Raw genomic sequence first — 57,671 nt, 5'->3', positions numbered from 1 at the left:
GCGGCCGGTGCCGGGTTGCCCACAGCAGCCGGGCTCCCCACCGCGGTGAGAGGAGCGGCGGCAGCTACCGGAGCGTGCGCCAACTCGCCGGGCGTTGCCGCGGTGACCGGCGCGACGGAGTCAGCGGCACCACGCGAACCGAGGTCTGCGCCCGACAGCCCGTTCTCCCCCAGCGGAACACCGGCCCGCTGCGCACCATTCGGATCCCCGGCCTGACCGACCGACGAATCAGGCTCCGCCCCATTGCGATTCGTCTCCGACGACGCGCCTTCGGCACGATCATCACTCCCCGCCCGATCGCCTTCGGCTCGAGCACCCTCAGCACGAGCACCGTCCGCACGAGCACCGTCCCCTTGAGCACCGTCCGCACGATCGCCCTCAGCCCGGGAATCCTCGCCGCCTCGCTGACTGCCGGCCAAGTCCTCACCCTGACCCGCCCTGGAAACAGCACGATCGTCCCCCGCCGAAGCGGCCGGCTTCGCTGCGCCGCCCTCGGATTCACCGATGGACGCCGCGGCAGCGGGACGCACCGAAGACCCGTCGTTGCTACTCGACCCGAGCCCGGACGGACCACTGGCCCTCGGCCCGTCCTCGCGAGTTCCCGCGGCGGTGTCATCACCATCGCCTTCCGCGAGCCCGGCACGGCTCCCCTCACCCACCCCGGCCTCGTCGTCGGCACGCGTCGGACCACCCTGCGCGGTGTCATCGTCGTCCGCGCGCGAACCCGCACCGAGCGCGCCGTCGTCACCCTCGCCGGCACCTCGCCCCTCGGGCGAGCCGATCCCGGCGATCTCATCGATCTGCGCCCGCAGACTCGGCCCGTCCATCGTGTCGAGGCCGAGCGTGGGGACGCCCTCGCGGGTGCGGTAGGCATGCGCGCCGGTCCCGCTCAGGCTGGACAGCAGCCCGTTGGACACCCCCGCCGTCAACATCAGCGGATCATGATTCTTGGGGTTGGCGGCGTGCGCGGCCCGATCCCAGGCCGCGTCCCATTCTTCCTGGTTCTTCGCGTCGTGCAGGTCGATGGCCAGCTGGGTGCCGATGGCGGCGTAGTTGCCCGCCTCGGCCCCGACGAAGCCTGCCGTCGGCCCCGTGATCGCGGCCTTGAGCCACCGGTTCATCTGCGGGCCGAGGATGCGGTCGCTCATGAGCTCGCCCGCGGGCCCGGCGAAAGCGCCGCCGATCGCCGAGCTCACCATGGTGACCAGCAGCTGGCGGTCGTTGATCTCGTCGCGGTGCCCCTGGCTCACCTGCCAGGCCTGGGTACCGAGTTCCTGCATCGTGCCGAGGGTCAGGTCGATGGCCACATGCTTGGCGAGGAACTTCAGGATGGTCTTGACGAAGGCGTTGCGGCCGAAGCGGATGAGGGCACGCGTGGCCGCCTGCCCGATGATCCGCACCGCCAGCCGCGTCGCCAAGATCGCGGCGGCGTTCAGCGCGGGCGAGGCAGGCGTCGGCGGCACCCAGCACAGGGCGATCTCGAGCGCCAGCAACGCCAGCGACGAGTAGAACATGATCTTCGTGTACTCGACCTCGGTGCCGGTGTTGAACACCGATTCGCCGACCGAGTCGAAGTACTCGGCCAGCTTCTCCAGCGACTGATCCTTTTCGGACCCGTCGCCGCTGCGCATCGAGTTGAAGTCCTTGATCATCTCCTCGACGCCCTTGCCGAACGGATAGGCCGTCAGCGAGGCCGCTTTCGCGTCGTCGATGTCGTCGAGGATCCCGCGCAGTTCCGCCGCGGCCGCCTTCCAGTCCTCGGCGAGACCGAACAGCTCGTCTTCGTTCCCCTCGGGCCACTCCATGCCGGCCGGATACTTGAGCCAGCCCAGCTCATCGGGAAGATAGATCATCCGTGGTTACGCGAGGTCACCAGCTCGAGTCGGTCGCCGAACCCGACCGATCCGGTGCTCCGAGTAGCTGGTCGCCTTCCGAAATCTCCTGCCGCTCAGCGGAATCAGGGGCCGCGAGGGAGGCCTCCACGGCCTCGGGAACGATGAGATCAGGCATGTCGGCGACGAAGTCGGTCAGTTTCGGCAGCCGCGAACGGCTTTCCTGCAGCGGTGCCATCATTTCCTGGGTCAGCCGGGCGACCTCGGCCGCTGCCTGCTGCGCGGCTTCGGTTGTCGCCCTGGCGATCTCGGGGTAGGTGAGATCGTCGATGTTGTCGCTGAACTTGGTCTCGATCACCTTGTAATCAGCGTTCACCGACACCGTCACCCGCTTGCGGACCGTCGCGCTGGCAATGATCTTGGCGCGGTCGCGCTGCACCTGCGCGATCGAGCGCATCTGCTCCTGCACACCTTCGATGATGTCGGCGAGCTGGGCCTTTGCCTGTTCATTCGTCATGATCGATCGACCCCCGGATCAGCGCAAGCCGTCGTAGTTGCCCTTTTCCATCTGCTCGAGCAATCGGGCAGACTCCAGCTGCCCGGCGGACATCGTGCCCATGTTGCCCGCGATGGTCGCGGCGCTGTCGGTGGTGTTCTTCTTCGACGCCTCGTAGCCGTTGTCGGCGTCGCCTTTGAAGAAGTTCTGGCCCAGTGTGTCGTTGCCCCAGCAGGTGCCGCGCCGCTCAGCTGCCGCGTCGAGCCGGCTGATGACGCCGTTGATCTGGTCGCGAACCGAACCGGTCTTGGCGGCCGCCCTGCGGAACAGCAAGGGTTCGTACTCGAACTTCTCCACCATCGCGTTCGTGTCCCTCCAGCGTCAACGCACCGTTCCACAATTCGTTTGCTGCGCAAAAGAATGACAGGGGTGAGCGAATCTTTCGTGACGCCAACGTGAATGGAGGGTTCCCACCGCGTGATCGCTACGCAATGGGCGGTGGCGCGATCAGCCGAAGTAGCGCAGGAGCGCGTCGTAGAACGTCTGGTCGTCCTCGACCGCCGGTGGGGTGTAATCGATGGACCGCACGTAGTCGACGAAGTCGGCCGGGATCTCCAGGGGTTGGGCGGCCAGGTACTCGACGGAGTCCTCGCGCCAGACCCACACACCGTCGGAGTTCAACGACGAACCGCCGGGGATCCACCGGTCCTGCTCGAACAGGTGCGACACCGCCTCCATCACATCGAATCCGGCCGGTGGATTGCGCAGGTAGGCGATGATCTCGGCGCGGTCGGGCAGGACCTGGTCGGTCGTGGACTCGGCGATCGAGGGCAGTTCGTCGTGCTTGCCGCGGAACATCTCCCGGTACATGCCAACGGGTTTGAGGATCACTGGGTCACATCCTGGATCAGGGTGCCCGCAGCGTCCCACTTGCGCCGCGCGCGCAGTCTGCCGGTTTCGTCGTAGACGTCGATCTGTTTGACGGTGCCGTCCGGGTACCACTCGCGCCACTCGCCGATCGCCCGGTTTCGCGAGGCTGTCCCGTCGGATTGGGGTGAACCGTCGGGGTAGAAGCCCTGGGACGGGCCGTCTTCCATGCCGTCGACATAGGTCATCAGGGTGAACAGCGAGCCGTCGTCGTACAGCTCGACCATCTCCCCGGTGAACAATTCGCCGCGGTAGTACATCAGACCGTCGGGGCCGGTCGCGTCGGCCTCCGGGTCATCCGTGTCGATCCGCCGGGTCATCGATACCTGCCTTCCGTTCGCTGCGTTCCTACGGTGTCACAACCGCGGCGACCGTCGCATCCGGCGTGGTGGCGCCGACGACGGTCAGCTGGAACAACGCGCCGTCCACGTCGAAATCGCCGTCGAACACCTCGGCCAACGAGGCGCGGGTGACCACGCCCGCCTCGGCGTCGGCGACCAGTCGCCGCGCGGCCGCGTGCTGGGATTCAGTGGGCTCGTCGGCCAGCAGACCGGCGATGATGCCCGCGACGATGTCGGCCGTCCACATACCGGGCACCGCCTCGGCAAGGTTGCCGGCGCCCGGGGAATCCGCGCGATACCAGTGCCCGTCAGCCCACCAGTAGCAGAACGAGAGCAGGCCGGAACTCGTGCGCGCGTTCAGCACCGGGTCCGCCACCCACGCCGGGGCGCCGCGATACAGATCGGGCGACTCGGCACCGTCTTGATAGACCGCCGCCAAGGCCGGGGCGTTCCACACCCCGCCCGAGAGCACCGCCCGGTCCCCCGGCAACGCCTGCAAGGTGGACCCGCTGCGGCGCGCGCCCTCGAAAACACAGGTCGACGGCGCCACCCGCGGACCCCACATCGACCCGACCGCGACGAACCCCGCCGCGATCACCGCCCATCTCCGGACCAGCACCGGGAAGTCCGGGAATTCGGTGTCGGTGCCGCATCGCAGCGGCACCCGTCCGGTCGCCTCGTCATCTCTGGCCTGCGCCGCCGCCAGTCGCGGCGGACGCGACTGTCTGCCGCCGTGCCCCACATAGGCGGCCAACCACAATGGCACCTGCGAACGCGGATACGCCGTGAGGTCGGCGCGATAGACCTCGGGTGCGAACAGTTGATCGTCGGGGAAGGGTTCGTCGCCGTAGTCGTAGTCGACTTCGAGCTGTCCCTCGTCGGTGAGGGTCATCAGGAAACGCCACCACGGGCCGTCGCCGAGCGAAGCCGACAGATGCCGGTGCTCGCGCACCGACGCCAGGACCGACTCGGTCGGGAAAACCCGCGCCACCCGATCGTTGTCATCGGTGAAGACCAGCGCCGTCGACTCGCCCGCCACGGTCATCGAGAACGTCGCCTGCACCCGGCGCCAGCCCGGTGGCCCGAGTTCGGCTGTCTCGCGGGCGATCCGGCGACTGAGCTCAGCGGCGGTGTCCAGTGGCGACAGGGTGAATCCGACGTCGGGCGCGGCTGTCGCTTCGGGCGCGGGGACCGTTTCGGGTGCTGTGGTCGTCTCGGCGTCAGGTGTCATCGCGTCAGTGCTCGGCGTGGTCATCGGTGCTCCTCCCAGATCGGCATCTCCCGCTCAGCCACCGAAGATCGTGGCCCGGCGAACCGGGTCGGCCATGACATCGCGGACCATCAGTCCCAGATCCATCTCCGGCGGCAACGACCAGTAGATCAATTCGCAGCGCACGACACCGGCGACGACGACCGCGAGCCTGGTCTGTCGTTGCTGCGACTGCGCCCACTCCACACTCACCGGCCCATCCAGCTCGATCCGCTGCCCACCGACCCGCAGACCCAGCCGGCCCGCGTCCCGGTAGAACACCACGAAGACATTACCGAGATCGGCGAAGAAGCCACCGAGCGCGAGCCCGCCACCGGCCGACGCGAACAACGAACCGGTCGTCGGATCGAACTGCGCCGGTCCCCCGTTGCCGAAGTAGGGCTGCACGAAAACTGGTGTATCAGTGGGACTTTCCGGATGGTACGGACGCTCGGGTGTTCGTCCGGCCCGGCGCCCGCCGCCTTGCTGAGGCGACATGGGCATCATGGGCGGCATCATCGGCGGCTGGGCTCCCGGCTGGTACTGACCGCCGGCCGATGCCTGCGGTACCGCGGACCCGGAATTCGCGGGGGTGTGCCACGGCGGATAAGCGGGCAGCGAGGAACCGCCCTGGCACGTCGCGCCATAGCCGTTTCCGGTCGGCGGTTGTGCGTAGCCGGGGCCGCCCCCTTGATAGTGCGGAGGTTGGCCGACCGGTGCCTGATAGCCCGAGCCATTCTGCGGGTAGGACGGAACCTGGCCGGTCGACGGATAACCCGAACCCTGCGGCAGCCCGGTCGATGGATAGCCCGAACCTTGCGGTCCGGTGCCTTGCGGGCCTTGTGGCAGCCCGTTCTGCGCATAGTCGGGCCCCTGCGGATAGCTGGGATTCGCCGACTGCGGCCGGCCGGACGGATACTGCGGGGCAGGTGGCTGCTGTGCGTACCCGGGAACCTGCGGCGAACCGTGCGGGTACTGCTGGCCGGCCGGCTGCGGATAACCGGTTTGCGACGGCTGTCCGCCCCCCTGACCGTATGGCGGTTGTCCGTAACCCGACTGCGCAGACGGGCCGCCGGAGCCGTGCGGCTGACTCGAATCATGCGGCGAACGTTGACTGTTCGGCTGAACTTTACCCGACTCGGCACCGCCCCCATCGTGATTCCGGATCGCCGACTCGGGCACCGGCCAGCGCACCGGGTCGCCGGGCAACGGAACCGACAGTTCGTACTCGTATTCGTGCGGCGGATGCGGAATGTGCGAGCGCATCGCGTGCGGGGGCACGCCACGTCGGTCGGTGGCGGTGCCGTCGTCGCGGATCGACTCGGAGTCCGGTGGCGGGTCGTCGCCGTCGGCCGGGTCGTGATTGTCGGTGCCATCGGGTTCGTCCGGCGTGAACCGCTGGTCGGGCAGGTCTTCGGCACGGGCGGCAGCCTCGGGCGTACCGAGGTGGCGCCCGTCGAGTTCGTCGAAACGCCGGGCGATCTCGCGCTGGGCGGCATCGAGGTCACCGGCGATGCGGGCCCGCTCGGCCATGTCGGTGCTCACCCGATCGAGGTGATCGAGCAGTTCCTGATGCACCGCTTCGGCTTCGGCCGCACGACGGTCGAACTCCGCGTCGATGCGCGCGAGTTCGCGGGCGAGCACGGTGTCGATCCGGCTGCGGACATCGGCTTCGGGCGCGGCACCGGCGATGTCGTTGATCGCGGCGATCGGCGCACTCAGCGCCTGCCGGACCTGCTCCATCCGCTCGATGGTGCGGCGCAGATCCGCGTCGGCCTCAGCGGTGAGCAGCCGGTGGTGCTCGTCGAGTGCGGCCAGCTCTTGATCGACGGCCGCCTGGTAACGCGACGCAGCCACCCGACTGTCGTCCGCGGGCAGGCCGCCGGATTCGGCCTGCGCACTGCCGGAGTCGGCTCGATCGCGGCCGTCGGCATCGGCGCGGCCGTCAGCATCGCCGCGACCATCAGCATCGCCGCGACCATCAGCATCGCCGCGACCATCAGCATCGCCGCGACCATCAGCATCGCCGCGACCATCGGAACCCATCCAGTCGACGCCGTCGCTCTGGTCGCTGGGCGGCAGAGCATCGCGCGGTGCGGTATCGCCGCGCGAGAGATCAGGGCCTGCCTGCTGGTCGGGCTGGTCGCCGGAGTCGCGCAAACGTTCGGTCAATCGGCCGAGCAGCCCACGGCGCTCCAGCGAGTCCAGGCTCGCGTTGCCGTCCTGCAGGATCCGGGTGACGGCGGCCTCGATGGTGTCGGCATCGCTGACCCAGCTGTCCGGCAGCACCCGGCCGATCACATCGGAGGGATGCCCCTGCGCGGTCGGCGGCGCCAAGCGCCAGTTGCCGTCACCGTCGCCGACCAGCCACAGCGTGAACGGGCGCCCGCCGAGTTCGACGGTGCGCGCTTCGTACTGTGGTGTCGGTCGCGGCGGGTGCCCGTCCCGCGGTGGCATCGTGAGCTGGCGGGTGTGCAGTTCGTGCGCGACAGCGGCCGGGTGGGCCGGCCCGTACCGATCGGGTTCGGCGGCGTGCATCTGGTGACCGATCGCCGTGAATTCGTCCGCGAGCATCGAGACCTGCACGCGGCGGCGCCCGTGCAGGAAGCTGTCGGCGAACACACTCTGATCCTGGAAACTGTTGGGGCCCAACTGCTTCAGCCAGTCGTCGAACCCCAGCCGGATCCGCCCCTCCCCGCGCAGGCTCAGGTAGCGCGCCAACGCGTGCGCCACGGCTTCGTTGCGATCGGGAGCACGGAACACCCCCTCGGCCAGCGACGCGGGAATATCGCGCAGCGAGGGCCGCCCACCCGGACCGACCACCGGCAACTCATAGCTTAGCCGATGCGATCGGTCCCAGAGCACATTCGAGTATTCCGGGTGATCGATGGCCAGATCGGTGAGCACCCGCAGATGCTCACCAGCGGGCGCGACGACCACCAGGCGGCGGTCGGAGTCCCCCGCATACGGCGAGGCGACCGCGACATAGTCGGTCAGGCGGTGCACCTCGGGATGCCGTTGCAGGTATCGGTCGAGCGCCTGGACGGCCAGCGCGTCATCCGCCGCGAGGTCGGCCGGCACCGCGTCGGCGAGCGCGACCGGACCGTCGGCGCGCAGCCGGTCGGCACTCGCGTCGACCGGCCGCGGACGACCCCACCGCGGCTCACCGTCGTGCAACCCACCGTGCACCAGATCCATCGCGACCTGCGCGGTATCGATGCCTGCCTTATCGAGGTAGCGACGCACCGCGGCACGACCGGCGTCCGCGGCGACCCGCTCGGGTGCCGGCGCGTCGGGCTTACGCTCCGCGGCCCGCTCGGCTTTACGCAGGGCTTTGTCGTGGGCGGCGGCGTAGGCACGTTCGGCGGGACCGACCGGGATGTACTCCCCTGCCACGCGCAACGCTCGGAAGGTCTCGATCTCGGTCGTGAACTGATCGGCGAGCCGGTCGCGGCGCTGCGGGGTATCGCGGGCGATCGCGGCCGGATCACCCGGCTGGTCACTGACCGGAATCCCGTGTGCCCGATCCCAATTCGCGCCGTGATGATCGGCGAGACCGCGACCGTCGACAGTCGCCGGCTCGGCGATCGACGCACGCACCGCACGCACACCCGCTCGATGGGCCGCGCCGTGCACAGCGGACGGCGTCGCGGTCATGTCCTTGCCGATCCGCGCGGCCAGCTCGGACGCGCGCTGATACTCCGCGGCGTAGGTGCGTGCGATGGCGTCGCCCTGTGGCACAACGGGATTGCCCTCGTCGCCGCGGGTGAACGCCCACGCCAGCCCGTGCGCTTCGGCCGCGCGATCGAGCATCGTCGCGACGTATTCGTCGCGCGACATCCGCAACCGTTCGACGCCGTTGTCGCCGAAAGTCCTTGTCAGGTCGACGATCATCGCCGCCATGACCAGTTCCCTCGCCTGGTCGCCCCGTTCACCGTTGCGATCGAGAACGGTCTCGTTGGTGACCGGGTCGTACCCGATCCTGGCGTCGGGCTCAACGCTGTAGCGGATCGCCACGGCATTGTCGGCGAGCACCTGCGCCGCCCAGCGTCCGACCGGGTCGCCGCCCAGTTCCTCGAAGGCGCCGCGCAGCTTGCGCTCGCCGATACCGTCGAGCTGCGGCGGCATCCGGTGCTCGACGAAGCCCGAGCGTGGTGCCGGTTCGGCGGGAGTGTGGGTGGCCGATGCGTCACCGACGTAGAGCACACCCGTCGCGTCACCGTGCACGGTCACCGGCACACCGAGATCAGCGCGAACCGCCGCGGTGACATCGCCGACCAGCTGTGCGCGCGCCGCGACGACTTCCGCGTGCCGGTGCGTGAGCGCGTCCAGGACGTGCACTTCTTCGGTGAGGTGCGGCATGAACACGTGGCGAATACGTTCCAGCAGGAGATCCGCGGTTTCGCGTCGACCGGGTCCGAGCTCGTCGTCGCGGATGTTCATCCGCTCCTGCAGCCTGGAAGCCACTCGCTGCCAATCGGTTTCGATCCGATGCAGTTCGCGGACCGTCGCCGCCTGCGCGCGCACCAAGCCGTCGACGGCGCGGGCGTGCGCCGGCGTCGACGGTACGTACTCGCGCAGTCCGGGCGGCGGGGTGTGCGCGAGTGCGTTGTCCCATTCCCGGCCTGCGATATCCCGGAAACTCCGACCGCCGTGCGGGAAGTCGGCCGCGTCGAACCGCTCGCCCGCCAGCAGACGGTCGGCGCCCGCGGACCGGGCGAGATCGAGGAGCCGGTCGCCGTCGATAGTCGGCTCGGCGGTGCGGGCCGCGGCGACTGCCTCATCGAACGCCGCGAGATAGGAGGCTTCCAGGTCCTGCCGGTAGTCGCTGTCGATCAGGTCGCGCAGCGGTGCCGCCGACACGTCGTAACCGGCGTTCGACATTTCGCGATGGAACTCCGCCTGCCTACCGAGCGCCATCGCCTCCGCCCGCAACCTGGCGTCGATGTGGGCGTCGCGGTCGAGGCCGGCGATCCGGGCCGGGGCCACCTCGAGGTCGCCGGCGAGCACCGCGTCGGCCAGCACGCCCGCCCGGATCACGCCTGCTCCCTGCGCGATCTGGCTGCGTCCCTCGGCGCCGATCACCACCGCCATCGTGCGGCCGTCGAAGTGGTCGGCACCGCCGGCTTCGAGGGTTTCGGGCGTGAAGCGGATCGCGGCGTCGGCGGCGGCCAGCGATCGCACCGCCCGCGTGCCTAGATCGCTGTGCGCGAGGACATCCCGGACTTCCGCGGCCGCGATGTCGGTGGGGCTCGTCCGCCACCTCGCCGGTTGACCCGCGTTGTCCTCGCCGTAGCGGGGTCGCGGTTCGGGGTCGCCGCCCATCCAGTCGATGTCGTCGCCGGGTGTGCGGCTGTGGTCGGCGGGCGGGGTCTTCGGCGGCTCGTCCGGGTTCGCGGGGGTTCCCGCGTCCGGCTCCGGGTCGTCGCCGTCGTCCTCGCGTGCCCGGTCGGGTGACTCCGCGCTCGGATGCTGCTGCGCGGCGTCGAATTCCCGCATCATCCGCAGATGTTCCGCCTGTGCGGTGAGCTCGTCGGCGACCTGTTGCAGGTGATCCAGCGCCGCCCGATGCGCGGCCTCGGCCCGCGCCTGAAGTTCCTCGAATCCGGCTGTCATCCGGTCGATTTCGCGAGCGCGCGCGGCATCGATGAGCGCCGTCGCGTCGGGCCGCCCATCGAGCCCGACCACCGGATCACGCAGCCCATCGAGCACTTCGGCCAGCCGGTCGAGCCGGCGCGCCGAATCCGCATCGGCATGCTCGGCGATCTGACGCTGCGACTCGGTGAACAACTCGAGCTGCCGGGTGGCCGCGTCGCCGAACCGAGCAGGCACGGGCCTGTTGTCGGCCGCTGGGTCAGCGCTGTTGTCCGGCGGCGTCGGACCGGGTTCGGCTCGACGCGGCGGCGTCGAATCAGGATCGACCGAACTGCTCGGCGTCCCAGCGACCGGGTCAGGCGTTGCCGCCGGACCACTCGGGAGCGCCGGTCCGGACGGAGTTGCCGGTCCGGACGGGAGCGCCGGTCCAGGCGGAGTTGCAGGTCCAGGCGGAGTTGCAGGTCCAGGCGGAGTTGCAGGTCCAGGCGGCGGCGCAGGTTCCGGCGTTGGCGCCGGTCCGGACGGCAGCGCAGGTCCCGACGTAGGCGCCGGTCCGGACGGCAGCGCAGGTCCCGACGTAGGCGCCTGCCCAGACGGCAGCGCAGGTCCAGGTGTCAGCGCCTGCCCGGGCGGAAGCGCAGGGTCGCGCGGCGGCGTGGGGTTGGACGGCGACGTCGGGTCGGGCTGGTTCGGGTCGGGCGGGCTCGGGTCGAGCACACGCGGACCGTCGGATTCGGGTGCGTTGCTGGGCGTCGGCGCCGCGGTGGGCCGGTAGAACTCGTCGCTGAGCTGGACGAGTCGGTCGATGAGCGCGATGCGGCGGCGGACCTCGCCACGCAGCTTGTTCAGCTCCGCTTCCAGCCCCTCGCGATCCAGTCCCGCATGCTGATCGGGATCGCCCGCGCGGAACTTCTCGTACGCGTCGTAGTAGCCCTTCTCGTCGAGCGTGGTGAGGTCGAGCCCGACCAGCAGCATCCAATCCGGATTCGGCTGCGGCCGTGGATCTCTCGAACCCTGCGTCGTATCGGCGCCGAAGGCGCGGTGGGCGTTGTCCGCCAGCAACCGGGCGAAGTCGAGTGGATCGCCGTCGGGCAGCGCGGCCGCGATCACCTCGCGCAGGGCATGGATCGCCATCGGGTCGAAGATCGCCAGCGGGCCGAGGCGACGCGGGTCGGCGCTGCGGTCGCCGCGCGCTACGTCGGAGTACGGGTCGAGCTCGTTCAGCTTTGCCACGTACTCTGCCAGCGCCGCCGCGACAGCCGGCTCACGGCGCTCGCGATCCCTGACCTCCGAGAGCAGCTTCTCCCAGTCCAAGGCCTCGGGATCGGGCTCGTAGTCGAACTTGTTGGTTTCCTCGTTCGCGGTGAACTTCTTCGGTTGCAGCGCATCCGCTTCCAGCCCGAGCGCAGTCGTGAGCTGCGCACGCGCGGCGTCGACGCCGTCGGGATCGATCCCGCGCAGCTTTTCGGCGTACGCCGCGAGAGCCTCGTATTGCTGCCTGCGCCGGGAACGGGGCTGACCGCGATCGGCCAGGAGTTCGCCCAACCGATCCGCGGTCAGTTCGGCGGCGGTGAGTTCGAATGTGTCGGCCAGTTTGCTGTACTTGTCACTGATCGATGTGTACTCGTCGATCGCCCGCGCGTAGCGCGCGAAATCGGCCATTCCCTCCAGCAGCGCGGCCCGCACCGCGTTGTCGACGCGCAGGTCGGCGACCGCGTCATCGATGCGGCGAACATCCAGTTGCCGATGTCCTAGCCCGAGTTCCTGTGCCACATCGACCAACTCGGTCAGCAACTCGGCGCGCGTGCGCGGCAGCGGCGGCGGCCCGCCGACGGTCGCACCGGGCTCGGGTGCCTGCACGGCCCGCCATTCGCCGTCACCGTCGCGCAGCATCGTGACCACCAGCTCGCGACCATCGCTGATCTGCCTGATCTGCCGGACATCCGGCGTCGGCGCGGGATCGAGGTGGATCGTGCCGAAGGCGTCCACCCGCGCGGTCCGGAATTCCAGCTGCAGTGTGCCCGTGGCGAGATCGTCGCCGAGCTGGGGATGGTCGGCGAGCACCTGTGCCAGCGCGCTGTCGCGGTCCAGCGTCCCTTCGATGACCAGCAGCCGGTCCGGCTGTCCTTCGCCCAGCGGTATCCGGGCGACCTGATCACCGAAGTTCGCGCCGACCACGTCGCGGGTGATCCGCAATACCGGTTCGGCCGCGGCGATGAATTCGCCGAGCTGCTCGGCCCGCAGCTGCGCCGCCGCACGCAGCTCCGCGATGATCGAATCCCGCTCCGGTCCGCGCATCGCGACCGGATCGACCTCGAAATGTCGTGCCCATGTGGCTACTTCGTCGAGCAGCTGCATGCGCCGGAACGCCTGCTCGAAGTACATGCGCTGGACCGAGTCGCCGCCTGGCTCGGTGCCGAGCTCGCGGAAAATCGGCAGCGCGTCCGCGCCGTTGCCCACCGCGCCCACGTCGATCATGGCCGTGCCGCTGCCGAAAGCGGTCATCAATTCGCGCAGGAACGTGTCTAGGTGGCTTTCGTTGTAGGCGATGGGCAACCCGGCGAGCGGAACAGGGCGGCCGGGTCCGCCGAGGTCGTCGAGCTGAGCGGGCACCGCACCCTCGGCAGGCGGCGCGGATCCTGCGATCTCCGGGTGTGGGGTACCGCCGTCGAGTGCGGCTCGCGGGTCCGGGTCGGACGTACGGACATAATGAACAGTGCTCTCGAGCTCGGCGCGGCGGCCGGCAGCCGCCAGCCCTTCGACCGCCGCCGCGTCCCGCCAGGCCAGGTAGGTCTGCTCGTCGACCACTCGGCGCACGGTCAGCGGCGACTCGTCGGGCAGGTTGAAACCGAAGCGCGCCGCCAGACCGGTCAACGAGTTGTCGGCCACGGGTAGTTGCGACGACTCGGGGGCGGGCAGCGGTTCGTCCCACCACGGGGTCTCACCGCGTCGCAGCGTCTCGGCGTCGTCGAGCGCGATCAGGCCACGAATGTCGAGGTCGTCGATGATCTGGCGTCGCAGTTCGCCCTCGGCACGGTCGAGCGCGTGCAGGAGCATATTTCGTGCCTCGCCCCGGGAAATACGCTGGACGTCGAGCTGGTCGAGCGCCATCGCGCGCAGCTCTGCCGGATCGCTTTCGGTGAGCTCCGGCTCATGGACAGTGCCGTCGTCGTCGTGGACCGGCACGTGCTCGCCCGCGACTTCGGGCCGCAACGACGAGAAGCGACCCAGGATCGGTGCGTGGGCACGGCCGCGATAGAAGGTGATCGCCGTGGTGATGAAGCCGGGGCCCATGACCGCGTGACCGGCGTCCGGCGCCTCCCGGATTTCATGTTGACCTGGGTGCGCCGGCGGACTGTGCGGGGTGGGGAGCTGGTGCCCCGGCTGCAGCGCCTGCGCGCCGTCGCGCAACGGCGTGAACCCGTCGATTCCGCTCCCGGCCACGTGGTCCGGGTTCCGCCGGCCGACGAGGCCGCGCAGCCGATTCACCACCCCGCGCAACCCGGTCGCCGGCACGGGTGCGGGTGGTTCCTCGGGTGTCGCCGGTGTGTTGTCCGGCCGCGTGGCGAGTCGCCAGTTGTCGGTGCCCGCGGGCTCCACCCGCACCGGAACCGACTCACCGTCGACCGTGACATGGACGATGCCCGGCTCGTCCGCGCGCACCGGCGTCGCACCGGGTTCGCCTGGGGGAAGCGCGTTTCCGGCACCCTCGCCCGGATCGGGGGCACTCGCGGGGGCGAGTGGACGCGTCGGCGGCTTGTTCGCGCCGCCGGACTCGTCGGCCGCGGGCGGGACGTGCTCACCGTCGTCGTCATCGCGACGGCTGCCGAGCCAGTCGATGTCGTCGTCGGAGCCACGGTCGCGTGCGTCGTCGGCGCGGTCGCGTGCGTCGTCGGCCCGATCGCGCGAGTCCTCGGCCCGGTCACGTGTGTCGTCGGACCGGTCACGAGTGGTCGTCTCGTCGGACCGGGCGCGTGGTTGTTCTTGCACCGCATCGGGATCACGCGTCGCTCTGATCTGCTCGGCCTGTGCGGCCAGTTCACGACCGAGGTGGCTGATCTGGTCGAGCGCGGCCTGATGCCGCGCCTCGGCCTGTTCGGCGCGCCGCACGGCGAACTCCGTATCACGCGCGAGCTGCTCTGCCCGGGCCGCATGACTACGCTGCGACGGCGACCCGTCCGGGTCTTGATCGAGACTGTCGCGCGCGGCCAATTCTTGTTCCACCCTGATGAGCTGATCCAGGGTTCGCGCCAACTCCGCATCGGCCTGCCCTGCGAGTTCGTCGAGCCTGGCGTTCGCCTCAGCCAGCAACGAATCAGCCTGCCGAACAAGCGAATCGGAGTTCGCATCGACATCGGGCGTGGTGCCGGCCAGGCGAGCGAGACGATCGGCGAATTCGGCTCGGATGCGCTCCGCTTCGTCGGTGAGCCTGCGATGTTCGGCCGTCGAGGCGTCCATCTCCTGACGTGGCGTAGCGCCGGCGTCGGGTGGCCCGGTAATCGCCGGGTCCGGCTGTGGGGTGAGGATATCCAGGCCGACCAGCGATTCGATCACCCCGTCGGCATTGCGCCGCACATGATCGAAGGGGGTGAAATCGCCTGGCGGGTAACCATTCTGATATCCGGTCGCGCTCTCCGTACCGCTCAGCAGGTTGGTGCAGTTGGCGCAGCACGGCGCGAAGATCCGCACACCCTTGACGAACATCGGCGAGTTGATGATGTCGGGCAGCGCGTCGGCGTCATCGCGCAGATGACCCCACTCCGGCGTCTCCCTCAACCGAGCCCGATCGTGCAGGATCTGGTTGGTGGTCTTCACTTCGGCGTGCGCCAGCGGTTCGTCGGGGTGCGGCTGGTTGAAGGTCTCCGGATCGTCGCCGCGAGTGTAAGTGCCCGCCCGCATCTCGTTCAGCCGCTGTCGCAGCGTCGGATGCACGTCGGCATCGAGGATCACATCACCGACCCGACCGTTGGCCGCCTCGTACACCCGCCCGGTGGCCCGGTCGATCCCGACCGACACCACCGCGCCCTGCGCCTTCTTGCTGAGCACCTTGTCCTTGGCGGCCTGCACGAAATCCGCCTGCCGTTCCAGCCCGAGCCTGCGCACGAAATCGGCGATCGGCTCCCCGCCGACATGGGTGATCAGCCCGTTCTCCCTGGTCGTGCTCGCTGGATCGAGCACGCCGAGCAGGTGGGAATCGGTACTCGGTGGTGGCGGCACGACCATCGCAGGCAGCTCGGGATCGGGCTGCAGGAACGAACTCGGCTCGAGCCGTGGCCCGTCCTCGCCCATCACATCGAGGCCGTACCGCCAGTCGGCGTCATTGTGTAGGTCATCCGGATCACGCGCAGGTGGTGCCGCGGAGTCGCCCTCGACCTGCGGCGCTGGGTTGGCGGGCAAGGGGAACGTACGCCATTCGCCGTCCGGCGCGACCTGCACGGGCGAGTCCGGAGTACGGGGCGCGCCAACGGGTTTCGTCGGTGCCAGCACCGGCGCGTCGATCCGGTCGGCGACGTACTGAGCCCACCCGTTGTCGTTGCCACTGTGGCACGACAGCAACCGCACCGGCGTACCACGCACATAGTGCGGGTTGAGCAGGATCGCGTCGACGATCTGCTGCGGATGCACCTCGGACCGGTCGCCGGGAATGGGCGCGCCGTCCTCGGAGCCGTGCACGATCACGTCGTGCATACCCTCGTTGCGCGCGTTCTCGCGTACCCGATGGGTGCGTGGATCGTCACCGATGGAGGTGCTGTGCGGGGTGTACACAACGCCTTCACCATTGGGCAGGTAGCTGTCGAAGATATCGCGCACCTGGGGTTCGTCGATGGTCTCCGGGTCCGGTTTGCGGCCGCTGCGCATTTCGTCGCCCGCGCCGGGGGTGGGATCGGTGCCGTCGGATCGAGTGCCTGTCCGCGTCGTCCGCGCGGCCGCCTGCCCGCCCGGTGCCACTACCGGCAGGATCGGCGCGACGGTATCGCCGCGGCCCGCACGCGTGCCCGCCCGGCTTTCCGGGTCCGGCCTTGCCATCGAGCCGTCGCCGATGCGCGGCCGTTCGGTGGAGGACTGCGGCAACCCACCGCGGGTCTCCGGCGCACCCGCCCTGGCCTCGGCGACGCTCGACCGGTCGGCACCGGGAGCATCACCGGGTGCGTGCATCTCGGGTGCGAGACCCGATCGCGCGGGTGTCGTCTGAGCACCACCGGGCTTCACGTCTCCGGCGCCCTGTACTGCGGCAGGTCCGGGGGTAGCGGGTTGGCCCGCGTTCGCCGGAGCGGCGGGTGCTTGCCCCGCACTCGCCGGAGCGGCGGCCTGACCCGCCGTCACCGGGGTCGCGGGTGCCTGACCGGCACTCGCCGGGGTCGCGGGTGCCTGACCCACACTCGCCGGGGCGCCGTGCGCGGCCCCGGTTGCCGCGGCTGTGCTCACCGGCCCGGCGGCGATCTCGGGGCCGTTCGCACGAGCGGGGTGCAACCCATTCCCCTGCTGCGCAACCCCATCGTCGCTGCCACGAGTCGCCCCGCCCTGCTCGGCCGATCCTGCCCGATGATCATCGCCACGTTGGACGGCCGAATCCGATTGTCCGCCAGACTGATCCGATTCATCGCTCTCGGCGCTCCGTTGCGGACCACCTTCATCGCGTACCGGTGCACCACCCTCACCGCGAGCGGAATCACCCTCGGCGCGCGGCGCGTCGACACCCGTCTTCTGCGAGGTCTCGCCAGAGCCCGCCCGCTGGTCACCGCCGGGACCGGCCGCGCCCGGGTCGGTGGCACCCGCGGGCCGCATCGCCGAGCCGTCGCCGGGCCCGCGGCTGCTCTGTCCCGCGGTGTCGTCGCGCCGCTCGCCCCTCGTCTCCGGGTCGTCGCCCCCGCGCGCCTCGCCATCCGGGCCTACGCCGAGCTCGTCCTCACCTGCTCCGCGCGCACGTGGACCGTCCCCACCCTCACCCTCGGCCCGGCCACCAGGGCCGTTCTCACCACCCTGCCGACCACCGGAACCCTCACCCGCGCCGATGTTCCCGAATTCCCCGAGCAGTGGATTTAGCCGATCCGCCAGACCGGACCGGCCGGTCATCCCCGGTGCCATGTGCTGCCACGCCGTGTTCGCACCGACCTTGTTCACGCCCGACATGAAGCCGTTGCTGGCGCCCGCGGTGAACATCAGTGGGTCGATCGTGGTCAACGACTTCTTGGCGTTGTCCCACGCCGTGTCCAGATCGAATCGGTAGGCATCGATGCCGAACTGGGTCGCGGTCGCGGCGGCCAGCCCGGCGCCCGCGCCGACCAGCCCGGCAGCGGGGCCGGTGATCGCCGATTGCAACCACTTATCGGTGACGCCATTGTTCTTGAGCCAATTGCCCATCGCGTCGCCCGCGGGCCCAGCCGCCGCACCGCCGGCGGCCGAACTGATCGCGGTCACGATGATCTGGTCGACATTGAGCTTGTCGCGGCTGCCCTTGTCGACCTGCCACTGCTGAACCAGGTACTCCTGCATGGTGCCGAGCGTCGCGTCGATCGCGACGTGCCTGGCCAGGAACTTGACGACGGCGTTGGCCGCGGCCCGCCCGATCCACCGGATGATCGCGGCCGTCGCGCGCTCGCCGAGAATGCGCACCGCGATCCTGGTCGCGGCGATCGCGAGGCCCTCCACCAGCAGCGCCGTCGGCGGGAACAACCACGCCGCCGCCAGCTCCGCGGCCAGCAGGAGCAGCGAGGTCCAGAACATCATCTTGGTGTATTCGATTTCCATGGCGACGCCGTCGACCGATTCGGCGACGAGGTCGAAATACCCGGCGAGCTTGCCCAGCGACTGATCACCGGTGCGCATGCTGTCGAGCGCCTTGGTCATCTCCACGACGCCCTCACCGGACGGATACGCCTTCAGCGAGGCGGCCTTCGCGTCATCGATGTCGGGCAGGATCGCGCGCAGACCGTCGGCGGCGGTTCGCCAGTCCTGCGCCAGCTTCCACATCGCGGTTTCGTCGCCCTCGGGCCACTCCATCCCCGCGACGATCTTGAGCCAGCTCAGCTCATCAGGCAGCTCGATCATGCGGCGCTAGGTCACCAGCTCGAATCCGTCGCGGTGCCGGATCCGCCACGATTGCCCTGATCGTCGTTCTCGGCTGGTCGATCTCGCGCCTTCGGCGGGGCGAGCGACGCCTCGACCGGCGCCGGGATCCGCAGCTCCGGCATGCCGTCGATCAGGTCGCTCAGCTTGGGCATCCGCGCACGCTGCTGCTGAAACGGCGCGGTGAGCTCCGCGGTCTTACGAGCGACCTCGGCGGCGGCCTGCTGCGCGGCTTCGGTGACCGCCTTGGCGATCTCGGCGTAGTCGAGGTCATCGATGTCGGCGGCGAACTTCGTCTCGATCACTCGATTGTCGGCGTTCACCGTCACCGTCACCCGCTTGCGCACGGTAGCGGTGCCGATGATCTCCGCACGCTCCTGCTGAATTCGCGCGATCGTGTGGAACTGCTCCTGCACCCCGTCGATCACGGTGTGCAGATCGGACCTGGCCTGCTCGTTGGTCATGCGCTCGCTCAGCCGCGCAGGCCGTCGCGGTTGCCCTGCTCCATGTCCCTGAGCAGCACCGCGCTCTCGTACTGACCGGTGGAGAGGTTGTTCATGCCGGTGGCCATGCTGTCCGCGTTGTCCACGGTGTTCTCGCGCGAGGAGTCGTAGCCGTTGTCACCGTCGGGGCCGTAGAAGAAGTTGGCGCCGAGTGTGTCGGTGCCCCAGCATCCTTCGCGGCTCGCCGTCGAGGCCGCCAGGGTGTCGAGCACACCCTGGATCCGGTCACGGACACGGCCGGTCGCGTCGGCGGCCTTGAAGAACAGGCCGGAATCGAACTCGACTTTCTTGTCCGTCATCGGTTGCCCTCTTCCAGCGCCTACGCGGCGCACCGCACCAGTTCAGATCGTTGAAGACGTCACTGTGACTGTAAGACGAATCCGAGGTGACGGCAACGTGAACGGCACTATGCCGCGCGGATCGTGTTGCTGGAGAGCAGCTTCGACTCCCGAGTTAAGCGCTGGCCTCCCAGTGCGCCTCGACCCGGCCCATCATGCGGTCGATGCCCGCGTTGACCGCCTCGATCAACGCAGGTCGCGACATCGGCGTCGCGACGGGCGCGTCCGAGGGCACCTCGATGGTGTAGCGGCCGTCGTCGGGCAGATCACGCCAGATCAGGATCTCGCGATGCATACCGCGGGAGCCGAACATGGATTTGTTCTGGAGGATATCGATGGTTCCGGTGCGATCGGCGGGAATGTCGAAGAACTCCGCACTGCGCCGGGCCACCGAGGTGTCGGCCTCCTCGAAGAACATCGAGGCGCGCGGCTGATGCTCCTCGGGTTCGGCGTCGGTCGTCAGCGGAATGAGGCCACCGCTGCCCGCGCCGACCACGGGCATCAGGTCGACGAGCGCCTCCGCGATCCCGTACGGGCCACAGTCGATTACCACGTAACCGCCACTGTGCGTATAGGTTTCGCCCGGCCGCTGGTAGACGAGGTACCCGTTGGCGCCCACCCGCGCCGCGCGAGCCTTCACCCAGTACTGCGGGTCGCTCTCCTGCGAATCTCGCCAGCCACGCAGTCGCACCCACACATCCGGGCGTTCGAGCACCTCGAAGACAGTTCGAATCACCGGGTCGAGGGTGTGCTGCAACCGTTCCCAGGTCTCGTAGCTCTCACGCTCGAAATCGGCGAGCAACCGCGTGTTCGTCTTGAAGGTGAGCGGGTTCGGCAGCCGGTTTCCGGTCAATCGCCGCCACAGGACGTAGAACTCGAGATCGGTGAATTCCCATGTCCGGCTCACTCGCCGACCACCAATCGGGCAGCCGAAGCGGCGGAACCGTCGCCTTCGCCGACGGCTTGGGGCAGGGGCACGACCTCGGCCTGCGGGGCCGCTTCCACCAGACCGGGCAACGGTGCGCCGACCTCCGCCAGGCTCGGGAGCAGGTTGGAGAAGTCGGGCAGCGCGGCGCGGGGGAAGGCGCCTGCGGCCGACGCGGTCACCGGAAGTTCCGCGGTCTCGGCCGGTTCGGTGACCGCTGGTGCGTCCGCCACCTCGATCCCCAGCATGGCGGCGATCGGCTCCAACGCGGGGTTGGCCGAGATCAGACTGTTGACCTCCGGCGAGTCCGACAGCATCGACGCCAGATCGGGGAACTGGTCGAAAACCGCGCCGAGCTGACTCAGGTCCGGCATACCCGCGGTCACATCCGTGGAGATCTGTTGCAGCGCGGTCAGCAGATTGGGCAGCGCCTCGGACAGGGAGGAGACCGTCGACGTCACCGCCGACATCAGCGAGGACAACATCTCGGTGCCGGAACTCGACCCGGAGCCGGACTGCGTGCTGCCCGTCTGCTGGCCCACGATGCCCGCTCGCGAGGCGCCGGAGGCGGGGTTCGTCGCACTCGACGAACCCGTGCCCGTCGAACCCGAACCGGTCGAACCCTTTCCCGCAGACCCGGTTCCGGTAGGCGTGGACGGGATGACGCCGGCCTGGATCTGCTCGGCGGTCTTCTGCGCAGCCTGCCCCTCGGGCGTGATCTGCGGCTGAGCCTGAGCTTGCGGAGAGCCGCCACCCCCGGACCCGCTCTTCTGGGACCCGCCACCACCCTGTTGCGACCCGCCACCACCCTGGGACCCGCCACCACCTTGCTGGGATCCGCCGTTCTGTCCACCCGACTGCTGATCCGAGGGCTTTTTCTGGCCACCCGATTCGTCTTTCGGCTTCTCGACAGGTCCGGCCGGCGCGGCAGCTTCGGTAAAGACAGGGAAGAGCTTCGTCGTCTGATCCAGACCGTCGACATAGTGGACGCGATACGCCTCCTGCTTGTCGCCGACATCGTCGCCACAGCCACGTGGCTCGTTCTCGCCGAGCGGCATCGCCACCTTCGTGGAGTACAACCAGTCCGCCGTGTACCGCATGTTGGCCTCGGTCATCCGGAAGTCACCGGACAGGTCGTATACCGACTTGGCGTAGGTCGTGATCGCCTTCAACGCGGCGTCACCACCCTGGCTTTCCCAGCTCTCGGTGGTGATCTTCTGCAGCTTCGCCTCCAGCTGCGATGCGGCCTTGTAGACCTCGGTCGCCATATTCGCCCAGAGGGTCGCCGCGTCACCGACGCCGGCCCATTGGATCCGGACACCGAGGCGATGCAGCTCCCCCCAGTCCATGCTTTCCGGCGAGGCCACCGGAATGGGCTCGATCTCCTTGGGCTTACCCTTCGGCTTGATCTTGGGCACCGACGCGACGTCGACGTCGGCTTCGTGCTTCTTCACGTCGTCCGCGTCGTAGTAGCCGGGGCGATACGAGTCGCCCGTCTTGCCCATCGACGTGCCCAGCTTGTCCTGCTGGGCCTTCGAGGGCGCCACGTCGCCGAGTTTGGTCTTGTCGGCCTTCAACGCGGCGATCTCTGTGCTCGACATGTGGTCCGCGCCGGTATAGGTGTTACCAGCGGATTTGAACAGGTCCATCATGTCGGTCAACGAGGCGACGTGCCGATCGAGACATTCCTTGGCGTCCCACGCCTCGATCTCGAACCGGGTGGCCAGCAGCGGGCCTGCGATAACTTCCGACCCGCCGAGTTCGTCACCGGTGAAGTGCCCGAATTTCGACGCACCGACGATCGCCAGGCAAGCGTTGAACACATCGATCGCGTCGCTACACGCCTTGGCGGCATCGAGCGCGGCACCCGTCTCGACCCGAACCTTAGCCCTACCGGCCAACCCCGACCAGGGAGTCTCGTTACCCACGCACTCGCTCCTCGACGCACACCACCGGCGACCCTCGCCGACGGGCTCGATCGTGTCGGAGTCTAACGACCACGGCGAAACATGCACAGCCCCAGGACTTCACGATTCGGCGAACGATCGGCGCTGCGGCCCGCCGTGTGCCGACCCGCCGAGAGCCCGCACCGGAAGTAATCCAGCAATCCGATCACGATCCGACGGCCGAGACCGATCTGTGACAGACTCGATCGAAGCGCAAGCGGCCGTCCACCGGCCGATGACCGAACGAACGATAGGGCTCTCAGGTTGACGTCCCGACGGAACTGCTCATGACCGACCTGAGCGACCTGAGCGACCTCGAACGGCGCGTCGCGGCCAATCGCGCCAACACCCGCAGCCAGCACTCCGACGACTACCTGCGCCTGGCCGGTTCACTCACCGAACTCGCCCAGGGCCTGCTCGCCACCCGCGACGATCCGTCAGGTCGCGATCGCACCGCCGAGGCGCTGGAGCCCGCCCAGGAAGCGGTGGCCATCCGGCTGCACTGGCTGGTCGAGGGGTTCGTCTCCTACGAGTACGCGGGTGCGCTGCAGGACGCGTTGCGGTTGTTCGAGCAGGCGACCCGGTTGGTCGGGCACCGGCAGCTCGCCACCAACACCATTCGCAGCGCGTGTTCGGCGTATCGGCAGGTCGCGCAGGACTACCCGGATGTCTCGGCCATGTGCGCCGACGGGCTGTCCAAGTGTGGCGTGTGGCTGATGCGGCTCGATCACGACGCGGCGGTGGCGGCGAGCGAGTCGGCGGTGCGGATTCGCGCGGCCATGTACGCGCGCGCGTCCGAGCAGCCCGGCAAGTATCTGGCGAGCCTGAGCAGCTTGCTGCGCACCTTGATGGTTGGCCGCTCGCGCAAGCAGGCCATCGCGACCTATCGCGCGTTGTACTCCGAGGTGACCACCACCGCGAGTACCGCGAAACTGCGCGAAACCCGGGTCGAGGAACTCGATCTCACGGTCAAGACCACGCAGGCGCTGGTGAAGCTGGGCGCGCAGACCCTGGAACGCGCGGGGCGGCTGACCCAGCAGCAGATCCTGTACCAGTCGGGCGGCGACCTGGCCACGATCGACGAGATCAACTGGCGGCTGGCGCTCGTTGGCCTCAAACCCCTTGCGGCCGGGGCGATGCCGGAGCCGCCGTCGCGGCCGGTGGAGATCTCGGCGACCTACGGCGCGATCGCCGTGCGCTGCTCGGCACCGGACGGGCTCGATCAGGTGCGAGCCGCGATCGTCGCCGCGTTCGCCCAGGACGGGGCCGAACCGGTGGACGCGGGCAGGTTCGCGGGTGTGCACGAGAAGCATTGGGGCGTCAAAGAACCCAAGACCAACCTCGAGACCCAGCTCGGCGCCGATGTCGTACTGGTCGAAAAGTCCTCCGGTAGCTGGATTTCGGTGAAGAGCCTCAACTGGGAGATCGGCGCATTGGGCAAACACCCGCTCGCCGTTGCCCTTTCGGCGAAGTGGCCGGTGCTGACCGTCGCCACGATCGAGAAGATCTCCTACGAACTGTGCCTCTACGACGACGGCGTCGCCACTCAGTACGCCGCCCTCGGCAGACCGGCCGGACAGGCGCCGCTGGATTCCCCGCTTGCCCCCCTGGATTTCGCGACGCTGGCCGATTACGGCGCCGACTACGCCTCCGAAACTCAGGTCAGAGCCGCCTTCGGCAACGCCGAAATGTTCGCGAAGGTCACCGAACTCCCCGGCGCGGGTATCCGCCAGGCCGCGGAGAAGTCCCCGCTCACCGACTACGGCCCGAATATTCTCTTCTTCGGCAAGAACTGACCGACCAGCCGCCCCGGAATATCCCGGCGCGCAGACGCCCGGCATGATCGGTGACTGTGCGAGTACTGCTGCAGCGTGTGACCAGCGCCAAGGTGAGCGTCGACGGTCAGGTCGTCGGCGACATCGACCCGGCGTCGAACGGTGTCCCCCACGGACTGCTCGCGCTGGTCGGCGCCACCCACACCGATACCGAAACCATCGCGAAAGCCCTGGCCGACAAGACATACCGCCTGCGCATCCTCGACGGCGAACGCTCCGCCGCCGACCTGGACGCCCCCATCCTGGTAGTCAGCCAGTTCACCCTCTACGCCAACACCGCCAAGGGCCGCCGCCCCTCCTGGAACGCCGCCGCCCCCGGCCCCCTCGCCGAACCCCTGGTCGACACCTTCGCCGAAACCCTGCGCGAACTGGGCGCCACCGTCGCCACCGGCAAGTTCGGCGCCCACATGCAAATCGAACTCACCAACGACGGCCCGGTCACCGTCCTCCTCGAAGGCTGAGCTCAGGCAAGACCAAACTACTTGTCGCCAGGCCGGTAGGGAATGCCGTCGGCAGCAGGTGCGACCGCCTTTCCGATGAACCCAGCTACCACAACAAGGGTCACCACATACGGCAGCATGCCGAGGAACTCGGTGGGGATCGGGTTGCCCGGCATGGTGTTGAGGAAGCGTTCCAGGGCGCTGGAGAAGCCGAACAGCAGGGCTGCCAGCAGGGCGCCGACCGGCTTCCAGCGGCCGACGATCATCACCGCCAGTGCGACGAAGCCGAGCGCGGCGGTCATGTTCTTGCTGAACGCCACATTGTTGGCGATGGTGAAGAAGGCGCCGCCGAAACCCGACAGGGCACCGGCGCAGGTGACGTTCCAGAAGCGCAGGCGGTTCACGTCGATGCCCGCGGCGTCAGCCGCGGCGGGATGCTCGCCGACGGCCCGCGTGCGCAGGCCCCAGCGAGTGTGGAACAGCAGGTACGACAGCCCGAACACGCAGGCCAGCGCGACATAGACGAACAGGTTCTGGTCGAACAGCACCGGGCCGAGCACCGGGATGTCGGTCAGGAAACCGAGGCCGATGTCGCGGAGGAACCCGCCGATGCGCGGCACCGTGCTCGGCTCGTTGAGCGAATGGTCCATGCGCATGAGCCGCTCGAACAGGAAGCCGGTGAGGCCGAGCGCCAGCAGGTTGAGGATGACACCGGTGACCAGCTGGTTCACCTCGAAGCGGGTCGCCAGCCAGGCCAGCAGCAGCGTCGATGCCATACCGCTGAGCACCGCGGCCAGTATTCCGAGATAGGGATTGTCGGTGATCGAGGCGAACAGCACCGCGGTGAACGCACCCGCCAGGAACTGCCCCTCGATGCCGAGGTTGATCACGCCCGAACGTTCACAGACCACACCCGACAGCGCGCCGAAGACGAACGGCAGCGCCAGGAACAACGTCGAGGCCAGCACGAACTCCACCGGAAAGCCGACACCCGGCGTCACCACCCACGACAGCGCGGCGATCACCAGAGCCGCCACCGCGACGCCGACGATCACCCCGTGCGCTCGCCGCGAGAGCGGCCTGGCGAGCAGCACACCGCCGAGCACCACCGTGAGGACACTGAGGATCAGCACAATCGTGAGAGTGCCGACAGTCCAGCCACTTTCGATGGTCTGATCCAGCCGGAAGGTGGTCGTCCGCCCACCATCGATGAACGACAGCCCGAGGACGCCGAGACCGACACCGAGCACGGTGAGCACCACCCCGGCCACACGGTGCGGGGCGGCTTCGATCGTGACGACCGGTGACGCGGTAGTGGTACTCACCAGCCCCTCGCTTCCAGAGTGTTGAGGCCACCGCGCGGTGTGCGCAGGTGCAGCAGGGTTTTCACCAGCGCGGGCGCGGCCACGAACAGCACGATCACGGCCTGCAACAGCGTGGACATCTCGACCGGGATGGCGGGCTGCATGTGCAGCGTGCCCGATTTCAACGCACCGAACAGCAGTGCCGCGGCCACGATGCCGCCCGGATGCGCCCGCCCGAGCAGGGCGACGGTGATCCCGTCGAACCCGAATTCCGCGACCGTGCCCGGGTTCACCGTGTACGGGTTCAGACCGAGCACCAGCGCGGCACCGCCCAATCCGGCCAGCCCGCCCGACACCCCCATCGTCGTGATGAACGTGCGCCCGATATCGATGCCTGCCGTCGCCGCCGCGTGGGTATTGGCGCCGACCGCGCGGATCCGGTACCCGAAGGTGGATTTGCGCAGCAGCCACCAGATTCCGGCCGCGAGCGCCAGGCCGAGCAACAGCCCCGCACTGACCCGCAGCCCCGACCCGGCCCACCCGAGCAGCCGCGGCAGTCGGCCGGAGAAGTCCACCTGCTTGGAGACCAGCTCCTGCGAGGTCGTCGAATGGATGAACGTGGTGCCCAACGCCCAGAGCAGGAAATAGGTAGCGATGTTGTTCAACATGATCGACGAAATAACCTCGTGTGCACCAGTTTTCGCCTTGAGCACACCGGGGATGGCACCTAGTAGACCACCGGCGAGCGCACCCGCGAGCAGGGCCAGCGGCACATGCAGCAGCGGCGGCAGGTCGAGCGCGAACCCGACGATCACACCGCCGAGCATGCCGAAGATGAACTGCCCGTGCCCGCCGATATTGAACAATCCGGCCCGGAAAGCCAGGCCGACAGCGAGTCCGGTGAAGATCAGCGGGGTCGCGTAGGTGAGCGTCTCCGAGATCGGCCGCAGCACCTGGGCGAGCGTGGCATCCCCGTCGAAATACTGTTGCAGGCGCCCGAAGTCGATGATCGCGCCTTCGAACAGATCGCGATATCCCGTGCTCACCGCCTGCCACGAGAAGCTCAGCGCATCGGCGGGCCGGTTGAAGAAATAGCCCCATGCTCCCCGCACCGACGCGTCGGAGACGATGATCAGCAGGGCGCCGATCGCGAAGGCGAGCAGCAGCGAATAGATCGTCACCATCACGCTGTTGGCCTCGGTCAGGTACCCGATGAAAGTGCGGCCGACGTCGCGCTTTTCCGGTTTACGCGCGCCCGGTGAGTCGATGGTCGTACTCGGCATGGATGTCCTCGGGGTCGACGACTACAGCTCAGCTCGCGGTGGCTGGATCTGCGGGACGGTGGCCTGCCATGAGCTGACCGATGATCTCGCGCGGCGTATCCGGGGCGAGGACGCCGACGATCTGCCCGTTGTGGATCACCGCGATGCGGTCGGACAGGGCCAGGATCTCGTCCAGCTCCGCGGAGATGAGCAGGACCGCGGTCCCCGAATCACGTTCGGCGACCAGACGACGGTGAATGAACTCGATGGCACCCACATCCACCCCGCGGGTGGGTTGCGCTGCCACCAGAACCGAACGCGGCCTGGAGAATTCGCGCGCGATCACCACCTTCTGCTGATTGCCGCCCGAAAGCGCCGACACCAGCTCCCCCGGCCCTCTGGTGCGGATGTCGAAATCGGCGATGGCCTTGTCGGCGAGCGAGCGCACCGCCGCCGCATCGACCACCCCACGATTGGACAGCGGTTTGTCGCGATACTGATTGAGGACGAGGTTCTCGGCGACGGTGAAATCGGCAGCCAGCCCGTCGCGGCCGCGATCCTCCGGAATGTAGCCGAGTCCGGCGACGATCCGCCGGTACGGGTCCCACCCGGTGATCGGGGTGCCGCCCATCTCGACCGAGCCGCCCTCGGGCGCGACGGTGCCGAGCACCGCCCTGGCCAGTTCGGTCTGACCGTTGCCCTCCACCCCGGCCAACCCGACGATCTCACCGGCCCGTACCTGCAGGTTCAGTCCGTCGAGCATCGGCGTCCCGCGCTCGCCGAGCACCGTCAGATCCTTGACGTCCAAGGCGATCTCGCCCGGCCGCGCCTGCGGCCGATCCACGGTGAGCACCACCGAGCGTCCGACCATCGCCGACGCCAGCTCTGCCTCGCTGTCGTCGGGCGATGCCTCGGTCACCACCTTCCCGCGCCGCAGGACAGTGATCGTGTCCGCGATGGCCTTGACCTCTTTGAGCTTGTGGCTGATGAAGATCACCGACATCCCCGAGGCGGTGAGATTGCCGATGATGTCGAGCAGCTCGGCGACTTCGGGTGGGGTGAGCACCGCGGTCGGTTCGTCCAGGATCAGCAGATCGGTCTTGCCCGAGAGCGCCTTCACGATCTCGACGCGCTGCTGCACGCCGACCGGCAGGTCTTCGCAGATCGCGTCGGGGTCGAGCGCCAGACCGTACCGCTGCGACACCTCGAGCACCGCCTGCCGCGCGGTCGCCCGATCGAGGCTCCCGCGCTTGACGTGTTCACGACCCAGCTGCACATTGTCGGCGACGCTGAACGGGCCGACGAGCTTGAAATGCTGATGCACCATGCCGATTCCGGCGGCGATGGCATCGCTGGGCGATCGCAGCCGCACCGGCTCGCCGTCGATCAGGATCTGCCCGCTGGTCGGTTCGAGGATGCCGTACAGCATGTTCATCAGCGTCGATTTGCCCGCGCCGTTCTCCCCGAGGATCGCGTGCACCTGCCCTGGCTCGACGACCAAGTCGACGCTGTCGTCGGCGAGAAACGCACCGAATGCCTTGGTCAGTCCCTGTACTTCGAGTCGCATGGGCGTGTCCTCTACAGCTTCGGGGCGGCCGGGGAATGGATCACGATCTTGCCGTCGACGATGTCGCGTCGCAGCTCGGTGAGCTCCTGCTTCAGCGGCTGCGGCACCTTCGCGTCGAAATCGTGGAACGGCGCGAGCCCGACCCCGCCATTGCCCAAGGTGCCCACGTATCGACCGTCCATCACACCCTCGCTGTAGGCATTGTCGATCGCCACGCGGATCGCGGCGGCGATGTCCTTCATCGAGGAGGACAACATGATGTCCTGGTACTCCGGAACCGCTTGGTAGCCATCGGAATCCACCCAGATCATGGATACACCGGTGGAGTCCTGTACAGCGGAGGCCCCGCCCATCCCGACCGGCCCGGCCACCGGGTGGATCACGTCGGCGCCCTGGGCGATGAAATTCTCGGTGAGTGAGCGGCCCGCGCTCGTATCGTCGAAGTTGCCGGTGAACGAGCCGTTCTGGTCTTCGACGTCCCAGCCGAGCACGGCGATCGCGGTGCCGTGCTCGGTGTTGTAGCCGGCCACCCCGGCGGCGAACCCGTCCATGAAGATGGTCACCGCGGGAATCTCCATGCCACCCCAGGTGGCGACCCGACCGGTCTTGGACATCCCGGCCGCGAGATAGCCTGCCAGATAAGAAGATTGGGCGGCGTTGAATTCCATCGAGTAGACATTGTCCAACTCGACGTGCGCGTCCACGATCGCGAAACGCTGATCGGGATACTCGCCTGCCACCTGCGCCACCGCCTCGGCCATCAGGCCGCCGACGCCGATCACCAGATCGCAGTCGTCGTCGGCCGAGGCTCGCAGGTTGGGTTCGTAGTCGGCGGAACTATTGGACTGACGGTAGGAGCCGTAGACACCGGGGTTGGCGTCGATCGCGGCTTTCACACCGTTCCAGCCGGATTCGTTGAACGACTTGTCGTCGACACCGCCCGCGTCGGTCACCATGCAGGTCTCGAAACCCGCGTTCGCCGTGCCGTAGGTATTGCCCGATCCCGTATAGCGCGCGTTCGGCGGCGGCTCGGCGCAACCGGCGAGCAGTGCCGTAGCCACGCAAGCGACCAGCGCGATGCGAGATCTCATCTCTCAGAGATACAGGATCACACCAACAGCCAGTCGGTTTAGAAAGATTACTTCACCGAAAAGTCGTCGCCGACTACTCCGGGCGCAGGGTGAGGATGCGTGGCCCGTCCTCGGTCACAGCGACGCTGTGCTCCCAGTGCGCGGCCCGCGACCCGTCGGTGGTGACCACGGTCCACTCATCATCGAGGGTCTTGGTGTCGGTGGTGCCGAGCGTCAGCATCGGCTCGATCGCCAGCACCGACCCGACCACCAGGCGCGGGCCCTTACCGGGCGCGCCTTCGTTGGGCAGGAACGGATCCATGTGCATCTCGCGGCCGATGGCGTGGCCACCGTAACCGTCGACGATGCCGTACTGCCGACCATGCGCCTGCGCGGCCGCGCGAGTACCCAGCTCGATGGCGTGCGAGACGTCGGTGAGCCGGTTGCCCGGCAGCATCGCCGCGATGCCGGTCTCCATCGAGAGCCTGGTCGCCTCGCTCAGCAGGTGATCGGCCTCGATGATGTTGCCGATGCCGAACGTCCACGCCGAGTCGCCGTGCCAGCCGTCGAGAATGGCGCCGCAGTCGATGGACACGAGATCACCCTCGGTGAGAATGTCACTCGCCGAGGGGATCCCGTGGACCACACGGTCGTTGACCGAAGAACAGATCGAGCCGGGGAAGCCGTGATAACCCTTGAACGACGGGACAGCGCCCGCGTCACGGATCGTCGCCTCGGCGACCTCGTCGAGCTCCAGCGTCGAAACGCCGGGCTTGGCCGCCGCGCGAACGGCGACCAGCGTCGCACCGACGATCGCGCCGGCTGCCTGCATGGCATCCAGCTCGCCCGCCGAACGGAACGGCACGACCTTCTTCTTACGGTTGAAGACCATCCGGCCTCAGTACTCCGATCCGCTACTGACCGAGCGCCTCGAGCGCGCGGGCGTTGACCTCATCGACTTCGCCGATGCCGTCGACGGTCACGACCAGACCGTCGTAGTACTCGAGCAGCGGCTCGGTCTCCTCACGGTAGACCCGCAGCCGGTTGCGGATGACGTCCTCGGTGTCGTCGGCGCGCCCACGGGAGAGCATGCGCTCCACCACGGTGTCCTCGGCGACCACGAAGCACAGCACGGCGTCGAGCGTGGTGCCGTTGTGCTCGAGGATCTTCTTCAGCGCGTCGGCCTGGTCGACCGTGCGCGGGTAACCGTCGAGCACGAAACCGTTCGCGGCATCGGGCTCGCCGACGCGGGCCTCGACCATGCGGTTGGTGACGTCGCTGGGAACGAGGTCGCCCGCGTCCATGTACTTCTGCGCCTCGCGACCGAGGGCGGTCTGCTGGCTGATATTCGCGCGGAAGAGGTCTCCGGTGGAGATGTGCGGAACGCCCAGCTTCTCTGACAGCAGGACGGCCTGAGTACCTTTGCCGGCACCCGGCGGACCGAGCAGAACAACTCTCACTTGAGGAACCCTTCGTAATTTCGATTCATCAGCTGGCTCTCGATCTGCTTGACCGTGTCGAGACCCACGCTGACCATGATGAGCACCGCGGTACCGCCGAACGGAAGGTTCGCCACCGCACCCGAATTGCCCATGTCGAGGAACAGGTTCGGGAGCACGGCGACCAAACCGAGGTAAATCGAGCCAGGCAGGGTGATGCGGCTCAGGACGAAGTTCAGATAGTCGGCGGTCGGCTTACCGGGCCGGTAGCCCGGGATGAAGCCACCGAACTTCTTCATCTCGTCCGCGCGTTCCTCCGGATTGAAGGTGATCGCGACGTAGAAGTAGGTGAAGAACACGATCAGGCCGAAGTAGATCGCGATGTAGACCGGGTTGGACGGGTTCACCAGGTATTTCTGGATGGCTTCCTGCCACCAGCTCGGCTCCGTTGCCGTGCTCGACCCGGTGAGCTGCGCGATCAGGTTCGGCAGGTACAGCAGCGAGGACGCGAAGATCACCGGGATGACACCGGCCTGGTTGACCTTCAACGGCAGGTACGTCGATGAACCGCCGTACATCTTGCGACCGACGACGCGCTTGGCGTACTGCACCGGAATCCGGCGCTGACCCTGCTCGACGAAGATCACGGCCACGATGATCGCCAGCACGGCCCCACACACCAGGCCGAACACGAGGCCGCCACGGGTGTCGAGGATGTTCTTGCCGTCGATCGGGATACGCGCCGCGATACCGGCGAAAATGAGCAGCGACATGCCGTTACCGACACCGCGCTCGGTGATCTGCTCGCCGAACCACATCACCAGCGAGGCACCGGCGGTCATCACCAGCACGATGATGATCATGCCGAAAATGCTGGTGTCGGCCAGGATCGGCTCGTTACAGCCCTGCAGCAACTGACCGCGCGAAGCCAGCGCGACGAGACCGGTGGCCTGCAGGACCGCCAAGGCGACCGACAGGTACCTGGTGTACTGCGTCATCTTGGTCTGGCCGGATTGGCCTTCCTTGCGCAGTTCCTCGAACCGCGGGATGACGACGGTCAGCAACTGGATGATGATGCTCGCGGTGATGTACGGCATGATGCCGATCGCGAACACCGACAGCTGCAGCAGCGCGCCACCGGAGAAGAGGTTGATGAGCTGGTAGATACCGGCGGATTCACCGCCGGAGACCAGCTTCACGCACTCCTGGACGTTTTGGTAGTCGACGCCGGGGGACGGCAGCGCGGCACCCAACCGGTACAGCGCGATCAACCCCAGCGTGAAGAGAATCTTCCGCCGTAAGTCCGGAGTCCGGAAGGCCGATACGAAGGCGGAAAGCACAAATCCTCCTGGCGAACGACATGGTCATGCCATGCGACATCGGTTTTACGGAAACGTCAGCCCATGACAGGGTTTGGCAGCCAACGACTGAACTCTAACAGTGACACCGGACGAGTTTGCCACTCGTCCGGTGTCGACTGCTATTCAGAGTACCGTCAGGCCAGTTCGGTGACAGTGCCACCGGCTGCGGTGATCTTCTCCTTGGCGGAGCCGGTCACCTTGTCGGCGGTCACCTGGATGGCGACACCGATCTCGCCGTCGCCGAGAACCTTGACCAGCTCGTTCTTGCGAACGGCGCCGGCCGCGACGAGCTCGGCCTTACCGATGGTGCCGCCCTGCGGGAACAGCTCAGCGATGCGGCCAACGTTGACAACCTGGTACTCGACCCGGAAGCGGTTGGTGAAGCCGCGAAGCTTCGGCAGACGCATGTGCAGCGGCATCTGGCCACCCTCGAACGCCGCGGGGACGTTCTTGCGTGCCTTGGTGCCCTTGGTACCGCGACCAGCGGTCTTGCCCTTGGAACCTTCACCGCGACCCACACGGGTCTTCTCGGTCTTGGAGCCAGGGGCGGGACGCAGGTGGTGCAATTTGATGGTCATGTCTAGACCTCCTCAACTGTTACGAGGTGGCGCACGACGTTGATCAGACCGCGGTTCTGAGCGTTGTCCTCACGAACCACCGACTGGCGGATCTTCCGCAGACCAAGCGTCCGCAGGCTGTCGCGCTGGTTCGACTTGGCACCGATCGTGCTCTTGATCTGGGTTACCTTGAGATCAGCCATGTCAGGCTCCCTGTCCTGCACGCGCACGCAGCATGCCCGCCGGAGCGACATCCTCGATCGGCAGACCGCGACGAGCGGCAACCTCTTCGGGACGCTGGAGCATCTTGAGCGCGGCAACTGTCGCGTGAACGACGTTGATCGCATTGTCGCTACCGAGCGACTTCGACAGAATGTCGTGGATACCGGCACATTCGAGCACGGCACGGCACGCACCACCGGCGATCACACCGGTACCGGGCGAAGCCGGACGCAGCATGACCACACCGGCCGCCGCCTCACCCTGAACCGGGTGGACGATGGTCGAGCCGATCATCGGGACGCGGAAGAAGCTCTTACGAGCCTCCTCGACACCCTTCTGGATGGCCGCGGGAACTTCCTTGGCCTTGCCGTAGCCGACGCCGACCAGACCGTTGCCGTCACCGACGATCACGAGGGCGGTGAAGCTGAAGCGACGACCACCCTTCACGACCTTGGAGACACGGTTGATCGCGACGACGCGCTCGAGCTGGTTCTTCTCGGCCGCATTGTCGCGACGGTCGCCGCCACCGCGACGATCGCCACCGCCACGACGGTTGCCCTCGGGGCCTCCGGCGTTGCTGTTGGTGTTGGGTCCGGCGGGTCCGCTGCCGCCGTCACGCCGCTGACGTCCCGGCATCAGACGTTCCTTCCGTTAGAAATTGCAGTCATCAGAACTTCAGCCCACCTTCACGAGCGGCATCGGCCAGCGCCGCGATACGGCCGTGGTAGTCGTGACCACCACGGTCGAACACGACCGCCTCGATACCGGCAGCCTTGGCACGCTCGGCGATCAGCTGACCGACCTTCGCGCCCTTGGCGGACTTGTCACCTTCGAGCGCGCGCACGTCGGCCTCGATCGAGGAAGCGGCGGCAATGGTCTTGCCCACCGAGTCGTCGATCAGCTGAGCGTGCAGGTGGCGCGCGGAGCGGTTGACCACCAGGCGCGGACGCTCGGTGGTGCCTTCGACCTTCTTACGAAGACGGAAGTGACGGCGGGTCTTCGACAGGCGACGCTTCGTGGAAGCATCCTTGCCCAGCGGAATCCGCTTCGCCTTCTGGTTAGCAGTTTGCGCCATGATCACTTACCCGTCTTTCCGACCTTGCGGCGAACGACCTCGCCGGCGTAGCGGATGCCCTTGCCCTTGTACGGGTCGGGCTTACGCAGTCCGTGGATGACAGCGGAGATCTGACCGACCGCCTGCTTGTCGATGCCGGACACCGAGAACTTGGTGGGCGATTCCACCGCGAAGGTGATGCCTGCCGGGGCCGTGATCGGCACCGGGTGGCTGTAGCCGAGGGCGAACTCGAGGTTCGAACCCTTGGCCTGAACGCGGTAACCGACGCCGAAGATTTCCATCTTCTTCTCGTAGCCCTTGGTGACACCCTCGACCATGTTGGCGATCAGGGTGCGGGAAAGGCCGTGCAGCGAACGGTTCGCGCGCTCGTCGTTGGGACGAGCAACCTCGAGCTCATTACCTTCACCCTTGGTGACGGTGATGGGCTCGGCCACGGTGTGCGACAGGGTGCCCTTGGGCCCCTTGACCGTGACAACCTGGCCGTCGATGTTGACGTCGACGCCGGCCGGAATCTCGATGGGCTTCTTACCAATACGCGACATTAGTCCTGACCTCCCTTACCAGACGTAGGCGAGGACTTCGCCCCCGACGCCCTGCTTGGCCGCCTGACGGTCGGTGAGCAGACCGGTCGACGTGGAAATGATCGCCACGCCGAGGCCGCCGAGGACCTTGGGCAGGTTGGTGGACTTCGCGTACACACGCAGACCCGGCTTCGAGACGCGACGCAGGCCCTGCAGGCTGCGCTCACGGCTGGGGCCGTACTTCAGATCGACGACGATGGCCTTGCCAACGGTCGCGTCTTCGGTGCGGTAATCGGCGATGTAGCCCTCACGCTTGAGGATCTCGGCGATGTTCACCTTGATCTTCGAGTGGGGCGCCTTCACCTGATCGTGGTACGCCGAGTTGGCGTTGCGCAGACGCGTCAAGAAGTCTGCGATCGGATCAGTCATGGTCATGGTTAGACCTCGACACCTTTCTCGCTGCGGTTCCCATGCAACATCTCCCGCACGCTCGCGCGCAGGTGACCGTGGGCCTACAACAATTCGGCTGGTCCGGTCGGCACTTGCCGACCGGATGAGTTCTCTTGCGAGCTCTCGGCGCCTGGCACGGTCCCACCCGCGCCGAAGCGCGCAGCGGACACAGATCTGCCCAGGCAACCGCTCTAGTGTAGGCAATGCCGTGGTCAGGACCAAACTCGGGGTCAGCGAGGTTGCTCACTGCCCGACGCGCCCCCCGCCGAGCAACCCGCCGCAGAGGCTGTAATTCCCGCCACATTTCGACCGATCCCGTAACGCTACGGCCAGCTGGACATATAGGGCCAGATTTCCCGGCAAGACAATCGGACCTCATGACCGAGCACCACAGTTACCTGTGACTGATAGCGATCAACTATGCCGCGGCGAAATAGTTGATCTTGCTGGGGTTACGGTTTGTGCCATGTTACGCACCAGGGGGGTGCAGTCGACGACTGCAGGGCGACATCTCGCCAATTCGGGGACTCCGCGACAGCTCGAGTCCCACGGCGCATTCACGAGCCGGTTCGGCATCCGCCACTAGGCGCCCTCGGTTTTTCGCCGACATCTGAAATCTCTTGCTCCGCAGGGTTGTCCAGCGGGCGTGCCCAGCGCGCCCGCTGGTCAGTGCTGCGTCGCAGCGCTCTGTAGAAAAGGAAAACAATGATCGTCAGGAAATTCGTCGCGACCGCGATGCTGGCAGCGGCATCGACCGTGATCTGCGCGGGCACCGTGCACGCCGAGACCACCCCGGCCCCGATCCAGGCGCCCGCCGCGACCCCCGCGCTGCCGGTTCAGCAGGGCGTCGACGGCAGTGTCGGCTATGTCGCGCAGGGTAGCGCCGACGGCCGGGGCGTAGTGGCCGAACTCGACAGCGGTGCGTTCGCTCTCGACGGCTCGGCCGTCACGATCACCGACGCGGCGGGTTCGACCATCGGTTCGATCCCGACCGCTTACCAGATCGCCGGGCAGCACATCACCCTCATTCCGGCGATCAGCGCGAGCGGCCGCGAACTGACCCTGACGCCGGTCGGCATGAGCCGCCTCGACGACGTGGCCGCCAAGGACTTCCAGACCCAGCTGGGCGCCGCCGCGGGTGGCGCGGTCATCGGTGGCATCGTCGGTGTCGTTGTCGGGTTGGTGCTGACCTTCATCATTAACGGCATCCTGCTCGGCCCCGCCGGTTGGGTGCTGTCGGGATTCGGCCTGCTCCTGTTCGTCGGCGGCGGCCTCATCGCGGGCGCGACCCTGGGCGGCCTGGCGGGTTACGCCGTCGCCAACGCTCTGCCCTGATCGGATAACCGAGCCGGACAGCCGTTTCGCCCTTCGTCGGGGGCGGGCGAAACGGCTGCTCCGCCACCGTCAGTCAACTGAGCGGGCAGCGCACCTCACGCGGCGGTGTGACCTGCCCGCGTGCCCGTCTTGTAGGTGATCAGGATCGCCGAGGCCGAGACACCGGCGGCGACGATCAGCATCATCTCGCCACCCACCACCATGCTCATCAACCCACCGAGCAGCGCGCCGACAGCGAAGGCCGCGTATTGCAGGCCGTAGCCGAGCCAATCGCGCGAACTACCCCCGCTGACATGGCTTTCGATACCCTGGCTCAGCTTCACGACCGTTCCGGTGGCATAGCTGAGCGGGACGCTGGTCTCGCCGTTCTTGACGAACGCGGTGTTGAGCGCGCCCACCGCGAAGGCGACGAACGCGATCGGGATGAACCCCACCTCCTGACCGCCGGTGCGGTCGAGGGCGTAGTCGACGACCGCGGCCGCGGCGAGCGCCGCGGTGGTCACCACGGACGCGCCGTAGTGGCCGCTGCGCCACAACCGCCGCCGGAGTATCGAGGCCACGAACACCCCGAGCCCGAACGAGAAAAGCAGCGTAATAGCCCCGGTGGCCAGCAGCTGGTCATTGTCGAACCAGCCGAGAACGGCACGCTCGGTATTACCGGTCATGAATGTCACGAAATATCCGGCGGAATGCGTATATGCCGCGGCACCGATAAATCCGGCCAATATCGAAAGAAATGCGACCATCGGCATGGCGCCCGCCGGAATCCCACGCAGCGGCGCCCGGTGGGCCACGTCACGAGCCTTGTTTTCTGTGGTCAGGGTCACAATTTCACATCCTCTGCATTCACTCTGGCAAGGGATCGACACTGACACCCATCTGCACGCTGCATTGTCGCGCAACGACCTCGACAGTAGCCACGGAATAAATTTCCGACCAGCACGGAGATCACATTCTCGGGAAAGACACAGGATTATGAGGTGCCGGTAATACCGCGGTAACCGAGAATTCGATATCAATTCCGAGGACAGCCACGCGAAAGATCGGCGGCGACCTGCGGCGATGGCGCCGCAGGATGGCGGCCGATCCGCGCCATCGTTCGAATTGCGTTCGATACCAACCACTTTGCGATCGTGAGCGCCGCTCACGAATGTGGTAGCTTCGCGAGGTTCGTCGGATCTGCGCAGGAGGCTCGGCCGTTGTCTTCCCACCGTGCATGCCGCCGGGGCTCGGCCTATCTGCTCGCCGTACTGCTCGGGATCGGCGCGCTCGTCACGCCTGCGCGCGCTTCGGCCGATCCCTACGTCGACCAGCTCGCCGACGCGGCGGCCACCCCGACGCTGGGGTGGGAGGGTTGCGCGGACGGATTCGAGTGCGCGTTGGCTCAGGTGCCGCTGGACTACAACAGCCCGCACGCCGCGCAGATCGACCTGGCGGTCATCAAGTTGCCCGCGTCCGATCCCGCACGGCGCATCGGGACGTTGTTCGTCAACTTCGGTGGGCCCGGCCCGTCCGGTGTGGACCGGCTCCGCGAGCGGGCCCGCTGGCCGTGGCTGTTCTCCGACGAACTGCGTGCCCGGTTCGACCTGGTCTCCTGGGATCCGCGCGCGGTCTCGCGCAGCGCGGGCACGCAGTGTTTCGCCAGTGCCGACGAGCAGGCCGCGTACCTCGGTTCCTTCCCCGGCACCCCCACCGATCCGCGCGATGAGCCCGCGTTCTTCGCCGCCTCCGCCGACATCGCCGCCCGCTGCGCCGAGAACGCGGGCCCGATCCTGCACCACGCCTCCACCGCGAACACCGCCCGCGACCTGGACCTGTTGCGCCGCGCGGTCGGCGATCAGACCCTGACCTACCACGGCATTTCCTACGGCACCCAGGTCGGCGCGGTCTACGCCAACATGTTCCCCGACCGGGTCCGCGCGATGGCGTTCGACGGCTCCCTCGACTTCGAGGGCAATGTCAACGGCCACGGCACCGACGGACTGAACCTGCCCTTGGACACCCGCCAGGGCGTAGCCGCGGGCATCGCCGAGACCTTCGATACCTTCCTGCGCGACTGCTCTGCCGCGGGTCCGCGCTGCGCGTTCGCCGCGGGCGACCCGAAACTCAAGTGGATCGCGCTGGCCGAACGAGCACGCCTCGCGCCGATCACGGTCGACGGCACCCCGTGGACCTTCTCCCAGGTGGTGAGCGCCGCGGGCAGCCTCTCCCGTCCCGACACCTATCCTGACCTGGCGATTCTTCTCCAAAGCCTGTTCGACGCGGCAACAGTGCTCCCCGCGCGGGTTCCCGATGCTCTTTTCGCCGAGAACCATCCCGCCAACCGCGTCGAGGCCTTCTACACAATCCAGTGCTCCGACAGCACCGTCCCCACAGACCCCGCCGTCTACAGCAGAGTGGCCGCCGCCGTTGACCGCGAGTCCCGCTACTTCGGCCGAATCGCGGTCTTCAACGCCACCCCCTGCGCCTTCTGGCAGGCCGAGGACCGAGACCGCTACACCGGCCCGTGGAACCGCGAAACCGCCGCCCCGATCCTCGTCCTCAACAGCCGATACGACCCGGCCACCCCACTGGCTGGCGCCAAAGCCGGTGCGGCCCAACTGAACCGGGCCCAGGTAGTCGTCATCGAAGGTGCGGGCCACAGCTCCATGTACGTCCAGAGCACCTGCGCCGAACACGTCAAACGCGACTACCTGTTCACCGGCCTGCTTCCGCCCGCCGGCATCAGCTGCGGAATCGACCGCTCCCCGTTCAGCTGAGCAAGCAGAGGAAGTCGTAGAGCGGCGGCTTCTCCACGCTGCCCCCGGCGAACAACAACTGCGCGATCGGCGAACAGATCAACGCCGTCTCCGACGACCCCGACCCACCCCCCGAACCGGAATCGGCAACCGGCGCGATGGGGGCGGCGGATGCGACAGCGGGCGCCCCGAGGAGCGCGACGGAAACAACAGCGACTGTGGCGAACTTCTTCATGCGCCAAGAGAACACACCGGCCCCCGCCTCGGGAGTGAAATATCAACATTTCATCCAACGTCACAACACCCGCGGGTGTTGTGCGCCGGTTTCCAGCAGAGGATCCTGAGTAGGTCGGTTAGTTGGAGGCTGTTCGATGACACCTCGTACGATCGCGCTCGTCGGTGGGGTGACGGCAGGTGCCGCCGCGCTGAGCGTCGCCGTGGTGTTGTCGGTGGACTGGTCGGAGGCCGCCCTCTACGACCCGGCCAGGATCCTGCTGCTCGGGCCGCGTGAGGCGTTCAAGGCGGCAGCGGTTTCGCCGGTTTTCGGGCGGGTCGAGCTCGTGCTGTTCCTGTTGGCCGGGGCGTCCTTCGTCGCCTCCGGTCTGTTCACCTGGACGAATCGGCCGCGTGATCTGGCCGGACCGCTCTTCGTGCTGGCAGGCCTGGTGTGGCTCGCCGGCGGCGTCCGCCGGTCGAGCGACCCGGCGCTGTTCACCGCCGGCGCGGTGCTGACGAATATCTATCTGCCGGTGATGATTCCGGTGCTTCTCGGCTTCCCGTCCGGGCGACTGAACCAGGTGTGGGAGCGATGGTGTGTCGGGGCGTGCTGGGCATTGGCGGTGATCGGCGTGTCAGCCGAGTGGATGTTCTTCGATCCGCGAGAAGTCCCGGCGCCGCACCGGTCGACATCGGTCAATCTGTTGTTGATCCGGCACGATCCAGTCATCGCCGATCGGATCCAGCTGCTGGTCGGAGCGCTCGTCTTCGTCCTCGCCATCGTGCTGCTCGGGGTGGTCCTGCGGCGCTGGCGTACGGGCACGCCTGCCTACCGATCCGGCTTCTCGCCGGTGATGATCTTCGCACCGATCGCCGGGCTGATCATCCTGGCGATCTTGCTCTCGACCGCGATCCAGTTGCCGGGTTCGATGCACAGCTGGGTATTGGACCTGCGCTACGTACCGATCGTTCTGCTGCCGATGGCCATCGCGTACGGGCAGATGCGGTACCGCATAGCGCGGTCCGCTGTCGGCGATGCGATGGTCGCGATCGGGGCTGCCCCGATCGGTTCCGGCTTCATCGAGGCATTGCGCCGCGCATTGCACGACCCCACCTTGGAGCTGTGGCGTTTCGATGTCGAGCGCGGGTGCTATGTCGATGACGACGGGATCGCGCGAGAACTACCGACCGCGTCCGACCCCAGGGTGGCGACCGTGCTGGAGCCCGCCGGGTCCCCGCTGGCCGCGCTCGTCTTCGACGAACAATTGCAGACCGAACCGGCACTGCTCGCGGTAGTGCGCGGCGCGACCGAGCTCGCACTCGAACACGAACGCCTGCGCGACGATCTGGCCGACCAGCTCGCCGAAGTGCGCCGCTCCAGGGAACGCATCGTGGCGGCGGGCGACGCCGAACGCCGCCGAGTCGAACGCGATCTGCACGACGGTGCCCAGCAACGCCTCGTCGCCGCGGCGATCCTGCTACGCAGAGCACAACGTTCGGCCGACACCGCGACCCAGGACGACCTGATGACGCAGGGCGCCGCCGAACTGGACACCGCGCTCACCGAACTCCGCGAACTGGCCAGGGGTGTGTTCCCGCCGATCCTCGCCGAGCGCGGTCTCACCGCCGCGCTGACCGCCCTCGCCGAACGCGCCCCGATCGCCGTGCGAATCCATGGCGACCTGGTGCCGAGGCCGGCGCCCGGGATCGAGTTGGCCGCGTATTTCATCGCCGCCGAAGCCCTCACCAACGCGGCCAAGTATTCCGGCGGCACGCACGTGGATATCGAGGTGGATGTCGTCGCCGAGAGCGCGCGGCTCGTGATCACCGACGACGGGCGCGGCGGCGCCAGCATCGGACCTGGTGGCGGGCTCAGCGGGCTGTGTGATCGAGCCGCCGCGCTCGGTGGACAGCTGTTGCTCGACAGCGCACCCGGCACCGGCACGGTTCTCACCGCCACGCTCCCGCTGCGCGCGCGGGGACCGGTGTTCAATGGAGATTCGCGCCAACGGCGAGGCGGTGACACATGAGCGGTGGTGACCTCGAACCCGGCACGGTGTTCGCGGGCTACACGATCGAGCGAAAGCTCGGCGCGGGCGGCATGGGCTCGGTCTACGCGGCCAGGCACCCGACGCTGCCGCGCACCGTCGCGCTCAAGGTGCTGCACCCCTCGCTGACCGGGGACGACTATGTCCGCACCCGATTCGAATTCGAAGCAGATCATGTCGCACGGCTCGAGCATCCCGCCATCGTGGCGGTCTACGACCGGGGCCAGGAAGGAGACCGCCTCTGGATCGCGATGCAACTGGTGCCGGGGACCGACGCCGCCCACCTGGTGCACGAGGGGCCGGTGGCACCGGCGCGCGCCGTGCACATCGTCGAGGTGGTCGCGGCGGGACTCGACTACGCGCACCGGGCGGGCGTGTTCCACCGCGATGTCAATCCGGCGAACATCCTGCTGGCCGCCCCGACCGAGCCGGGCGAGGCCGAGCGGGTGCTGCTCACCGATTTCGGCATCGCCAAAGCGCTCGACGACACGGTGCACCTCACCGCGGCCGGGATGATGGTGGCCACCCTGCGTTACGCGGCCCCCGAACAGATAGAAGGGCGAGCGATCGATCACCGGGCCGACCAATATTCACTGGGCTGCACCCTGTTCCATCTACTCACCGGCAGCGCGCCCTATCCGGGGCCGGGTCCGGCGGCCATCATGAACGGCCACCTCAACGCACCGGTACCGTTGCCGAGCTCCCGGCTGCCTTCGTTGCCGAAGGCCCTCGACGCCGTGATCGCGCGGGCGATGGCCAAGAGCCCGGATGCCCGCTATCCGAACTGCGGGGAATTCGCCGCCGACGCGCGAGCGGTGCTCACCGCGGCGTCCGACGCCACCGCCGAGCTTCCGACGATCCCCGAACCTCTCCCGCCGCGGGAGTCATCCCGACTGCGTGTTGTGCTCGCCGACGACTCGGCACTCCTTCGACAGGGCATCGCGCGGCTGCTCGAGGACGAGGGATTGGAGGTGTCGGGGCAGGCGGGTGACGCGGTGGCGCTGTTGGGTTTGGTCCGCGCGCACCGCCCCGATGTGGCGGTCGTCGACATCCGGATGCCACCGACCTGCACGACCGAGGGCATCGACGCGGCGGTGACGATCCGTCGCGAGTTTCCCGAAACGGCGGTGCTGCTGCTGTCTCAGTACATCGAAACCGAGAGCGTGCTCGACCTGCTCGCCGGTGGCGCGCGCAGCCTCGGCTACCTGCTCAAAGACCGAGTTTCCGATATCGACGAGTTCGTGACGGCCCTGCGACGGGTCGCCGCGGGCGGCTCGGCGATCGATCCCGACCTGGTCGGCCGCCTGGTCTCCCGGCCGCACCACGGCGCCCTCCCGCTCGACGAGCTCTCCGCCCGCGAGCGAGAAGTGCTGCGGCTCATGGCCGAAGGGCGCTCCAACCGCGCGATCGGCGCCGCGCTGTTCCTCGGCGAGCGCACCATCGAAACCCACGTGCGCAGCATCTTCGTCAAACTCGGTCTCCAGCCGGAACCCGACGACCACCGCCGCGTCCTCGCCGTCCTGACCCACCTACGCGTCTACAACTGAACGCACGAAGGCCGCGTCGGACTACCATTGCGCCGTGACGAACGCGCCCCAACAGCGCCTTCGCATGGCGATCATACGGCCCGGCAACCAAGTCGAGAGCCCTTGCCTTGCACCGTTATTCGCCCAGCTAGCCGGTGGCACCCGACGGCCGGTCGACCGGAACAACCGTGAGCACGGCCTCCAAGCCCGCGAAGGCCTTTGGGTTCGCCGTAAACAGCGGCAGGCCGTTACTCGCGGCCGTGGCCGCGATCATCAAGTCCGAGCTCCGTCGACGTGGGCTGCGACCGACAGCGTAGACCTGAGCGCAGAGCAGACCGAATACGCGAGCAGCGCGGCTGTCGTAAGGCAGAGCCTCGCCGAACTCGGCCTCGACCCGTTGCAGTACGGCGATGCGGTTGGCCCGCTTGATGACGTCATCGGTCGCGTGCGGCCCATGCGACAACTCCCCCAGCGTGACAGCCGTGATGGCTGACTCCACCGGAAGATCAGCGACGTCGAACAGGCCGAGCGCCGCGACGATGCACGTGTCCAGAACGCCCCGATCGTGGCGGCTCACTCGTCCACCGGCCATGGATCGTCGGCGAGCTCATCATCCACCATCGCGTCGAGGTCGCGCCGCAGGTCGTCCGCATCCAGGGCCGGAACACCGACGAAGGATTGCTGGGCCCTTGCGGTCGAGACGAAGCGACTGCGATGGATCGGAATCACATCAGCCAACGGTTCACCATTGAGCGTGAGCACGAACCGCTCCCCGTCACGAAGACCCCTGGTGATCCGCCCGGAGTCGTTGACGAACGCGCGAACGCTGACTTCGGGGGGGATTTTTCCGGGAGCAGCCATACCCCCAATGTACTACTGCGTACCACGCCGTGGTACTGCGATCGGGGCCGTCCGAACCGACCCAGGCAACACCCGACCTGTCACTCTGACCACCTCTGCTCGGCTGGAACCGGGACTCGAAAGACGACCGGCGCGCGGATATACTATTTGGAAAACAGATATCAACCGGAGGTTCAGATGGCACGGACAGTGGTCGATCTCGATGACGCCGCGCTAGCCGAGGCGGCTCGATACCTGGGAACAACGACCAAGAAGGACACGGTCAACGCCGCATTGCGCGAGATCATCGATCGCCGCCGCCGCGCTGAGGCGATCGCCCGGATGCGGGCGCTGGTCGCCAATGGCGAGATCGACCTGCCCGAAACCGGGCCGGCACGCCCAGGCCATGAGTCGGCGGCGTGACCGAACGGTTCCTCGCCGACACCAGCGCCCTGGTGCGATTCTTTCGAGGCCAGACCGGTGCGCAATGGGACCAGCTGGCCAGCTCCGGCCTGTTGGGGATCTGCGAACCCGTTCGCCAGGAATACCTACGTGCCGCGGGTGGACGTCCCGCTTACTACGAGGCAGCCAGTCTGCTTCACGAGATCTTTCCCTACTTCGCGATGCCCGATTCCTGCTGGGAGGATTCCGCGCAACTGCAGGATCGCCTCGCCGAGAAGGGCTGGCATCAGTGCGCGGGCCCGGTCGATCTACTCGTCGCGGTGACCGCCGCACACCACAAGCTGACTGTGCTGCACGCGGATTCGGACTATGAGACCATCGCCCGCCTCACCGGGCAGCCTGTTCAACGCATCGACTGAATTCACGACAAACGCGACAAGGCACGGACTCTCCGTCGAGAGTCCGTGCCTTGCTTCGTTATTCGCTTAAGCGGGTGCGCTCACGAGGAGCGCAAGCTCACCAGGAGCTCTTGTGCACGCCCGGGAGCTCACCGCGGTGCGCCATTTCGCGGACGCAGATACGGCACAGGCCGAACTTGCGGTAGACCGCGTGCGGGCGACCGCAACGCTGGCAGCGGGTGTAGGCGCGGACGGCGAACTTAGGCTTGGCCTCCGCCTTGATGCGCAGTGCTTTCTTAGCCATGTGCTCAGTTCTCCTTGAACGGGAAGCCGAGGTGCTTCAGCAGCGCGCGGCCTTCTTCGTTGTTGGTCGCGGTGGTGACCACGGTGATGTCCATACCGCGCGGGCGGTCGATGGAATCCACGTCGATCTCGTGGAACATCGACTGCTCGCTGAGGCCGAACGTGTAGTTGCCGTTGCCGTCGAACTGCTTCGGCGACAGGCCGCGGAAGTCGCGGATACGGGGCAGCGCGATGGACACGAGACGGTCCAGGAACTCCCACATACGGTCGCCACGAAGGGTGACCTTCGCGCCGATCGGCATGCCCTCACGCAGCTTGAACTGCGCGATCGACTTGGTGGCCTTACGGATTTCGGGCTTCTGGCCGGTGATCAGCTCGAGGTCCTTGACGGCACCGTTGATCAGCTTCGCGTCACGGGCGGCGTCGCCGACACCCATGTTCACGACGACCTTGACGACGCCGGGGATCTGCATCACGTTGGCGTATTCGAACTCGCCGTTCAGCGCGTCCTTGATCTCGGCGCGGTAGCGCGCCTTCAGCCGGGGCTGAGTCTGCTCAGAGGTGGTCATGTCAGATGTCCTTCCCGTTTTTACGGGAGATCCGGACGCGCTTGCCGGACTCTTCGTCGGTGCGGTAGCCGACGCGAGTCGGGTTACCGTCGGAGTCGACGACCATCACGTTGGAAACCTGGATGGGGGCTTCCTGGGTGACGATGCCACCCGAGGACGCGCCACGCTGGTTCGCGGAGTCCGCGACGTGCTTCTTGATGCGGTTCACGCCTTCGACGAGAACCTTGCCGGTCGCCGGGAAGGCCTGAATGACCTTGCCCTTGGCGCCCTTGTCCTTGCCCGAAATGACGAGCACGGTGTCACCCTTGTGCACCTTCATAGTCAGAGCACCTCCGGGGCCAGCGAAACGATCTTCATGAAGCGCTTGTCACGCAGCTCGCGGCCGACCGGGCCGAAGATGCGGGTGCCACGAGGGTCGTTGTCCGGCTTGATCAGCACGGCGGCGTTCTCGTCGAACTTGATGTAGGAACCGTCCGGACGACGACGCTCCTTGGTCGTGCGAACGACGACAGCCTTGACGACGTCGCCCTTCTTCACGTTGGCGCCGGGGATGGCGTCCTTCACGGTGGCGACGATGATGTCACCGATACCGGCATAGCGACGCGACGAGCCACCGAGCACGCGGATGCAAAGGATTTCCTTCGCCCCGGTGTTGTCGGCGACGCGCAGTCGCGACTCCTGCTGAATCACTTCAGCACCTCCTGGACCTGGATGTATACGTACGCCGGATTGCCGACCCGACGCACATGGTCAGTCACCCTCCGGACGCGCGCCTGCCAGCGGAAATACCTTCCACTGGGGGTTCACTGCCGGATTGCGAGGGCATAGCTCCCGCAGGCAACCGTTCTAGTGTAGGTGAACCCCCAGGGCAAACCGAATCGGGGTGCGTCGACAGATCTGAAGTAGACATGTTTCAAACCGCCTTCGTCGCGCACGGCCCGTTGCTACCGTCCCGCCATGAACATCACCCTGCCGATGAAGCGCCGTCTCGCGACGACGGCCACCGCGTTCGCCGCCGTCGTCACCATGGTGGCACCGCATGCGGGCGCGGGTCCCGTCATCGACATGCTCACCGACACGCTGACCGTCGGCTGCACGTCGAAGATCGACGTCGTCGGCCTCGACAACTATGTCGGCGCGCAGGTCGACTTCCTCGCCAACGGCAAGTTCTTCGCCAGCGACACCGTCGAGCTCGAGGTGAACGTCGCCGGCGTCACCGTCGCCAAGGCCACGGCGTTCTACCACGTCGACACCGAAGTGGAGGTCAACCTGTCGCTGCTGCTGCACGCCACCGGCACACCGCTGGTGACCAAGCGCGTGCCGACGGTCATGCGAATCCTGAACGCGGGCAGCGGCCTCGCCTGCGACCTGGCGACCGGTAGCTCGGGCCTGTCTTCCTAGCCACCACTGCACCGAGACGGCGTCGCGCCGGTAGCCTGTGCGGGCTAGCTCGAGCGCAACAAGCAGGGTGCGGCTGCCGCATCGGGGAAGGAAGTCCTGTGACATCGTCCGGTCGTCCGTCGGTGATCGACCGCCGCGCGTTCCTGATCGCCATGGGGCTGGTGCCCGTGGCCGCCGCGCTGGCGTCGTGCTCGTCCGAAACCACCGAAGTGCAGCTCACCGGCGTCGATCTGGGCGGCGGCGACCCCACCATCCGCCCGCAGGACGACCTGTACCGCCACGTCAACGGCGCCTGGCTGCGCGATTACCAGCTCCCGCCCGACAAGGCTTCGGTCGGCGCGATCACCGACGCGAATGACCGGACACTGGACCAGCTGCGCGCGATCATCGAGGGCATCTCCGATCCCGAGCACGGCTCGGAGGCGCAGCAGATCAAGGATCTCTACGACGCGCGCCTTGACCTCGACGAGATCGAACGCCTCGGCATCACGCCCCTGACCGGGCTGTTCGCCGCGATCGACAAGGCCGCGGGCAAGCCCGAGCTGGCGAAGGTGATGGCCGAGGCGCCGATCGCCGGGCTGATCGGGATGGGCATCAGCATCGATCGCAAGAATTCCAAGGCCTATATCCCCAGCGTCGGCCAGTCCGGGCTCACGCTGGGCGAGCAGTACTACCGCAAGCCCGAGTTCGCCGCCCAGCTCGCGGGCTACCAGGTCTATCTCGGGCAGCTGGCCGCCGGCCTCGGCCTCGCCGACCCGGCCGGGGTGGCGCAGCGGACGATAGACCTGGAAAAGCGCATCGCCGCCGGGCACTGGGACAGTGTGCGCCTGCGCAATACCGATGCCACCTACAACCTGATGAGCTGGCAGGAACTGACCGCGCTCGGCCCGCAGTTCGATTGGGATCCGTGGCTGGCGGGCATGACCGACCGGCCCAAGTCGCTGTTCGACAAGATGGTGGTCGGCCAGCCGTCGTTCGTCACCGCGGCCGCGCAGCTGTGGGGCGAGGTCGATATCGCCCAGTGGCGCGACTACCTCAAGCTGCACGTGGCCAACAGCTACGCGCGTTTCCTGCCCAAGGCCATCGCCGACGCGCGCTTCGAGTTCGTCGGCCGGGTGCTGAGCGGTCTGGAGGAGAAGCCGGAGATGTGGCGCTCCGCGGTGGGTGTGGTCGACGACAATCTCGGCGAACCGCTGGGAAAGCTGTACGTGGACAAGCACTTCCCGCCCGCGGCCAAGGAACGCGCGTTGGAGATGGTCGCCGACCTCACCGCCGCCTACCGCGACAACTTCACCAATTCGACCTGGATGACCCAGCCGACCCGCGAGGCCTCGATCGCCAAGCTGGACAAGATCGCCACCCAGATCGGTTACCCCGACAAGTGGGTCGACTACTCGTCGGTGCAGATCACGCGCGGCAAGCTGATCGAATCCCTGTTGGCCATCAACGCTTTCGAGTCCAAGCGCGCGTTCGCCCGCCTCGGCACCGAGGTGGACAAGATGGAGTGGAGCATGTCGCCGCAGACGGTGAATGCCTACTACAGCCCGACCACCAACCAGATCGTCTTCCCGGCCGCCTACCTGCAGCCCCCGTTCTTCGACAAGGACGCCCAGGCCGCGGTCAACTACGGCGCGGTGGGTTCCACGATCGGCCACGAGATCGGGCACGGCTTCGACGACCAGGGCTCCAAGTACGACGGCGACGGCAACCGTCGTGACTGGTGGACGCCCGAGGATCTCGCGGCGTTCGGCGCCAAGACCCAGCAGATCATCGCGCAGTACGACGTGCTCGTTCCCGAGGGCGCGCCCGAGGGACAGCACGTGAACGGCGCGCTGACCGTCGGCGAGAACCTGGCCGACCTGCGCGGCCTGCAGATCGCGCTGGCCGCCTATCAGAAAGTGGCCCAGCGGTCCGGCGAGCAGCCCGACTACCAGAGCATGTTCTTCTCGTGGGCGCGGCAGTGGCGCGACAAGCAGACCGAGGAGGCGACCCTGCAGGGTTTGCAGGACACCCACTCCCCCAACGAGTTCCGCTGCAACCAGGTGGTTCGCAATATCGCCGAGTTCTACACCACGTTCGAGGTGAAGGACGGCGACGAGCTGTTCATGCCACAGGACCAGCGCGTCACGCTGTAGGACACAGCTTCCCCCCGGAAAGTGACGTAGGTTAGCCTAGGCTGACTTACGCTGGAACTTGCTCTACGGAGGGTGCACCCATGACGACTGTTCGGACTTCGCGCGGCTGGCGACGCGCGGCGGTTGCCGCGCTCGCCGGTGCTCTCGCCTTCGGCGTCGTCGCCTGCGGTTCCACCGAGGACGAGGCCGCGTCGGGCGAAGCGGTGACCATCACCCACGCCCGCGGCGAGACCACCGTCCCCGGTACCCCGAAGAAGATCGTCGCCTTGGGCAACCAGTGGCTCGACAGCTCGCTGGCGCTCGGCGTTGTCCCCGTCGGCTACATCGACAACGTCTCCGCGGTGTCCAAGAGCACCCCGCCGTGGACGCCGGAGTCCCTGAAGGCGGCCACCGCCCTGAACACCACCGGCAGTATCGCCGAGCAGGTCGCGGCCCTGGAGCCGGACCTGATCCTGGCCGACCCGTTCATCGCCGACCAGAAGACCTACGACGACCTGTCCAAGATCGCCCCGACCCTGCCCGCGCTCACCAAGGATGCCGTCACCCCGTGGCAGGACCAGGTCACCGCGTTGGGCAAGGTGCTGCACAAGGAGTCGGACGCGAGCGCGGTGATCAAGAAGGTCGACGACAAGATCGCCGCCATCGCGACCGCCAACCCCGGCCTGAAGGGCAAGACCTTCGCCAGCACCTGGCTCGCGAGCCCCGCGCAGCTGATGGTGCTGACCGACCCCAATGACGGTTCGGCCAAGGTGTTCACCGCACTCGGCATGGGCATCCCCGCCAACCTCACCGCGCTGCCCGCCAACCAGGGCCGCCTGGCGCTGTCGCCGGAGAAGGTCGACGAGCTCACCGCCGACCTGCTGCTGGCCGGTTACTCCCCCGGCCTCGACGAGAAGTACCGGCAGTTGCCGGGTTACGCCGATCTGCCGTCGGTGCGCAAGGGTTCGGTCGTGTTCCTGACCACGCAGGAGATCAGCGCGATCAACCAGCCCAGCGCGCTGTCGGTGCCGTACATGCTGGACAAGCTCGAGCCCGCGTTCGCCGCCGCCGCGAAATAGGCCCCAGACCGGTTCTACCCCGAGGATTTCACCGTGCTCGCCTCCGCTTACCCCGCCCAGACCCGCTTCGCGCTGCGTGCGGGCGTCACCTGCCTCACGACTCCCGCCGGCGCGGTGCTGCTGAACCCGCCGCGCAACGAGAAGCTGACCGGTCTGGGCGCGGGGGCGCTGCAGGCGCTGAAAACCCTGAATCAGGGCCCGGCGACCGCGGCGGAGATGGCGACCGCGGCGGCGGGCGACGACATCACCGCCCTGATGCGCAAGCTCACCGACGGCGGCTGGCTGTCGGTAACAGTCCGCGACGGGGGCCGCGATCTCTACAGCATCCGGCCCTTCGCCGACCCGGCCCCGCGTCCCACGGTGGCCTTGCCCACCTGGTCGGCGGCACTGTCGAAATTCGCTGTCCTGCACCGCGACAACCAGGGCTTCGTCCTCGAACACCCCCAGTCGTGGTGCGACCTGCGCATCCACGACCCCCGCCTGCTCGCCCTGCTCGACGGCCCGCTCGCCGCCGATTCCCCGGTCCCCGCCGCCGTGAAAACCCAGTTCATGGCCGACCTGCAGTGGTGCGGTTTCTTGGTCGACGGCGACGAGGAGGAGCGCGAGTTCACCACCCGCTCCTGGAACACCCCCGACCTGTGGTTCCACCGCCGCAGCACCCTCGGCGCCCGCACGGTGACCTGGGACGACTTCGGCCCCACCCGCTGGGCCGACGGCCAGTTCCCCGAATTGCCTTTGCGCCGTGCGTCATTCGATGGCGCACCGGTCGCCTTGGCGAAGCCGGACCTGGTGTCGCTGCGCGTATCCGATCCGAGCCTGGCCGCCGCCATCGAGGACCGCGTCTCCACCCGCGCCTTCGACGACGCCGCCCCCATCACCTCAGTTCAATTGGGCGAGTTGCTGTTCCGCACCGCCCGCACCCGAGACGACGGCTCCCGCCCCTACCCCTCCGGCGGCGGCGCCTACGAACTCGAGATCTACCCCGTGGTGCGCAATGTCGCAGGCCTGGAAAACGGCATGTACCACTACGATTCGACCGACCACGCCCTGCGCCCGGTCGCCCCCGCCGACGCCCCCGCCGTCCAGAAGCTCCTCAAATCCACCTCGGCAACCTTGGCAGGCGGCGCGCAACCCCAAGTCCTGCTCCTGGTTTCGGCCCGCGCGGGCCGCGTCATGTGGAGCTACGAACAGGTCGCCTACGCCAACATCCTCAAACACGTCGGCGTCCTCATGCAGACCTTCTACCTCGCCGCCACCGCCATGCACCTCGGCGTAGTCGCCCAAGGCTTCAGCGACACCTCGGCGTTCGCCGCCGCCACCGGCCTCGACGAACTCGAAGAATGCAACGTCGGCAGCATCATCGTGGGCTCACCAGCCCGCTGATCCGCGTCCGACGGTCTCGGATCCGCGAGTCGGCCTCCGAACGGGTTCCCCAGCGATCGCCCAGGCACCTGTTCGCACGGAAGTCCCTGGCCAGAGCGGGAACTCGCTAGTTGCTAGTGTGCGCGGGAGTGTGTAGCGTCACACGAACAAGAACGGCCGCCCGGTGAGCTACCAACTCACCGAACGGCCTAGGTACGAAACAGTCCAAGCTGTTCGCACCGTGGGATGAAATCCTACATGCAACGGCTCGGCGCTCCATGCGTCGGGCTTTCGTCGTTCCAGGGGTGAAGTCTGCCCTGACGACGGGCTTCCTGTGTCGTGTCCTGGGCTGGCCGCTCCTGTCGGCCGTTATCGGAGAGCCCGACCGAGGGACAAACAACCCTGACACCCCAGCCTCCTGCGAGCACCTTCGTCGTACGCCTCGCACGTACGCATCTGGTCGGTTCGGGAGTGCACACCAACGCCTGGGTCCAACATCGCCACACGCCGAAACAGGCGCGGGGCCAATTGTGTTGGCCGAGGACGCAAATCGGGGTTCGGTGCGGGGAAGCGGGCAGGGATGGTTACGACACCGGCACCCTTGGGTGCTCCTTCCGGTCGAACACAGTGCGGGCGAAGCCCGGTCCGAATCAAGCAGGAGGAAGCGATGGCGAGCTCTGATGAACCTGAGGACTTCGGTTTCGAGGAGGTTCCCGCTGCCGGAATTGCGCTCGCCGGGCAAGGGCTAGACCTGCTCACCGCCGTTGAGCGTGACGCGATCCAGTCATATGCGCTCAACGGGTTCGAACGGATCAACAAGGCTCTCTGGGATCAGATACCGATGACTGACGCACTCGTGCAGCGCATTGATGCCATCAGATCGGGCCTGATGAAGTATCCGCTGCCGACCATGGTTCGCGTCACCCGCGAAGATGAGGCACCCAACATGGGCATCGTCGGTGTCGAATCCGCATATTCGCTGATCGACCGGAAGTTCACACACCGCGGGTTTCTGTCTGCCAGCGGCGCGACCAACCCTCCGCGATCTAGGCGCCACCGCGACCCGGTGATTCTGGACCTGCTCGTTCCTGCAGGCACCCCGGCCCTACGACTGGGTGACCTCGCCGAGATCCCAGACGAACGAGAAGTGCTGCTCATCGACGCGCGCAGCTATTTCGTCGTTGGCGTCACCTGGGACGAGGCGCGTAGCATGTGGCGTATCCAGGCAATTGTGACGGAGGGCTAGCGATGAGTGCACTGACCCAAGAATCGTTGCATGTCGTCGAGGTGAAGCTGTCGCCGGAGCAGGTTCAAGAGCATCGACGCCAGGCCGAGAAGCTCCTTGGCAAGGCTCTTCCGCCGCGGCCGAACACTGCGGCGGCTGGCTCCCGCTCCAGGTAATACTGGTCAGCACAGTCCCGCCCGCTTCGGCGCATCGTCGGCGGCACTGTGACGTTGACGAGTGCGCGATCGAGTCAAACCCTCGGCGGTCGACGGATCGGTCGAACTCCAACTGCGCACATCGGCTCACTCACTCGCTGACGTCATCGCCAATCCAGCTGACCATCGACAACGGTCGGCGCCGAATAGCCGTCGAACTCGGACCCAGTGCGCAGGCTCGTCGCGAGGTCGGTCAGCATCGCGCTGATCGACACCCAGCTCGGTCCTGCGTCATCGGCGGCGCACTTGTCGAAAGTGGTTACACAGCCGTGCAGCTCACCCGGCCGGGTATCGACGAACAGCAGGTAACCGTCCGCGCCCGCGAAGGGGATGAACTCGGGCAGATAGGTCCCGGCCGGGTCGCCCGCCTGCGCGTCGGGGTCGACCTCGAACCCCATCTCCTCAGCCATGGGTCCCCATATGTCGAGCTCGAGCTGCCACTCACGGAGAACTCGATCCAGATCGAACAGTTCGTTTCCGGGCAGCAACTGCACCCACTGATCGACGGGAAACCCATTGATCCTGGTGTAGAGCTCGACCAACTCGGCAGGCCACGCCCGACCGGTCGCGGCAGCGGCTTCTTCGATCTGCCCGCTCGTTGCCCCGCTGATCGACACCGTCGCAAGATTGCCCCGCAACCACTTCTCGATCTCGCCGAACTGCTCGGCGACCGACCCGACCGGGGTCGAATACTTCGGCTCCATGACGATCCCCGTCCTCGCGCGAGACGTGCGTCACATAATGCAACCTCCGACGACTCCCGCGCGTCCAAACTTATGACGTGCTTCCTGACAGATCGAGGGTCTCATGAACGACGACTGGTCGGCGCCGACGCGAGCTTCCAACGATGCGTTGCGCGCGCAGATCGATTCGATGCTGGACACCTATACCGCTGAGAAATCGGCGCTGCTCGATGCTCAGTCCCAGGCCACCCAGCTCGTGACCGCCTGGTCGGCGGACGGCTTGGTCCGCGTCTCCGGCACCATCGCGGGGATCTCGGAGGTCCATATCGAGCCGGATGCCTTCAAACGATCGACCCCGGAATCCCTCGGCCGGTCGGTCACCGAGGTGATCGCCCAGGTGGCCGCGCAAGCCGCCCAGACCCAGCAGCAAGCCCTCGCCCCACTATCGGACATGAGCGCGAACATGCCCGACCTCCCCGATCTGATCCCGGGCGCCCCGAGTATGAAAGACCTCATCGCCCAGCTGACCCCGCCGCCGCCACCGGCCCCCGAACCGGTCACGGACTCACGCCACAGCCTCATCGATGACACCGACGACGAAGAGGGCGAATACTTCCGCAACCGCGGATACCTCCGATGAGCTCACTGAAAGCCGACCCGCAAGCGCTGCGCGGCACTCAGCCGTCGTTCGCCTCGGTCGCCGACACGATCACCACCGGCGCCCAGAAGCTGGCGGCTGTGATCGCGGCGGAGGGTGAGTGCTGGGGTAATGACGAGATCGGCCAGTCGTTCGCCAAGAACTACACCCCCGGCGTCGAGCCCGGCCAGAAGGCGGTGACCGGCCTGGCAACGGTGATGACCAAACTGGGCGAGAACATGGTCACCGTCGCCGAAACCCTGCAGGCCCAGGACACCGCACGTGCCGGTGAGATCGATAAGGCCACGGGGTCGCTGTAAATGGGCATCGAGATCCCCGACGAGCTGGCCTGGGTAGCGAAATACATTCTCGGCGCGGGTGATTGGCCCGAAGGTGACGAAACAGCCATGCGCCGTGTCGCCGATGGGTGGACCGCCATGGCGAACACCCTCAATACCGTCGACGACGGTGCCGCACTCGCGCTGAACGCCGCGCTCACAGCGCTGTCCGAGGGCGAAACCCACACCGCCATCACCACTTTCCGCGACAAACTGCTGTCGGGCGACGAAGCGACCTTCGCCGCGGTCCGCAAGTGGTGCGAGAAACAGGCCGAGCTACTCGAAGACGGCGCCAACGACATCGAACACACCAAACTGGTGATCATCGCGACGATGATCATCGCCGCGGTGGAGATCGGTGCGGCCATCGCGACCTCATGGACAGGTGTCGGCGCGGTAGCCGGCGTGGCAGCCCGGGTGGCCGCCCAGGTCGCGGTGCGCGTGGCGATCAAACAGCTCATCGCCCGCATGCTCACCCGCGGCGCGGCGAAAGCCGCAGCCCGATTGGCCCTGCGTGGCGCCGCATTCGAAGCACTGGAGGAGGGCGGCACCGACCTCGGCGCGCGCTTGATCCAGGTAGCGAAGGGCGACCGCTCGGCCGACAAATTCGGCTGGACCGACCTCGGCCTGGCCACCTTCGGCGGTGCGGTCGGCGGTGCGGCAGGCGGGCTCCTCGGCGGCGGCACCGGCGCTCTGGGCGATGTCGCATCCTCGACAGCAGGCAAACTCGCAGGCAAGGTCGTCGGCGGCACCGTCACCGAACTGGGCGCCGACCTCTCCGCGCAGGTCGCTACCGCAGGAGTAGGCGCCGCCTTCCTCGGCCAGGAATTCAAACTGGATGTCGGCGTAGACACCTTCACCAGCGCGGGAGCAGGTGGCGTCCAGAGCGCGCTGGAATCCAGCAGTCACGGCGGAAACAGCACGGCCCCCACCGTTCCCGATCTCGGCACCGACGTTCCGGGCGCCACCACGCCCGCGGGGACCGATACCCCCTCCGGTGATCAGAGCCCGAACGCACCGACAAGTCCGAACACCGGTGACACCGGCGGGTCGACGAACCCAGCATCCACCGCTCCTACCGGGGACGGAGCGACCCCGCAAAACGGTTCGCCCAACTCCGCAGCACCGGGGGAATCGGCACCCACAAGCCCGAATGACAACGGCGCGAATGGAACTCCGCCCACTGGCGACTCCGCACCGTCGAACCCGAACAGCAACGGATCTACCGAAACCCCCGACGCCGGAGAAACAGCACCCTCATCCAACGGATCCCCCTCCACCGGAGACACGACGCCGTCCAGCCCGAACGACAACGGGTCCAACCCGACCCCGCCGACCGGCGACACCACACCATCGAACCCGGGCATCGACACCCCGACCGGAACGCCCCAGACCGGCGACTCGCCGTCGAACCCGAACAGCAGCACCCCGGCCGAAACACCGTCGACCGGCGATACCTCGCCCTCGGACAATCCCTCGAACACACCGCCCACAAGCGACACCACTCCCAACCCCACCGGCTCATCACTGGATCTCCCGGACCAGGATTCGTCGACCCAGCCGAACACCCCCACCGACAACAGCCCGAATACCGCTACCGGACAACAGAACCCGACTCCGAGCGACACCGGGCAGTCCAACACCACCCCGACAACACCGGCGAATCCCCAACCCACGACACCCGCACCCACAGCCCCTACCGACACACCGGATGCGACCACCCAACAACCGACCCCCACGGCACTGACCACACAGGAGTCGACCCCACAGCAATCACCGACTCCGACTCCCGCCGCAACCACCGGTTCGCCGATCTCCACAACCTCCCAACCGGCAGCCCCTGCGAACAACCCCACCCATACCCCTGCCGACACCACTCGCCCTTCCTCCACAGACACATCGACAGCGACCGCCACCACCGCGACAGCTCCCCCAGTCCAAACCGCAAACCCCACAACAACTCCCCCCACATCAACACCACCGCCCACTGCCACACCGACGCCCACGCCGACACCCCCGATCAGTCAAATCCCAACGTCAGCGCCGTCATCGCCCAGGTCGAACACACCCACGTCAACCCCCACAACAACTCCGGCACCGGTCACCTCGATCTCGACCACCCGGACTGGGCCGCCAATCGACCAGACCCCGTCTCGGTCTAGGCCGACGACCCCGCCAGCGGTACCACAAACGCGCACAGCAACGAGCCCTGACAGCCGACCGAGTTCTACCCCGACCACCAACCCCACTCGGACAACACCGCAAACCCTCACGCCCACTCCAACTCCGGCAAACCAGCTACCCGACCCCGGTTACAGCCCAGACGCCCGCCCGCTGCGCGACGCACTGCGTAACCAACCTCCGCACGACGGCCGCACAACCACCGTCGACCGGAACCCGTCCCAACCACGCCCTTCATACCGAATTCGCCGCTTCCAGGTCGGCAGCCGCTGGGTCTCGGTAGCCACCATCCGCGCCCACATCCCGAACGCACACCTGATGACACCGGCCGAGCTGAACCTGGAGATGGAATACGCCCAGGGCGCGGTCGATGCCGCCTTCAACCACGGTCAGGATCTCCTCAGCCGCGCCCCGTCCGTCGGCGACCAGTTCCTGGTCGACCTCGAATTCACCACCGACCCGAACGCAGCCGATCTACGCCTGAACACCCAGCAACACCAATTCGACCTGTCCAACGATCTCCGCGCACACATGGGCTTGCCGCGAAGCACCCCGGACACCCGTTTGAGCCCCGACGACCTCCGCACGATCAGCAACGACATCGCCCGAGCCAACACGCCGGCCCGGTTCACCAATCCCTCGGACAGCCGAGTCATGGCCCCGGGTCGGCTCGAGCCTGTCGAGCAGGCGGCGCACCAGCAACGAGTTGAAGACCAACTCCGCGACGGCAGCGGATTCA

Annotated in this window: 50 protein-coding genes and 1 pseudogene (2 of these 51 running past the window's edge); 16 read left to right on the top strand and 35 right to left on the bottom strand. The window is 67.4% G+C overall.

Annotated elements, in window-relative coordinates:
• The 11 genes from ACFWO8_RS21825 to ACFWO8_RS21775 all read right to left on the bottom strand — a co-directional run.
• Positions 1-1,853 carry the 5' portion of a T3SS effector HopA1 family protein gene (locus ACFWO8_RS21825; protein ID WP_378953892.1) on the bottom strand. The gene continues 14,233 nt to the left of window position 1, outside the view, so only the first 1,853 of its 16,086 coding nucleotides appear in the window; it begins with the start codon at positions 1,851-1,853; its stop codon lies beyond the left edge, outside the window.
• Between the two features lie 16 nt (positions 1,854-1,869).
• Positions 1,870-2,349, bottom strand: coding sequence for a YbaB/EbfC family nucleoid-associated protein (locus ACFWO8_RS21820; RefSeq protein ID WP_378953859.1), 480 nt, complete (start codon positions 2,347-2,349; stop codon positions 1,870-1,872).
• Positions 2,350-2,367: 18 nt separating this feature from the next.
• Positions 2,368-2,688 (bottom strand): hypothetical protein, encoded by a 321-nt coding sequence (locus tag ACFWO8_RS21815; protein ID WP_378953851.1) that lies wholly within the window; start codon positions 2,686-2,688, stop codon positions 2,368-2,370.
• A gap of 147 nt (positions 2,689-2,835) precedes the next feature.
• Positions 2,836-3,219, bottom strand: coding sequence for a hypothetical protein (locus ACFWO8_RS21810; RefSeq protein WP_378953849.1), 384 nt, complete (start codon positions 3,217-3,219; stop codon positions 2,836-2,838).
• On the bottom strand, positions 3,216-3,575 hold the full coding sequence (locus ACFWO8_RS21805) for a hypothetical protein (protein WP_266296744.1): 360 nt from the start codon (positions 3,573-3,575) through the stop codon (positions 3,216-3,218). The genes ACFWO8_RS21810 and ACFWO8_RS21805 overlap by 4 nt, the downstream gene beginning before the upstream one ends.
• Positions 3,576-3,603: 28 nt before the next feature.
• Positions 3,604-4,851, bottom strand: a complete 1,248-nt coding sequence (locus ACFWO8_RS21800; protein ID WP_378953842.1) for a hypothetical protein — start codon at positions 4,849-4,851, stop codon at positions 3,604-3,606.
• Positions 4,852-4,881: 30 nt separating this feature from the next.
• On the bottom strand, positions 4,882-18,489 hold the full coding sequence (locus tag ACFWO8_RS21795; RefSeq protein ID WP_378953838.1) for a hypothetical protein: 13,608 nt from the start codon (positions 18,487-18,489) through the stop codon (positions 4,882-4,884).
• A gap of 11 nt (positions 18,490-18,500) precedes the next feature.
• Positions 18,501-18,971 (bottom strand): YbaB/EbfC family nucleoid-associated protein, encoded by a 471-nt coding sequence (locus tag ACFWO8_RS21790; RefSeq protein WP_378953835.1) that lies wholly within the window; start codon positions 18,969-18,971, stop codon positions 18,501-18,503.
• An 8-nt stretch (positions 18,972-18,979) separates the two neighbouring features.
• Positions 18,980-19,309: a hypothetical protein gene (locus tag ACFWO8_RS21785; RefSeq protein WP_378953832.1), complete on the bottom strand. Its 330-nt coding sequence runs from the start codon at positions 19,307-19,309 to the stop codon at positions 18,980-18,982.
• Positions 19,310-19,463: 154 nt separating this feature from the next.
• Complete coding sequence (locus tag ACFWO8_RS21780) at positions 19,464-20,255, bottom strand: ESX secretion-associated protein EspG (RefSeq protein ID WP_378953830.1); 792 nt, start codon at positions 20,253-20,255, stop codon at positions 19,464-19,466.
• Positions 20,252-22,201 carry a hypothetical protein gene (locus ACFWO8_RS21775; protein WP_378953828.1) on the bottom strand — a complete coding sequence of 650 codons (1,950 nt, stop codon included), beginning with the start codon at positions 22,199-22,201 and terminating at the stop codon, positions 20,252-20,254. Before ACFWO8_RS21775 ends, ACFWO8_RS21780 begins: the two co-directional genes overlap by 4 nt.
• A 305-nt stretch (positions 22,202-22,506) precedes the next feature.
• Between ACFWO8_RS21775 and ACFWO8_RS21770 the strand changes: the two genes are divergently transcribed.
• Positions 22,507-24,015 carry a hypothetical protein gene (locus ACFWO8_RS21770; RefSeq protein ID WP_378953825.1) on the top strand — a complete coding sequence of 503 codons (1,509 nt, stop codon included), beginning with the start codon at positions 22,507-22,509 and terminating at the stop codon, positions 24,013-24,015.
• A gap of 56 nt (positions 24,016-24,071) precedes the next feature.
• Positions 24,072-24,515: a D-aminoacyl-tRNA deacylase gene (gene dtd, locus ACFWO8_RS21765; RefSeq protein WP_378954266.1), complete on the top strand. Its 444-nt coding sequence runs from the start codon at positions 24,072-24,074 to the stop codon at positions 24,513-24,515.
• A gap of 17 nt (positions 24,516-24,532) precedes the next feature.
• On the opposite strand, the gene ACFWO8_RS21760 is transcribed toward dtd, so the two are convergent.
• The 13 genes from ACFWO8_RS21760 to rpsH form a co-directional block, all read right to left on the bottom strand.
• A complete protein-coding gene (locus ACFWO8_RS21760) occupies positions 24,533-25,819 on the bottom strand; it encodes an ABC transporter permease (protein WP_378953822.1) in 1,287 nt (428 codons plus the stop codon).
• Positions 25,816-27,081, bottom strand: coding sequence for an ABC transporter permease (locus tag ACFWO8_RS21755; protein WP_378953819.1), 1,266 nt, complete (start codon positions 27,079-27,081; stop codon positions 25,816-25,818). The genes ACFWO8_RS21760 and ACFWO8_RS21755 overlap by 4 nt, the downstream gene beginning before the upstream one ends.
• Before the next feature lie 28 nt (positions 27,082-27,109).
• On the bottom strand, positions 27,110-28,627 hold the full coding sequence (locus ACFWO8_RS21750) for an ABC transporter ATP-binding protein (RefSeq protein ID WP_378953816.1): 1,518 nt from the start codon (positions 28,625-28,627) through the stop codon (positions 27,110-27,112).
• 11 nt (positions 28,628-28,638) lie between these two features.
• Positions 28,639-29,718: a BMP family protein gene (locus ACFWO8_RS21745; RefSeq protein ID WP_378953813.1), complete on the bottom strand. Its 1,080-nt coding sequence runs from the start codon at positions 29,716-29,718 to the stop codon at positions 28,639-28,641.
• Between the two features lie 73 nt (positions 29,719-29,791).
• Positions 29,792-30,589, bottom strand: a complete 798-nt coding sequence (gene map / locus ACFWO8_RS21740; RefSeq protein WP_378953810.1) for a type I methionyl aminopeptidase — start codon at positions 30,587-30,589, stop codon at positions 29,792-29,794.
• Between the two features lie 22 nt (positions 30,590-30,611).
• On the bottom strand, positions 30,612-31,157 hold the full coding sequence (locus ACFWO8_RS21735) for an adenylate kinase (RefSeq protein ID WP_378953807.1): 546 nt from the start codon (positions 31,155-31,157) through the stop codon (positions 30,612-30,614).
• Positions 31,154-32,476, bottom strand: a complete 1,323-nt coding sequence (secY, locus tag ACFWO8_RS21730) for a preprotein translocase subunit SecY (RefSeq protein ID WP_378953804.1) — start codon at positions 32,474-32,476, stop codon at positions 31,154-31,156. Before secY ends, ACFWO8_RS21735 begins: the two co-directional genes overlap by 4 nt.
• 155 nt (positions 32,477-32,631) lie before the next feature.
• Positions 32,632-33,075, bottom strand: a complete 444-nt coding sequence (gene rplO, locus ACFWO8_RS21725) for a 50S ribosomal protein L15 (RefSeq protein WP_378598338.1) — start codon at positions 33,073-33,075, stop codon at positions 32,632-32,634.
• Between the two features lie 2 nt (positions 33,076-33,077).
• Positions 33,078-33,257: a 50S ribosomal protein L30 gene (gene rpmD, locus ACFWO8_RS21720; RefSeq protein WP_056819257.1), complete on the bottom strand. Its 180-nt coding sequence runs from the start codon at positions 33,255-33,257 to the stop codon at positions 33,078-33,080.
• Between the two features lies 1 nt (position 33,258).
• Positions 33,259-33,912 (bottom strand): 30S ribosomal protein S5, encoded by a 654-nt coding sequence (rpsE, locus tag ACFWO8_RS21715; RefSeq protein ID WP_378953802.1) that lies wholly within the window; start codon positions 33,910-33,912, stop codon positions 33,259-33,261.
• 31 nt (positions 33,913-33,943) lie between these two features.
• Positions 33,944-34,351: a 50S ribosomal protein L18 gene (rplR, locus tag ACFWO8_RS21710; RefSeq protein WP_266296784.1), complete on the bottom strand. Its 408-nt coding sequence runs from the start codon at positions 34,349-34,351 to the stop codon at positions 33,944-33,946.
• A 2-nt stretch (positions 34,352-34,353) separates the two neighbouring features.
• Positions 34,354-34,893, bottom strand: coding sequence for a 50S ribosomal protein L6 (gene rplF, locus ACFWO8_RS21705; RefSeq protein WP_378953800.1), 540 nt, complete (start codon positions 34,891-34,893; stop codon positions 34,354-34,356).
• A 15-nt stretch (positions 34,894-34,908) separates the two neighbouring features.
• Positions 34,909-35,307 (bottom strand): 30S ribosomal protein S8, encoded by a 399-nt coding sequence (gene rpsH, locus ACFWO8_RS21700; protein WP_056818383.1) that lies wholly within the window; start codon positions 35,305-35,307, stop codon positions 34,909-34,911.
• A 720-nt stretch (positions 35,308-36,027) separates the two neighbouring features.
• Between rpsH and ACFWO8_RS21695 the strand changes: the two genes are divergently transcribed.
• Positions 36,028-36,657, top strand: a complete 630-nt coding sequence (locus ACFWO8_RS21695; protein ID WP_378953797.1) for a hypothetical protein — start codon at positions 36,028-36,030, stop codon at positions 36,655-36,657.
• A 95-nt stretch (positions 36,658-36,752) separates the two neighbouring features.
• Here ACFWO8_RS21695 and ACFWO8_RS21690 read toward each other — a convergent pair whose 3' ends face one another.
• A complete protein-coding gene (locus tag ACFWO8_RS21690; protein ID WP_378954262.1) occupies positions 36,753-37,409 on the bottom strand; it encodes a YoaK family protein in 657 nt (218 codons plus the stop codon).
• A 447-nt stretch (positions 37,410-37,856) separates the two neighbouring features.
• On the opposite strand from ACFWO8_RS21690, the gene ACFWO8_RS21685 reads away from it, so the two are divergent.
• The gene (locus tag ACFWO8_RS21685; protein WP_378953795.1) at positions 37,857-39,416 is read left to right on the top strand and encodes an alpha/beta hydrolase; all 1,560 of its coding nucleotides are present in this window, start codon (positions 37,857-37,859) and stop codon (positions 39,414-39,416) included.
• Here the strand turns inward: ACFWO8_RS21685 and ACFWO8_RS21680 are convergent.
• Positions 39,409-39,630 carry a hypothetical protein gene (locus ACFWO8_RS21680; protein ID WP_378953793.1) on the bottom strand — a complete coding sequence of 74 codons (222 nt, stop codon included), beginning with the start codon at positions 39,628-39,630 and terminating at the stop codon, positions 39,409-39,411. The two genes, ACFWO8_RS21685 and ACFWO8_RS21680, sit on opposite strands and share 8 nt — an antisense overlap.
• Positions 39,631-39,766: 136 nt before the next feature.
• Between ACFWO8_RS21680 and ACFWO8_RS21675 the strand changes: the two genes are divergently transcribed.
• Positions 39,767-41,641: a sensor histidine kinase gene (locus tag ACFWO8_RS21675; protein WP_378953790.1), complete on the top strand. Its 1,875-nt coding sequence runs from the start codon at positions 39,767-39,769 to the stop codon at positions 41,639-41,641.
• Positions 41,638-43,206 carry a protein kinase gene (locus tag ACFWO8_RS21670; RefSeq protein WP_378953786.1) on the top strand — a complete coding sequence of 523 codons (1,569 nt, stop codon included), beginning with the start codon at positions 41,638-41,640 and terminating at the stop codon, positions 43,204-43,206. The genes ACFWO8_RS21675 and ACFWO8_RS21670 overlap by 4 nt, the downstream gene beginning before the upstream one ends.
• Before the next feature lie 127 nt (positions 43,207-43,333).
• Here the strand turns inward: ACFWO8_RS21670 and ACFWO8_RS21665 are convergent, their stop codons facing one another.
• Both ACFWO8_RS21665 and ACFWO8_RS21660 read right to left on the bottom strand, forming a co-directional pair.
• Entirely contained in the window at positions 43,334-43,762 is a 429-nt protein-coding gene (locus ACFWO8_RS21665) for a type II toxin-antitoxin system VapC family toxin (protein WP_378953783.1), read from the bottom strand.
• Positions 43,759-44,046, bottom strand: a complete 288-nt coding sequence (locus tag ACFWO8_RS21660) for a hypothetical protein (protein ID WP_378953780.1) — start codon at positions 44,044-44,046, stop codon at positions 43,759-43,761. The genes ACFWO8_RS21665 and ACFWO8_RS21660 overlap by 4 nt, the downstream gene beginning before the upstream one ends.
• A gap of 177 nt (positions 44,047-44,223) precedes the next feature.
• On the opposite strand from ACFWO8_RS21660, the gene ACFWO8_RS21655 reads away from it, so the two are divergent.
• On the top strand, positions 44,224-44,448 hold the full coding sequence (locus tag ACFWO8_RS21655; protein ID WP_378953777.1) for a type II toxin-antitoxin system VapB family antitoxin: 225 nt from the start codon (positions 44,224-44,226) through the stop codon (positions 44,446-44,448).
• Positions 44,445-44,846 (top strand): PIN domain nuclease, encoded by a 402-nt coding sequence (locus tag ACFWO8_RS21650; protein WP_378953774.1) that lies wholly within the window; start codon positions 44,445-44,447, stop codon positions 44,844-44,846. Before ACFWO8_RS21655 ends, ACFWO8_RS21650 begins: the two co-directional genes overlap by 4 nt.
• A 97-nt stretch (positions 44,847-44,943) precedes the next feature.
• Here the strand turns inward: ACFWO8_RS21650 and ACFWO8_RS21645 are convergent, their stop codons facing one another.
• Genes ACFWO8_RS21645 through rplN form a run of 4 tightly spaced genes read right to left on the bottom strand, consistent with a single transcriptional unit; the run spans position 44,944 to position 46,387 of the window.
• On the bottom strand, positions 44,944-45,129 hold the full coding sequence (locus tag ACFWO8_RS21645) for a type Z 30S ribosomal protein S14 (protein ID WP_056818387.1): 186 nt from the start codon (positions 45,127-45,129) through the stop codon (positions 44,944-44,946).
• A 4-nt stretch (positions 45,130-45,133) separates the two neighbouring features.
• Entirely contained in the window at positions 45,134-45,697 is a 564-nt protein-coding gene (rplE, locus tag ACFWO8_RS21640; protein WP_056818389.1) for a 50S ribosomal protein L5, read from the bottom strand.
• 1 nt (position 45,698) lies between these two features.
• Positions 45,699-46,016 (bottom strand): 50S ribosomal protein L24, encoded by a 318-nt coding sequence (gene rplX, locus ACFWO8_RS21635; protein ID WP_056818391.1) that lies wholly within the window; start codon positions 46,014-46,016, stop codon positions 45,699-45,701.
• 2 nt (positions 46,017-46,018) lie between these two features.
• Complete coding sequence (rplN, locus tag ACFWO8_RS21630) at positions 46,019-46,387, bottom strand: 50S ribosomal protein L14 (protein WP_056818394.1); 369 nt, start codon at positions 46,385-46,387, stop codon at positions 46,019-46,021.
• 267 nt (positions 46,388-46,654) lie between these two features.
• On the opposite strand from rplN, the gene ACFWO8_RS21625 reads away from it, so the two are divergent.
• From ACFWO8_RS21625 to ACFWO8_RS21605, 5 genes are all read left to right on the top strand, one after another.
• Complete coding sequence (locus ACFWO8_RS21625; RefSeq protein WP_378953771.1) at positions 46,655-47,098, top strand: hypothetical protein; 444 nt, start codon at positions 46,655-46,657, stop codon at positions 47,096-47,098.
• Positions 47,099-47,196: 98 nt separating this feature from the next.
• Positions 47,197-49,233: a M13 family metallopeptidase gene (locus tag ACFWO8_RS21620; RefSeq protein WP_378953768.1), complete on the top strand. Its 2,037-nt coding sequence runs from the start codon at positions 47,197-47,199 to the stop codon at positions 49,231-49,233.
• Positions 49,234-49,313: 80 nt separating this feature from the next.
• On the top strand, positions 49,314-50,291 hold the full coding sequence (locus ACFWO8_RS21615) for an ABC transporter substrate-binding protein (RefSeq protein WP_378953765.1): 978 nt from the start codon (positions 49,314-49,316) through the stop codon (positions 50,289-50,291).
• Between the two features lie 33 nt (positions 50,292-50,324).
• Entirely contained in the window at positions 50,325-51,674 is a 1,350-nt protein-coding gene (locus tag ACFWO8_RS21610; protein WP_378953762.1) for a SagB family peptide dehydrogenase, read from the top strand.
• 646 nt (positions 51,675-52,320) lie between these two features.
• Positions 52,321-52,899, top strand: a complete 579-nt coding sequence (locus ACFWO8_RS21605; RefSeq protein ID WP_378953759.1) for an ADP-ribosyltransferase — start codon at positions 52,321-52,323, stop codon at positions 52,897-52,899.
• A 298-nt stretch (positions 52,900-53,197) separates the two neighbouring features.
• Here ACFWO8_RS21605 and ACFWO8_RS21600 read toward each other — a convergent pair whose 3' ends face one another.
• Complete coding sequence (locus ACFWO8_RS21600) at positions 53,198-53,797, bottom strand: SMI1/KNR4 family protein (protein WP_378953755.1); 600 nt, start codon at positions 53,795-53,797, stop codon at positions 53,198-53,200.
• Positions 53,798-53,900: 103 nt separating this feature from the next.
• Here ACFWO8_RS21600 and ACFWO8_RS21595 point away from each other — a divergent pair, with 103 nt between their 5' ends.
• The gene (locus ACFWO8_RS21595) at positions 53,901-54,416 is read left to right on the top strand and encodes a YbaB/EbfC family nucleoid-associated protein (RefSeq protein ID WP_378953752.1); all 516 of its coding nucleotides are present in this window, start codon (positions 53,901-53,903) and stop codon (positions 54,414-54,416) included.
• Positions 54,413-54,733 (top strand): hypothetical protein, encoded by a 321-nt coding sequence (locus ACFWO8_RS21590; RefSeq protein ID WP_378953750.1) that lies wholly within the window; start codon positions 54,413-54,415, stop codon positions 54,731-54,733. The genes ACFWO8_RS21595 and ACFWO8_RS21590 overlap by 4 nt, the downstream gene beginning before the upstream one ends.
• A gap of 393 nt (positions 54,734-55,126) precedes the next feature.
• On the opposite strand, the gene ACFWO8_RS21585 is transcribed toward ACFWO8_RS21590, so the two are convergent.
• Positions 55,127-55,660 (bottom strand): hypothetical protein, encoded by a 534-nt coding sequence (locus ACFWO8_RS21585; RefSeq protein WP_378953747.1) that lies wholly within the window; start codon positions 55,658-55,660, stop codon positions 55,127-55,129.
• 92 nt (positions 55,661-55,752) lie between these two features.
• A complete protein-coding gene (locus ACFWO8_RS21580) occupies positions 55,753-56,427 on the bottom strand; it encodes a hypothetical protein (protein WP_378953744.1) in 675 nt (224 codons plus the stop codon).
• A gap of 823 nt (positions 56,428-57,250) precedes the next feature.
• On the opposite strand from ACFWO8_RS21580, the pseudogene ACFWO8_RS21575 reads away from it, so the two are divergent.
• A pseudogene (locus tag ACFWO8_RS21575) lies at positions 57,251-57,671 on the top strand (toxin glutamine deamidase domain-containing protein); its annotated part runs 416 nt beyond the window's last position; the annotation flags it as partial.

It is taken from the genome of Nocardia sp. NPDC058480, from assembly GCF_042720495.1.
Lineage (GTDB): Bacteria > Actinomycetota > Actinomycetes > Mycobacteriales > Mycobacteriaceae > Nocardia.
The sequence above is the reverse complement of the archived record's forward strand: the minus strand, read 5'-3'. Positions and strand labels throughout refer to the sequence as shown.

What these genes read in the sequence shown, in the direction of transcription:
- ACFWO8_RS21820 (WP_378953859.1), bottom strand. Translation starts at nt 2,349, where the DNA reads ATGACGAATGAACAGGCAAAGGCCCAGCTCGCCGACATCATCGAAGGT.
- ACFWO8_RS21815 (WP_378953851.1), bottom strand. Translation starts at nt 2,688, where the DNA reads ATGGTGGAGAAGTTCGAGTACGAACCCTTGCTGTTCCGCAGGGCGGCC.
- ACFWO8_RS21805 (WP_266296744.1), bottom strand. Translation starts at nt 3,575, where the DNA reads ATGACCCGGCGGATCGACACGGATGACCCGGAGGCCGACGCGACCGGC.
- ACFWO8_RS21800 (WP_378953842.1), bottom strand. Translation starts at nt 4,851, where the DNA reads ATGACCACGCCGAGCACTGACGCGATGACACCTGACGCCGAGACGACC.
- ACFWO8_RS21795 (WP_378953838.1), bottom strand. Translation starts at nt 18,489, where the DNA reads ATGATCGAGCTGCCTGATGAGCTGAGCTGGCTCAAGATCGTCGCGGGG.
- ACFWO8_RS21790 (WP_378953835.1), bottom strand. Translation starts at nt 18,971, where the DNA reads ATGACCAACGAGCAGGCCAGGTCCGATCTGCACACCGTGATCGACGGG.
- ACFWO8_RS21785 (WP_378953832.1), bottom strand. Translation starts at nt 19,309, where the DNA reads ATGACGGACAAGAAAGTCGAGTTCGATTCCGGCCTGTTCTTCAAGGCC.
- ACFWO8_RS21770 (WP_378953825.1), top strand. Translation starts at nt 22,507, where the DNA reads ATGACCGACCTGAGCGACCTGAGCGACCTCGAACGGCGCGTCGCGGCC.
- ACFWO8_RS21755 (WP_378953819.1), bottom strand. Translation starts at nt 27,081, where the DNA reads ATGCCGAGTACGACCATCGACTCACCGGGCGCGCGTAAACCGGAAAAG.
- ACFWO8_RS21750 (WP_378953816.1), bottom strand. Translation starts at nt 28,627, where the DNA reads ATGCGACTCGAAGTACAGGGACTGACCAAGGCATTCGGTGCGTTTCTC.
- ACFWO8_RS21745 (WP_378953813.1), bottom strand. Translation starts at nt 29,718, where the DNA reads ATGAGATCTCGCATCGCGCTGGTCGCTTGCGTGGCTACGGCACTGCTC.
- map (WP_378953810.1), bottom strand. Translation starts at nt 30,589, where the DNA reads ATGGTCTTCAACCGTAAGAAGAAGGTCGTGCCGTTCCGTTCGGCGGGC.
- rplO (WP_378598338.1), bottom strand. Translation starts at nt 33,075, where the DNA reads ATGACCATCAAATTGCACCACCTGCGTCCCGCCCCTGGCTCCAAGACC.
- rpmD (WP_056819257.1), bottom strand. Translation starts at nt 33,257, where the DNA reads ATGGCTGATCTCAAGGTAACCCAGATCAAGAGCACGATCGGTGCCAAG.
- rpsE (WP_378953802.1), bottom strand. Translation starts at nt 33,912, where the DNA reads ATGCCGGGACGTCAGCGGCGTGACGGCGGCAGCGGACCCGCCGGACCC.
- rplR (WP_266296784.1), bottom strand. Translation starts at nt 34,351, where the DNA reads ATGGCGCAAACTGCTAACCAGAAGGCGAAGCGGATTCCGCTGGGCAAG.
- rplF (WP_378953800.1), bottom strand. Translation starts at nt 34,893, where the DNA reads ATGTCGCGTATTGGTAAGAAGCCCATCGAGATTCCGGCCGGCGTCGAC.
- rpsH (WP_056818383.1), bottom strand. Translation starts at nt 35,307, where the DNA reads ATGACCATGACTGATCCGATCGCAGACTTCTTGACGCGTCTGCGCAAC.
- ACFWO8_RS21695 (WP_378953797.1), top strand. Translation starts at nt 36,028, where the DNA reads ATGATCGTCAGGAAATTCGTCGCGACCGCGATGCTGGCAGCGGCATCG.
- ACFWO8_RS21690 (WP_378954262.1), bottom strand. Translation starts at nt 37,409, where the DNA reads ATGCCGATGGTCGCATTTCTTTCGATATTGGCCGGATTTATCGGTGCC.
- ACFWO8_RS21680 (WP_378953793.1), bottom strand. Translation starts at nt 39,630, where the DNA reads ATGAAGAAGTTCGCCACAGTCGCTGTTGTTTCCGTCGCGCTCCTCGGG.
- ACFWO8_RS21675 (WP_378953790.1), top strand. Translation starts at nt 39,767, where the DNA reads ATGACACCTCGTACGATCGCGCTCGTCGGTGGGGTGACGGCAGGTGCC.
- ACFWO8_RS21670 (WP_378953786.1), top strand. Translation starts at nt 41,638, where the DNA reads ATGAGCGGTGGTGACCTCGAACCCGGCACGGTGTTCGCGGGCTACACG.
- ACFWO8_RS21660 (WP_378953780.1), bottom strand. Translation starts at nt 44,046, where the DNA reads ATGGCTGCTCCCGGAAAAATCCCCCCCGAAGTCAGCGTTCGCGCGTTC.
- ACFWO8_RS21655 (WP_378953777.1), top strand. Translation starts at nt 44,224, where the DNA reads ATGGCACGGACAGTGGTCGATCTCGATGACGCCGCGCTAGCCGAGGCG.
- ACFWO8_RS21645 (WP_056818387.1), bottom strand. Translation starts at nt 45,129, where the DNA reads ATGGCTAAGAAAGCACTGCGCATCAAGGCGGAGGCCAAGCCTAAGTTC.
- rplE (WP_056818389.1), bottom strand. Translation starts at nt 45,697, where the DNA reads ATGACCACCTCTGAGCAGACTCAGCCCCGGCTGAAGGCGCGCTACCGC.
- rplX (WP_056818391.1), bottom strand. Translation starts at nt 46,016, where the DNA reads ATGAAGGTGCACAAGGGTGACACCGTGCTCGTCATTTCGGGCAAGGAC.
- ACFWO8_RS21625 (WP_378953771.1), top strand. Translation starts at nt 46,655, where the DNA reads ATGAACATCACCCTGCCGATGAAGCGCCGTCTCGCGACGACGGCCACC.
- ACFWO8_RS21615 (WP_378953765.1), top strand. Translation starts at nt 49,314, where the DNA reads ATGACGACTGTTCGGACTTCGCGCGGCTGGCGACGCGCGGCGGTTGCC.
- ACFWO8_RS21605 (WP_378953759.1), top strand. Translation starts at nt 52,321, where the DNA reads ATGGCGAGCTCTGATGAACCTGAGGACTTCGGTTTCGAGGAGGTTCCC.
- ACFWO8_RS21600 (WP_378953755.1), bottom strand. Translation starts at nt 53,797, where the DNA reads ATGGAGCCGAAGTATTCGACCCCGGTCGGGTCGGTCGCCGAGCAGTTC.
- ACFWO8_RS21595 (WP_378953752.1), top strand. Translation starts at nt 53,901, where the DNA reads ATGAACGACGACTGGTCGGCGCCGACGCGAGCTTCCAACGATGCGTTG.
- ACFWO8_RS21590 (WP_378953750.1), top strand. Translation starts at nt 54,413, where the DNA reads ATGAGCTCACTGAAAGCCGACCCGCAAGCGCTGCGCGGCACTCAGCCG.